A 57,671-nucleotide genomic window follows, 5' to 3' on the forward strand; every position below is an offset into this window, starting at 1 on the left:
GAAAAGTAGAAGAAGGTAAAAATAAAATGAGTGTACTAAATGCTGTAAGAAACAAAATTATACACATCATTTTTGCTTTGATTAAAAATCAAACTTTTTATCAAAACCGCTTGAATTTGTCATAGAAATCGAATTGACGGTTTTAAAATTGTAATAGCTCCCATCACTACATTCTAAAATGTACATGTATCCTGTCATCGGTTATCCTTTATTTTAATACATAACAAGGATAGTGTTTACTAGTTTCATTTTTCGGAACTGGGATTATACTCACCCTTCAACCCTTCGACCCTTCGAGAGCCTCAGGGTCCTCTGGGTTCGGAAGATCAATAAAATCCAAAATGTCATTAGGGGGGCTGAGGCTCTCGAAGCCCCAAGTACGTAATCTCGAAGCCCGAGTATACAATCAACCCAAAAACTAAATCCTATTCCAAAACAAGATTTTTCATACGAATTCGTTATTTTTAAAGCCAAACTCCTTTTCTAACCCTAAAAACATCTACTTTGAAGAATAAAAAATTCTGGAAACGAATTTTATTACTACTAATCTTAGTACCAATTGTATTAGTAGGAGGTCTAATGCTATACATTCAGAGCTACCAATCTGAAATTATTAAAGAGGAAATCGCAACGCTAAACCAAGAACACAAAGGCCTTATTCGTGTTGGTAAAAGTGACCTATCTCTTTTTGGCAACTTTCCGTACATTTCTATAAAAGTTGATGATGTGCAAATTTTTGAAACCAAAGAAGACAATGCACCCATCATCATGGATGTAAAAGACATATACATAGGCTTTAACCTATGGGATATTGTAAGTGGAAATTATGATATTCAGTCTTTATTAGTAGAAGAAGGTGTTTTTAATATTGTGATTCATGAAAATAATACTACAAATATTCAAAACTCTTTAGCAAGCACAGCTGAAACGGAAACTCCAACTACCAATATTCATTTAAAGAGGGTTAAATTAAAAAATCTAGATATCCACACCTTAGATGAAGCCACGAATACCGATGTCGAAAAATTTATATACACCGGTAAAGGTGGTTTTACCCTAAAGGATAGTATCATCGCTGGGCATATAGACACAGAACTTGAATTGAATGTAATCAAAGATGGTGATACCACCTTTATCCGAAAAAAACATTTTGAAATTCATACCGATTTAGAATTTAATGAATATACAGGCATTCTCGATATATCGCCCTCGGGTATTGTTATGGAAAATGGTGATTTTGAGTTAGAAGGGGCTATAGATACAAAGAATGATGTCGACCTTGACTTTTATATCAAAGGGACCAAACCAAATTTTGATATGCTTATTGCATTTGCACCTACAGATGTAATACCTGTGCTGGAGAAATATAAAAACGCCGGTGAAATCTATTTTAATGCTCGTATCCATGGACCAGCAAACAAAGGAAACAGACCATTTATCAGTGCCAAATTTGGAGCGGGAAAAGCTTTTTTAGAAAATACCGAAAGAAAGAAAAAGATAGATAATATGGGCTTCAAAGGTCATTTTACGAATGGAGCTAATAGAGATGCCAGTACCATGGAGTTTTCGCTAACTGATATGACAGCCTCTTTGGAAAAAGGAGAATTTGAAGGTTCTATTTTTGTAAAGAATTTTGAATCCCCAGAGGTAGAAATGAAAGTAAACTCGAATTTCAATCTCGATTTTATTGCAGAATTTTTTGAACTAGAGCAAGTACAAGATGCCTCTGGAGAAGTTTCATTAAAAATGAATTTTCACGATATTATTGATATTGATGAGCCCGAAAAAGCATTACAAAAACTCAATCAAGCCTACTTTGCAGAGTTGATTGTAAAAGATTTGAGTTTGGTTGCCAAAAAACTTCCTGCTCCCCTACACGATTTGAATGTACATGTAGTCATGAATGGCAAAGAAGCGACACTGAACCAGTTTGAGTTGTTATTGGGAAATTCGGATCTATCCATAAGTGGTTTTCTTTCAGACTTGCCTGCCATTGTACATCATACAAACATCCCCGTAGAGGCCCATTTGGATATTGCCTCTAATACCTTAGATATTGCCCAATTAACCCGTTTTTCAAAACAGGATACTACCCAAACCGGTGTTGATGAACAAATAAAAAACCTAAAGTTGGGACTTTCTTTTAAAACTTCTGCCAAAGATTTTACAGAATCTAAATACTTACCCAAAGGTGAATTTTTTATCGATAGTTTATATGCAGACCTGAAGCATTATCCGCATAAACTACATGATTTTCATGCCGATGTATTAATCGATGATAAAGATTTGCAACTAGTAGATTTTACGGGGTATATAGATGATAGTGATTTTCATTTTGATGGACTCATACATGATTATGCCTTTTGGATGCAACCCGAACTAAACGGAGATGTAGATTTAGATATCAATCTTACTTCTAAGAAGTTAAGGCTAGAAGATGTCTTTTCGTATAAAGGAGAAAATTATGTTCCAGAAGAGTATCGGCATGAAGAATTTGATGATTTAGCATTGCATTTTGCTGCTGGGATGCATTATAAAGATTCGGCTTTGCATTCTATCGACCTGGCTTTAGATAAGTTAGACACAAAAATGAAATTGCATCCGCTTCGTTTTCATGATTTTAGAGGAAACATACATTACGAAGACGAACACATCATGATCAAAGGCTTTCATGGCGAAATAGGAACCACCAATTTCAATTTCGATTTAAACTATTATCTGGGTAAAGATCAACAAATAAAGAAAAGAGATAATTATCTCTCAGTAAAGGCTAATTATATCGACTTTGATGCCCTTTTCAATTTCGATTTAAGTCCGACAAAATCAACAGAAACGGTTGCTTCAAAAACTGAAGATGTAAAAGAACATGCAGAGGCCTTCAATCTATATGAGTTACCCTTTACAGATATGCAATTTAAGGCAGATATCGCTCACTTCATTTACCATAGAATAGATCTTCAAAATATCAAAGCAGATTTAAGAACAACACCCGACCATTATATTTATATAGATACGTTACATATGGATGCGGCAGGAGGAAATATTCAATTAAATGGATATTTTAATGGTAGTGATCCAAAGCATATCTATATGCAACCGGATTTGGTTATGAATAATGTGGATTTGGATAAATTGCTGTTCAAATTCGAAAATTTTGGGCAAGACCATCTGGTTTCAGAAAATTTACAAGGGAAACTCACCTCTAGAATTAAAGGGAAGATTAGAGTATACCCTGATATGGTACCAGATCTGGATCAATCTACTATAGAAATGGACGTAAAAGTGTTGAATGGTAGGTTAAAGAATTACGACCCCATGCTGGCGCTTGCAGATTATATGGGAGAAAAAAACCTGCAAAACATTAGGTTTGACACTTTGCAAAATAGCCTGAATATTAAGAAAGGGAAGATTAATATTCCTACTATGACCATCGAATCTACCTTGGGTCATATAGAATTGTCGGGTACGCATGATAACAATCAAAATATCGATTATTATTTACGTATTCCGTGGAAAACGGTACGAAAAGCTGCCTGGCAAAAATTATTTAGAAGCAAGAAGGATGCTGCTGTTACTGAGGAGCAAGAAGATGAGATTGTAGAAGTAGATCCTAACGAAAAAATAAAATATCTTAATCTAAAGATCAAAGGAAGTATAGATGATTATAAGGTTTCGTTGGGTAAGAAAAAAGAAAAATAACCGCTGAGCCTGGAGGTATACTCACCCTTCGACCCTTCGAGAGCCTCAGGTTCCTCAGGGTTCGGAAGATCTATAAAATTTAAAGTGTTGATGAGGGCTGAGCGAAGCCGAAGCCCTCATATGCTTGTTTCAAGAACTTCTTAATAAAAGCGTCAGTTCGAGTGCTTCGACGCAAGGAGAAGTGTATCGAGAACCAGAACCGATTTTTTGGTTTTTAAAACCTACGTCATCCTTAGCTATATCGAAGTCCGTTTTATTTCTAGTAATCTAAGGATTCGAGGGTCTCACCCTTCAAATGATTGAATTATAGATTGAAGGCTGAACCCCCTAAGCACTCTTATCATTTTTTGAAGTAAGATCTGGGTTTTGAGTGAGCTCTTTTGCCCAGGCAATAGCATCTTCGAGATTATCAAAGCTCTTAAAACTGTTTCGCATAAAGAGTTTTTCTATCATAGAGGTTATTAAACCTTTACGAGTATAGCTTACAATTCCATATCCCCGTAACTTATAATCGCTTTTAAAAAACTTGATCCAATCACTGGGTTTTACCGAGTATGAGTGTACACGGTTGGATATAAGTACCAGGCTTTCGCCCTTTTGATCGTATAATTCGCTTAATTCTGCAACAATGGGTTCGGCATGATCATCCCAGGTGTATACAATGCCCTCATCAATTTCGGCCACCATAAAGGTGTCAAACAAATAATAGGTAGCATACGGATACCGCATTACTTGTATTGCATCATTATAAAAAGGTGAATCTTCTAAATATCCCATAACATACTCACATAAACCCTCCGAATCATCTTCCCCTTGAAGTACTTCTTTTATTCGGAATATATACAATAGTATGAAGATACTAATTAATATGCAATCTATACCAAAGAAATGGTGCTATCTTTATGATTATGAAAGAGAAAATATGCTATTTTAGTGAAGCTATCAATGCAGGATCATAATGTATAGCAAAATATGGACAAATATAACATTAAAGGTACTCACGAACTCACCGAGCATTTCTTTAGAAATGAGTACGGAAAAATAGTATCTGTAGTCACCCGTTATATCGGCACAGACAATGTGCAAACGGCCGAAGATATTGTACAAGAAACGCTATTAAAAGCCGTAGATCATTGGCAGCAAAATGGGATTCCTGAAAATCCGAAAGCCTGGCTATATACTGCAGCCAAAAACCATACTCTCAATATTTTAAAGCGTAAAAAACATATATTACAATATCAAGACCAACATAAACATAACATATCACAAGATCAACCTCAAGATTTTCATATTTCTGAGGATATGATTAATGACGAACAGTTAAAAATGATGTTTGTATGCTGCCATCCTTCTATTTCCGAAAATTCTCAGATCACCCTTATGCTAAAAATCTTATGCGGATTTAGTATTAGCGAAATTGCCAATGCTTTTTTTACAACTTCAGAAACTATTAATAAGCGATTGGTAAGAGGGCGCAAACAATTAAGAGACGCCAAAATCTCTTTTGAGATTCCTAAAAACAACATTGAAAGTTTAGACATCGTTTTAAAAACCATATACCTACTTTTTAATGAAGGATATAGCCCATCGCAACAAAATAAGGTGGTACGATACGATCTTTGCCTCGAAGCCATACGTCTTGCAGAACTATTATATACAAATCAGCATATTGTTCATAAATCTAATACGGCTTCGTTATTGGCCCTAATGTATTTAAACGTGGCTCGTTTTGAAGCTCGTAATGATTCTGGTAATTTAATCGAAATGCATAAACAGGATCGAATGCTATGGAATACAAAATTGATAAATAGAGGGATTCATTACCTCAATCAAACCACCAAAGACAATACTACTTCTGTATACCAGATATTGGCCACGATATCTGCTCACCATTGTATTGCTCCAAGTTTTGAAGATACAAACTGGATAGAGATATTGGCTTTATATGATAGTTTATTACAGCTTCAGGATACGCCATTGGTGCGGTTAAACCGAGCTATTCCTTTAGCAAAAGTTAACGGAAATGAAGCGGCTATTAAAACACTGACACAATTAAAACAAAACTCTGATATCGCGAGTCATTATCTTTTTCATGCCACGCTAGCTGAGTTTTATAAACAAGAAAATAACACTGATAAAGCCATTGCATCCTTAAAACAATCGCGTTTACTATGTTCTAACCCAAGGGATATCGAATTAATTGAAAAAAAATTAAAAAACATTGTCCCTATTTGAAAGATTTGATTGTTGTAGGGGTATAAATCATAAACTATAGAAATAATGAAAGAATTCATGTTATTTATTAGAAGTGAAGAAGAACCAAAGGCTGATCTTTCTCCTGAACAACTACAACAACATATCGAAAAGGTTGGTGGATATATTAAAGGATTAATGGAAGAAGGAAAAATGAAATCTGCACAGCCCTTGGAGATGGAAGGTAAAATCCTATCGTATAAAAATGGGAAAATTGTTGATGGACCGTATAATGAAACTAAAGAAATTATCTCAGGCTATTATCACCTATTAGCAAAAGATCTGGACGAGGCCATAGAAATTGCGAAACGTGATCCCAGGTTTGAAGAAGGTATCTGGCGTGTCGAGGTACGACCAGTTAAAGTGGTTGAAGGGATTAATTAAAATCATCCCGTATACCTAGAAAATACAATATCCTCATTATCTAGTAGGACAATGGGGATTTATTATTTAATATAATTTCAAATAGTACAGCATCATTTATCGATACTTTTCATTAATAATATCGGTTACTGTTTCTTTAAGCACCCTGATATACGTATGTAATAATTCGCCTTGATTAGTTGATGAAATCCACGGATTCATAAACGTTGAAATAATAAAATGTAAAGGCACGTCTTGCATTTCAGATAATCCAGCTCTATGATACAGGTGTGTCATAAACTTTTTACAATAATTATTGGGATCAAACTCTGAAGCCGTTACAATTAATGGCGTTTTTTCGATATCGTCCTGCCAAGGGTGAAAACTTAATCGATTATAAAGCTCATTATTAAGATCACTCATTTTTTTAGGATCTGTATTTAAGGTACCATCAGCATTTTTGAAATTAAACATATAGGTAACAATGGTTTGATCCTGCCCCATGTTTCTTAATAGGCTCATGGCAGGTTCGTCTGCAATAATTTCTTGATTAGGTACATCAATAATGCGGCTTTTCAAAAACAACAGCTCATCGATTACTTCACGTTGGCTTTTTCCTTGCTTTGCAGCTGGGGTTTGGATTAGTGGAATACATACAAAAGGATTATCCTCTAGATCCAGGCAAGCAAGTTGGGCATAGAATTTTTTGGCAATAAACGTACAATCACTTAATATTTTACCATACCCATCCTGATTGGTTGGGATTACACGATGTGATAAATATACAGATGCAGCGGCAGCTCCTGGTTTAGAACCTTCTACTCCATACACTCCTACTGTTGGATCTAATCCTCCATGAAAAACTACAGGAGCTTTAAAAGATACCAGGTTACGCATGGCAGAGTTACGATAGCACAACCCGCCTGCAGGATACGGTACATATCCAGCTTTATGAGGATCAATTGTAATAGAATCTGTATGGGCTAGTGCTTTGTATTGTCGCGCTACATAATCACTTATTGGCAATTTAGAAAAATCCTGAGAACCATCGGTACTGCGAATCATAGATGGAAAATACCCTCCCCATGCCGCATCAGCATGAATGGTAAATTCTAATCCTTTTTTACGGTATTTGTCTCTAAGTTGTAATAATTTTTCGAGATCATCAACTGCACCTTCCTGTGTAGTACCAATAATCGCCACAGCAGTAATCAATGGGATTTTGTTTTCTGCACAATCGGCCAGGATCTCCTCTAGCCTCTCTATATCCATTCGGGTGGTTTTACCATTAGGTACAATTCTTAGGTTCTGCTCTCCTATTCCTAATAATGCGGCAGCTTTAGGCCAAGAATAATGTTGTGTATTTGGCGTTATTGCCACCGGGGCCTGTGATATTCCCGTAAGGTACTTCTGATAAAAATTAAAAAACCCTAAGGTTTGTACAGAATATTTAGCAGTAGTTTTTTCAAGATTTTCTATGGTAACTTCGGGATAATGATTGGCAATTATAGTTGGTATAGCCAATACTTCATCGATGGGCATATTAAGAGCTTCCCAGGCATCAAGATCGATAATACGCTTGTTCTGTCCTGCCAGATTTTTTATTTCTAAAGTTGCCAGAGCTGCCAGACTCTCTTCATTTTTGATAGCGTTTTGTAAAGCAACAATATAGAATTTAAGGTTACGCGCCATCCAAAGCCCTTCTATGTTAGCCACTGTACCATCGCAAGTGATATGCCCCCAGCCTACGATCCCCTCTTCTACAGGTAATACCTGATCATTTGGTGCTTGTATCGGAGTGGTTTTGTATCCTAACATCTCGCACAGATCATTACCAGCCTGCATTTCTAATAGAGTGGTTACCGGAGACGTTTCTGCAGCGACATTATTTTGATTATATAGCAAAGCCGAAAAATATCCTAAAATACTTGGGATATTAACATCCCAAAGCATATGTCCTACGCTTCGCATACTAAAGAAAGGTGCCGACTTTTGAAGTTCTTGCAATAACTTATGGTATTCTTTTTCTAAAGTAGCAAGACTATCCTGGTATTCTGGCGAGTCTTTTACTTCTTGGGTAATGAAATTAGGATCTTCTGGAAAATAAGATTTTCTAACATCGGTATTGGCTTCTATAGCCTCTAGAATCATTCTAGAAAACCAATCTGCATTCTCTCCTTTAGAGCCTAAAAACCAGGCACCGGTCTTATTGATATCATCTTTTTGGATAGGTTTAGGCTGTGCTACACTGCCATTGAGTAACGTTTCTGTTATCATTGTTATGTTTTAAGATTTGGGGGAAATAAGAACATAGAGAGGCATTCTGTAGGTTATTGCTTCTCGGTTCTTAACTATATTTTATGCAATATTTAGTATTGGGTAACTTCTAGTGGGTTTCTAGCTCTTTGCTATGAATAAACCATAGATGTTTTTCTAGGTCAATTTTATGAAGACCTTTTTTGCCACTAATCACTACATCATAAGAAGGTTCTGTAAGAGGAGCTTTGTCTATATAATTTGTTTCAGACATGGCCATACCCGGAAAGGTGATTACCATTCCTTTTTGTAGCTCTTCTGGAGTAATCCCTGCAGGAACTTCTTTTAGTTTAACAATATGCTGAAAACTTGGTCCCTTAAGTACATAATGTGAAATAAAGGCTTCGTCCCCTTTTCCGAAAAGATAATAGGTTAAATTAGGAGGATACATTGCGTGATCATCAAGTGTGTAATGATGAAATACGATTAAGTTTTCTAATACCGCTTTTTTACTTTGAGTAACTGCCTTTTCTTTTTCCATAAACTGACCATCATTGATCAAATGCTCTACACCATCTACCCAGGGGAAATTGTTATAGAAAATATCATAGCGCAATTCTTTCTTATCATCTTGGTTATACTCTCCTTTTTCATTCAAGAACATATCTGCCAATACCATGCTTTCGGCATCAACTTTTGACCACTGTGATAGATTTGCCAAAAAGTATGGAGCCTCATTATTCTTTTCATAAAACGAAACAAGACGCTTTTGTACATCTTCTCCAAGATCAAATTCGGCAATGATTTGATACTGGTGGTTCGGGTTAGAAAACATTGGAATATGACAGTAGTATACAGACTCTTTTCCTACCACAACATAACCACCATGTGCATCTGGTACTTCTTGCTTTTTATCATGAACTACTTTAACATGGTTAGAAATAAATACAGGATTGGGTTTTTTATGGGTATCTGCATGAGAATCATCATGGGTTTCATGCTCGTGTGTTTCTTCTTTTGGAGTACCATAATCACTTTTCGATTCTGTAGATGTGTTTTGAGAACAACTAATAAGGAATACTGAAATGAATAAAAATGTTAGATAATTTTGCATAATAGGTTATTTTTAAGGGGTTAAAATGAACTTTTGGCACAAATCATTAACTACTCCTGAAATTTGGCACGAATGTGATTATTCTTAATCTCATATTCAAACAAAGTAGATGTAATTAATAGATTTTCAATGATTTAGATTTAAATTTCTTTAATTTGGGTGCAAAGATATTTGAAAATCTATATAAGAGGTTGTCAAAAACTTATGATTTTGTCATTTATACTAAAATTATGTCGTATAAAGTTTTGATTGAAAAGTACTTACTGGAATTTTGCCTTGTATAGCAGGATAACTTTATTAACTTTAACGTATTGAAAACCCTAAAAGAATTCTAATCAAAAACATATTTGTAGCTTATTTTCTAAATTCTATGCAAAACATCATACAAAAAGTATTGATCAGTATACTTTTTACACTTTTATATCAATACAGTACTGCACAACAAATGAAAGACTCTATAATTAACGATAATTCGTTTAAAATTAAAGAACTACCTCAAAACTCATATCAAGGAGTATTTAAGAATGGAAAACCTTATGAAGGATATTTTAAAAAAGGAGATCGTGAGTTTTATACAGTTGATTTCTACGAAAAAGGAATTCCGAAGTATCAATATTCTATGGATATATTAGAACAAATGAGTGCTACAGAGTTTGTTTTGAACATAAAATCTACATATAAAGAAGGAAAAATATATAATGGCTCCGAGCTTACATTAATTAAAGACGGAATTCTGTCTAAACAATTTAATAACGGCGAGCTTGAGCATTTTATGCTCGATGTTTTTGCTGTACATTATTATAATAGACTCACCTTCAAAAAACAAAAGGATACAATTTTAATCTCTAATCTACAGGAAAAAGACTACCATGTCGCATTATTTGTACAAAATGAAAGATGGATTGCACAACTGAGGCATCAAGACAATGTTCTGTTTCAACAAGAAAATGTATCGCATTCTGCAACACAATTTCCAAAAAATAGCCTGGTTCGTTTATATATTGAAGATACTATTGAACGCGGAATAGCGTATCAAATTAGTGACAATAAAAATGTTAGCACCACAGAAGCCAGGATAAATGAAGAGATCTTTAATACATTGGATTTTTCAAAATTAATAGATTATGATACTGCGTTTAATACCCTTGCAGAAACAATTATTGAAAATCAGGGGTTCGTTACAGAAAAAAACTATAAAAACCCTCCTACTATTATTGCATATTTTGAGACAGATGATAAGGGTGCAATTATAGATGGTATTCGATGTATACATAATAAAGAACGTAGTACATACCAAATTTATAAGGCAGGAAAAGTTACTAAAGAAGATAGTACAACAATAATTGCATTTCAAGAAATTTTTTCTAACTACATTAGAACTCAATAGGATCGTATAAAATAAATTCAAAAAGTAAAGGTTATCAGTATAAGGGGTTTCACTAATTAAAACATTAGCATATGAAAAAAGTACTGAAAGCTGTTAGTGTCCTAGTATTGGTTACACTTCTTTTTTGTTGTTCTGGAGATGATAACAATGCACCTATCAATAATCCCGATCCAGATCCTGTTCCTAATCCAACAGATGCTACTACCACACTGATTAATACACTAAGTGTACCATGGGAGCTACTTTGGGGGCCTGATAATTTTCTTTGGGTAACCGAGCGTAATGGAAGAATTAGTAGAATCAACCCCGATACTGGCGAGCAACAAGTAGTGATCACACTAAATAATGTTGCACAACAACAAGAAAGCGGATTACTTGGTATGGCACTTCACCCCGATTTTATAAATACTCCACGGGTATATGTGGTTTATACCTATTTGAGCGGAAATAACTTACTGGAACGATTGGTACAGTTTACATATAGTAATAATACATTATCGAACGAGACTACACTTATCGATCAAATCCCGGCCAATAGAATTCATAATGGCAGTAGGCTTCTGATAACGCCCGAGGGTCATTTATATATGTCTACTGGTGATGCCGGAAACACTAGTTTATCCCAGAATTCGAACTCTCTGGCGGGAAAAATACTCAGAATCAATCTTGATGGTAGTATACCAACAGACAACCCTATAGCCGGAAGCACTGTCTACAGTTTAGGGCACAGAAATCCACAGGGGTTAGCGATACAGCCAGGAGGTCGTATCTATAGTTCAGAACATGGACCAGATACAGATGATGAAATTAATATTATATCCGTTGGTGCAAACTATGGTTGGCAAGAAGTGCGAGGGTTGATCGACACTCCCGCCGAAGAATCATTTGCAGCCACAACACCAGTAACCGAATCCATTATGAACTGGACACCAACTATTGCGCCTTCAGATCTTGTATACTATACCAGTGATCGTATTCCACAATGGACAAATAAACTTGTAATGACCGTTTTAAAGGATAGGAAAATTGTTGCACTTACATTAAGTAACGACGGAACGATGGTTACGCAAGAAGAGTCCTTTTTTGAAGATGCTTTTGGACGTATTAGGGATATAGCCGTTTCGCCAACAGGGCGTGTTTTTATCGCTACTAATGGCGATTCTTATGGTGATACCAGTAATACGCATCGCATTATCGAAATTAATCGATTGAATTAGTATCAAATAAGTACATTTTTTCTTTATTGGTATAATCTTTAGCTACTATAATAAGTAGTATTCTCCAAAAAAGTATATATTTAAGCTGACTAACTTATGGAGACTATTACAATTAAAACCTTTGAAGAGCTTTTAGAGGCTCTTGAGCGTCAAAAAACGGGGCAAAACTTTGTATATCGTGGAGTATCTAATACTCGTTACGAGCTTATTACTTCATTAGGCCGTTGCGAATCAACTACAGGAAAACCAATCAATCGTTTAGAGTCCAGACTCACAAAATTGTTTAAGGAATCTTCTATTCCTTATCTAGAACATAAACCCAATAATGAATTAGAATGGCTGGCCATAGCGCAACATTATGGATTACCAACTCGATTACTCGATTGGACCTATAATCCATTAATAGCAATCTATTTTGCCATAGAATCTACTCCTGTTAACGATGGAGCAGTATATAAGCTTTCGGGCTGTTCTACAATACAAAAACCGGATGAGACAGATCCATATACTCTGGATAAAGTATATAAATACCGTCCACCGTATATTTCTGCAAGAATCCAGAATCAGGCAGGTTTATTTACAGTACACCATCAGCCCGAGGAAGCATTTGTCCATGATAAACTCATGAAAGTTGTAATTCCGAAGAAAATTAAAGCTTCGATCAAGAAAACACTTTTTAAATACGGAGTTAATCAACGATTAATGTACCCTGGTTTAGAAGGAGTTGCTAAGGATTTACGTTGGTTAGAAACCAAAATGTATTAGTCCATTACTCTGGTTCACTACCACCTTTAAGGAGCTCATTTGCAAATGATAAGGTTTTTCTGTACTTTAGGACCAACCCAAATGTAAAAATGATAGCTTATGCACAAAATTACCCTTGAGCAAGAGTTCAACGCTCGACAATTAACACATAAATATAAAGATATCTGGGATCGAGGAATTCACCTCTTTACTATAAATGATCAAAATCGTGATTTCTATTATAGTATTTTCTATGTAGATATGTTATTTGCTGAAGTGATTTATAATAAACTCACTGGTGATATTATTACTATCAAGAGTTTTAGCGATAAGGCAAAGATCATGTATTATCTAAGAGAAGATTTTTCATAGCAGAATCGTATACATACATATACTTTAAAACCTTATTTTCTTCTATACCAAATATTTAGAATTAGACCTGTGATTACTAACAGAGTACCCACAAGGCTTAATAATGGATAAACATCAGAGAACCAGAAAACACCAGCGATCATAGTGAAGATCACTTCTACGTATTTTAAAGAGACAATCTTATTTGTAGCTTGAGATTGAAAGGCTTTGGTCATAAATAATTGTCCAAAATACCCAAACACCCCAAGACTAAGTAACAAAACCCACTCTACTCCTTTAGGTGTTGTCCACTCAAATACAGAAAGTACACCACCTATAATCAAAGAAATCCACATAAAATAATTTACAATCACAACAGGATGATCTCCTTGCCCTATTTTATTGATAAGTACATATACAATACCACTAAAAAAGGCTGAGCCAAGGATTAGAAGAAAACCAATAGAGCTAATATTTGGATCAAAACCTTTAATCATTAACACTCCAATAAATGCCATTAAGAAAAATAACCATTGTACTGGTTTTACCTGCTCTCTTAAGAAAAACACCGCTAGAATTGTTGCAAAAATTGGAGAAAGATATCGTAATGAAACTGCAGAACCAATGGGTAAATAATGTACCGACATAAAAAACAGCCCCATTGAGGTTACACCCGCCAAACCTCTATACACTAAGAGTTTCTTTTGATTTCCCAGCATTGGAATTTTGTGCCACAAAAGATAACTCATCGTAAAAAATAAGGAACCAAATGCTCTAAACAAAACTAACTGCCCACTGCCGAAATGAGCAAGATACTTAACAAATAAATTCATCGCAGTAAAGCAAACTGCGCTCAGGAGCATGTAGTATATGGCTTTTTTCATGAAGTTAGCAAAGATACATTTTAAAAGTTGAAGCTCGCCTACTTCGTTTTGATTTCATGAAATACCAATTTCTAGTCTCTTTGGCATAATAATAGCTTCATTGTAAAATATTTATTACTTTAGTTTTCTTAATCCCCAATAACAACTATGAAAAAGCTGTTTCCCCTACTACTGCTTTTTTTAGCACAAATTACCTATTCACAGCAATACACTGTGCTGGATTCTGTACAAAAAAAGCCTATTTCGTATGCTACTATTTCTTTTGGCAACGGTAACGGTACTTTTGCAGATGCAGATGGTAATTTTCAATTTTCCAAGAAGTGGTATGCCGATATTGACACCTTGTACATATCTGCTATGGGGCATAAAGAGCTTGCCATATCCACAAAATCTCTACCAAAAAAGATTCTCTTGGTTGAAGATGTAGCCATGCTGAAAGAAGTATATATTACAGCAGAGAAAAAAAGGAAATACAAAACCAAAAAATTGGCTTCTCAGGTTCATAACGATTACTTTAGATCCTGGCTTCCTACGGTAGAGTCCGAAATCGCTGTTTTTTTTCCTAAGAATACTGAAAAATCGACCAAGATCGCATCGGTGTATTTACCCGTAAAAGTAGAATCTTCTAATAGAAATGCTACTAAAAATCAATCTTTTTCTACAGTATTTAAGATGCAGTTTTATAGTAATGAGAAGGGCTATCCGGGCCAAAGATTGTACTATGAAGATATTATTTTTGAGGTAACAGATAAAGATAAACCTAATTTTGAACTGATCGTTTCAGATTATAAAGTCTTTATTCCAGAAGATGGAGTTTTTATTTCTATTCAGGTGTTAGGGTACGCCGATAAAGATGGTAAGCTACAACAAACTAAAAAGTATAGCGAGATCGAAACCCGTAAAGGCATTGTAAAGGTTCCTACTACATTTAGACCATTATTGCCATTTACCGATAAAATTAATGGGTATAAAACCTTTACCCGAAGGATATTTTTTAAAAACAGGACCTGGCAACGTTTTGATAGAGAGTATAGCGATAACAATAACCTGATCAAAAGTAACAATACCAATTACGGCATGGGGTTAAAACTACATTTGTATGAAGATGAGTAAGGTTCAGATATATTAGCTACTACATATTCTTAGTATTCTAATCCAAAAATGACCTTCTGTTTTTATTAAATTGTACAGCGGCTGTATGTACCTCTTGATGTTCTGTTCGGTTTTCTGCATATCCCACGGCATCATCAATCGTAAGATAATAATGGTCTACCCCTAGCCTATCTGTAAAACCAGATCGTTTTAAAAAATCTCTAACAGGGCCTATGGTACCAACCATTAGTAGTTGAATTTCTAAATCGTCTAAATATTGAAATATATCTTCTAAAACATGCAGCCCCGTACTATCAATATCATGCATATTTGTATTATCTAAAATTAAAAACTTTGGCAAAGGGTCTCGGGCCGAAATATATTCCTGGATCGTATCTTTAAAATAACTAGAATTACCAAAGTATAATTGATTATCAAAACGAATAATAAGATAATCAGGGGATTGCATAGCATCAGGAAATCTATTTATATTTCTATAATACGTGGTTCCTGGAATATTTACAAGTTCAGCAATATGAGGTCTTGAACTATAATACTGAAGGAAAATAAAAGATAAAATCACTCCAATAAATATCCCTTTCTCTACCCCAAAAGCCAGTGTACCTACAAAAGTGATAATCATTACAATAAAATCTCTCCTACGCAGCTTGAAAAGGTACTTAGCTTCGCTAAAATTAATAAGACCAAATACAGAAACCAAGATGATAGCGGCTAAAGTTGCATTGGGTATATAATAGAAGAATGAGGTTAAAAACAATAAAGATAAAATTACCATAATGGCTGCAATAATAGAAGACATCGTAGTTTTACCTCCAGCTTCATCATTAATTGCCGATCTACTATAGCTTCCTGATGAAGGTACAGCTTGAAAAAAAGCTCCAATTACTTTGGCAATGCCTAAAGCAAATAACTCTTGATTAGGCCGGATAATATGATCTCGATTCTTCATTTCTAAAGATTTAGCAATGCCTATACTCCCAACATATCCTATAAAAGTAACGGTTAATACCGAGGGTATAAGTGCCATCATAGTATCATAGCTCATTTCAGGCACCATAAAAACGGGCAATCCTTTGGGTACATCCTTAATAATGGCCACTCCCATTGTATTCAGATCAAATGCATAGGCGGCAATTGTAGTAATTACAAGTACTGTAAGGGCTCCCGGAAAAGAACGTTTCCACTTTTTCAAAATCAAAATAACCGCAATAGAGAACATACAAATTCCAAAAGCAAGCCAGTTTATCTCTAACAAATGACGTATTGCATACCAAATCGTTTGATGTGTATGGGCAAATCTTGGAATATCTAAACCTAAGCCTTCTTTTAACTGAGAAACAATTATAATGATGGCTGCAGCTGATATAAATCCAGAGATAACAGGTTGAGAAATCAAATTAACCAAAAACCCCATCCGAAGCACACTCATGATGATTTGCAAAACACCAATTAAAACCCCAGAAAACAAAACAAGTTCTACGAATTTATCTGTAAATGGATCTGCAAGTTGACTTACACCACTCATGACCAAAATAGCAGTAACCGCAACGGGACCAATACTTAATTGCCTCGAAGTTCCAAAAAAAGCGTAGAGAAGTAACGGAACCAAACATGCGTATAGTCCATAAATTGGAGGAACCCCCATAAGCAAGGCATACGCAATCGCTTGCGGAATCAAGACTACCCCAACGGTTATACCCGCAATTATATCAGACTTCAAAATAGAAGTATTATACTCTTTATTTGTGAAGACTTGAAGAAACGGGAATATTTTATGTATTGCTTTAACGGTCTTTTTATTTTGGTTGATTACGTAAATCTACAACAGTTGTCAAATTATGCCAAATGAATTTCGATTAGATCAGTTTATTTTAATGATTTACCTATTTTTGAGCAAAAAGGATATCACATTAATACTATTTAAATCGTAATGAACGAAACATTACTTCTTTTTCTATTGGCGGCTATAGGATTTATAGCGGGAGTTATTAATACTATGGCTGGCGGCGGTTCATTACTAACACTACCCATGTTAATTTTTATGGGACTCCCACCTGCCGTTGCAAATGGCACAAATCGAATCGGTATTTTTATTCAAAGTATCACATCTGTGGCTGGTTTTAAAAGTAAGGGTATTAAACCAAATTCGTTTGGAGTTTTTCTGGGTGTATCAGCTCTGGTTGGATCAATAATTGGCGCTCAAATAGCTGTAGACATTAAAGGCGAAACCTTTAATAAAATTTTAGCCATAGTAATGGTAGTTGTGGTATTTTTTATGGTATTTAAACCAAAAGTAAAAATTGAAGACCTGGTAGAGAGAACAAAAGGGAAATATTTATGGTTATCTATACTTGCATTTTTCTTTATTGGTTTCTATGGTGGTTTTATACAAGCAGGAGTCGGTATTTTTATTCTTCTTGCATTAACCTCTATAAACTATATGGGACTAGTTAAAGCTAATGCAGTAAAAGTGTTAGTGGTTTTTATTTATACTATTGGAGCACTAGCTATTTTCATGTATAACAAGCAAATAGATTACTTATATGGACTTATTCTTGCTTTAGGTAATGCTTCTGGCGGGTGGATAGCAAGCAGATGGTCTGTAAAAAAGGGAGATGGTATTGTAAAGATATTTCTAATTGTTATGGTGATTGCCATGGCCATTAAATTATGGTTGGACAATTAGGTATTCGGTTAAGATCATGAGTGCCAGATTATCGCTTATTGCCTGATTATTCTTATCTTTTACACGTAGTAGTAAACATAAAATCATCTCATATGAAACTTTCCCCCTTAAATATTATCCTAATTTGTTTTCTCTTAATAAGTTGTAAATCACAAAAAAAAGAAGATACTGAGAATACTAATGAAATTGAAGTAGTACCCGCAAAAGAGCCTCAAAAACCAGCAAGTGATATTATTATAGATCCTATTGGCCACGGGACTGCCATAGTACAATGGAAAGAAAAAACCATTTATATTGACCCAACAGGGGGCACTAAAGCTTTTAAAGGTAAAAAACTACCTGATCTTGTTTTGATTACCGATATTCATGGAGACCATATGAATATTGACACCCTTGATAGCTTAAATCTTTCTAAAGCAGAAGTTGTGGTGCCACCAGCAGTTGCCGAAAAACTTCCTGCAAGTTATACCGAAAAATTAGTGATTATTAATAATGGCGAAACCAAAGAAATACAAGGAATATCTATAGAAGCAATCCCCATGTATAATCTTAGAGAAGAAGCTTTAAAATTTCACGAAAAAGGAAGAGGTAATGGTTATGTAATTACTTTAGGAAAAGAACGCATATACTTTTCTGGCGATACAGAAGATATACCAGAGATGAGGGCATTAAAATATATAGATAAAGCCTTTATATGCATGAATTTACCGTACACCATGACTGTAGAAAGTGCCGCTGATGCAGTATTAGAGTTTAAACCCGTACAAGTATATCCATATCACTACCGAGGCACCGAAGGATTAAGTGATGTACAAAAGTTTAAAGAAATTGTATCAAAAGAAAACCCAAATATCGAGGTAGTACAATTAGATTGGTACCCTAATTAAAATAATATTATTTCTTAATTATATATTTGCCCTTTTTAAATGGAAATTGATACTGAAAATGACTCACAAACACTTTGCTATATATAAACCTTACGGATATCTGAGTCAGTTTGTAAACAATGGGCAAAAACAAAATTCCAAGAAACTTCTTGGTGAATTATATGATTTTCCGTTAGGAACAATGGCTATTGGTAGGTTAGACGAAAAATCTGAGGGGTTATTATTGTTAACCACAGATGGTAAGACAAGTAATCATATATGTAGTGGTGGTATTGAAAAAGAATATTATGCCCAGGTTGATGGTAATATTACTATCGATGCAATTAACCAGCTTAGTCAGGGTATTGAGATCGGTTTTGATGGTAGGAAATATAAGACAGCACCATGTAAAGCTGCGATATTAAAAAATATACCAGATTTTCCAGAGCGATCAAGAAAAATAAGAGATGATAGACATGGCCCCACAAGCTGGGTATCCATTACTCTCAAAGAAGGCAAATTTAGACAAATTCGCAAAATGACTTCTGCCGTCGGTTATCCTACCCTAAGATTAATTCGGGTTAGAATTGGTGATATTTATCTTAATAATATGCAAGTGGGTGAAGTAAAAGAATTGATAGATATTTGAAATTATTATAATTCAAAAACAAGTAATACTTCGTCTCTTAATTTATGGAGTTGAGAACGTAATATTCTTTTATCAACTGTAATCGATAATGTTATTTTAGAAAATTCTTTAGTGAAGAAAGAAAAACTTAAAAAAGCTTTTGGCTTGTTGGTATTTACAAACCAATTTTTTGCCCGCTGTTCGGCTAATTGATCGATTTTATGCTCATTAGTATCTTCAATAATTACACCTTCAATATAATCTGCATTTGTATCGTATGGAACTATAGGGAGGTTATGCTCTTGTATCAGTGCCGCAATACTGGTATCTAATTTGGGAAGCACCATTTTCAGTTTATTTTCGAAAGGCTTATTCGCTTCTTTAAAGTAATTTGAAATATAATGTGAATCGCTTTCTGGATCTGGTGGCATAGCGAGACTTACCGTCATCCCAGAAGAATAATAAATTTGTAAATAAGTTGAATTCCCTATTGCACCGGCTTCTCCACTCATAACCCACTATTCATTTAATAATCGCTGGAATTCTTCTAAATACACTCCTACGTGGTAACCATCGGCCAAACCATGATGTACGTTGACTGCAATGGGTAGATTGAGTTTATTTTCTACTTTAGTATATTTTCCAAAAGAAATCTTTGGAACACTATCTACAAATTGAAAATGTCGGGCATGTGTAAGACCGGTAAAATTATACCATGGTATGGACGAATAATGAATTGTATCTATTCGTTTAGCGTTATCTGTATAACGCAGACCTGAGCTTTTTTTGACTGCTTCTATCTCCTTTTTTGATTCTGAAACAAACGTTTCAAAATCTTCTTGAAACTCCATAAATGAAAAACCGAACGTATGATCATCTCTTCCTATTGTTGGCGATGCGTGGATCTTATCATACACGTATATCTCATTATCTTCTATGCGATACTTAAAGGCTTCAACTGTATTTGCGGCTAATAATGATTTATATAAATAAAAAAGAAAATATGGATATCCTAAATCCTTTATCTTTTGATATCCTTTCGTAAAATCTACAGTGGTTGTTACCCCAAAAAATGGTTCATCAAAGCTCCCAAAAAACTCAAAATGTTCTCTTCTATTCCAAGAATCTAAGTCTAATTTGGTTCTCATTACAATACCTCTAGTAGTTCGCTTGCTTTTGTAAAGCTTCTAAAATTTGGATGTGTTATCTCTCCGTTTACAACTTCGTGTGCCCAAGTAGTATGAAAAGGAATATGAAATGCATATGCTCCAATATTTAAAACCGGTATAACATCTGATTTTAAGGAATTACCCACCATTAAAAATTCTTCTTTCGCAATATCCAAATGTTTTACAAGCTTACTATACTGTTTTTCCGTCTTATCAGATACGATCTCAATATGATGAAAGTATTTTTCTAAACCAGAATTGATCAATTTACGTTCTTGATCCAGTAAATCTCCTTTGGTAGCCATTACCAAACGATAACGTTTTGACAATTCTTTCAAAGTATCATCAATACCATCAATCAATTCTATAGGTTCTTGAAGCATTTGCTTACCCTTTGCAATTAGTTTTTGTACAAGATCAATATTCATATTACCATTTGAAATCTTGATCGCTGCTTCTATTAAAGAAAGTGTAAAAGGTTTAATACCATACCCATAAATTGGTAAGTTTTGCATTTCTACATCAAAAAGAAGCTTATTTGCCTCCTCTTTGGGCATATAATCATCTAAAAGGTCGCAAAACTCCTCTTCAGCCTTTCTAAATATTGTTTCATTGACCCAAAGGGTATCATCTGCATCAAATGCTATTACTTTAATTTTACTTAATGGCATTTTTTATAGTTTTTGATAAAATAGACATATGAGATTTAGAGTAATCGCAACTGAAAATTAAAAAACAGGTTAAATATCACACTAAGCGAAACACACTAACACCTTATACTATCGCACTAATTTCTTATACTTAATACGTTTTGGCATTAAATCACCTCCTAAACGTTTCTTCTTATTCTCTTCATAGTCAGAGAAACTTCCTTCAAAGAAATATACCTGAGAATCTCCTTCGAATGCTAAAATATGTGTACATATACGATCTAAAAACCAACGATCGTGAGAGATCACCACTGCACATCCTGCAAAGTTCTCAAGACCTTCTTCCAGAGCCCGTAACGTATTGACATCTAAATCATTAGTTGGCTCATCTAAAAGTAATACATTACCTTCCTCTTTTAAGGTCATTGCAAGATGTAATCTGTTTCTTTCACCACCTGAAAGTGTAGATACTTTTTTGTTTTGCTCGCTACCACTAAAATTAAATCGACTTAAATATGCTCTGGAATTTACTTGTCGGCCACCCATCATAATAAGCTCTTGCTCATCACTAAAGTTTTGCCAAATTGTCTTTTCTGGATCAATATTGCTATGACTTTGATCTACATAGGCAATTTTTGAGGTGTCACCAACCGTAAAACTTCCTTTATCGGCTTGCTCCTCACCCATGATCATTTTAAAAATTGTAGTCTTACCAGCACCATTTGGACCGATTATTCCAACTATACCTGCTTGAGGAAGATTAAAATTTAAGTCTTCATATAACAATTTATCCCCATATGCTTTACTTACTCCATTAGCTTCAATAACATTGGTTCCTAATCTAGGACCATTAGGGATATAAATCTCCAGCTTTTCGTCTACTTGTTTTTGATCTTGATTTAATAGTTTATCATAATTCTTTAAACGCGCTTTTTGTTTAGTTTGTCTTCCTTTGGCTCCTTGGCGCACCCATTCTAACTCTCGTTCTAAAGTTTTTTGACGTTTAGAGGCCGATTTGCTTTCTTGTGCTAATCGCTTAGATTTTTGGTCTAACCAAGAAGAATAATTTCCTTTCCAAGGGATCCCTTCTCCTCTATCCAATTCTAATATCCAACCCGCTACATTATCTAAGAAATAACGGTCGTGTGTAACAGCGATCACTGTTCCCTTATATTGTTGTAAATGATGTTCTAACCAATGCACTGACTCTGCATCAAGGTGGTTGGTAGGTTCATCTAATAGTAAAACATCGGGTTCTTGTAATAAAAGACGACATAGCGCCACTCTTCTTTTTTCACCACCAGACAAAACTCCTATCTTTTTATCAGAATCCGGAGTTCGTAAAGCATCCATTGCTATTTCAAGTTTGGTATCTAGTTCCCAAGCATTGCTGGCATCAATCTGATCTTGCAAGTTTGCTTGTTTATCCATAAGTTCCTGCATTTTATCAGGATTTTCATAGACTTCAGGTAAACCAAACATATCATTGATCTTATTATACTCGTCCAAAACAGCTACAGTTTCTGCTACACCTTCTTTAACAACCTCTAATACAGTTTTTTCAGGATCCAACTTTGGTTCTTGTTCTAAAAAACCAACACTATATCCAGAAGCAAAAACAACATCACCTTGATAGTTTTTATCTACTCCAGCGATAATCTTAAGCAATGTAGATTTACCCGAACCATTGAGTCCGAGAATTCCTATTTTGGCTCCATAAAAAAAGCTTAAATAAATATTTTTGAGTACCGGCGTATTAGCACTTTTGTAAGTTTTACTAACACCCGACATAGAAAAGATAACCTTTTTATCGTCTGACATAAGCCCCTAAATTATTTTTATTTGTTATACAAGAGTTAGACTCTTCCTTTTAAAGCATTAAATACCCATGCGTTAGCTAGAAATCCTAATCCAACAGCCGCAAATCCCCAACCTGAAACATCTCTATATCTAAATGCTCCTAAAGCTATTAACCCTAAACCAGCCAGGATCATTATAAATGTAGCCCAAGCCAACACAGTATTTTTATTCATTCCCATAAATTATTATTTAGTACGGTTAATTATGTTCAAAAAAACACATTTAGATACAAATATCGGCATTTTATCGTCAAAAAAACGGATTTTAAGGCGTTCTTAAAAAACTAAAATACTTTATCCATTGTTTTACAGTAATTTAAAAAAAATCTAAACCAACATTTTATATAAATTGTTTATGAACCTTATAAAGATTAAGAACTAACTTCAAAACAAAAAGTATTGTTTATTACATCATCAAATTATCCATAAACTACCCGATTTTTGTATTTTCGTGCAAACAATACACACAAATACACAAATGGATATAAACTTCAATAAAAACGAAGATCATAATAAACTTCTGGTCTCTGAACTAAAGCAGAAGCTAACCAAAGTAAAATTAGGAGGAGGAGAAAAACGAATTGAAAAGCTCCATAATAAGGGCAAAATGACGGCAAGAGAAAGAATAGACTACCTTCTTGACAAGGATTCTAAATCGATAGAAATTGCCGCATTTGCAGGAGAAGATATGTATCAAGAACATGGTGGTTGTCCTAGCGGTGGTGTCGTTGTAAAAATTGGTTATGTAAGTGATAAGCAATGTATTATTGTTGCTAATGATGCTACCGTAAAGGCTGGTGCATGGTTTCCTATTACGGGAAAGAAAAACCTAAGAGCTCAGGAACTATCCATAGAAAATAAATTACCAATCATCTATCTTGTAGATAGTGCCGGTGTATACTTACCTATGCAGGATGAAATTTTTCCTGACAAAGAACACTTCGGAAGAATTTTTCGTAACAACGCTGTTATGAGTAGTATGGGGATCACTCAAATATCTGCCGTAATGGGTAGTTGTGTTGCTGGGGGTGCTTACTTACCAATTATGAGTGACGAGGCTCTAATTGTTGATAAGACAGGAAGTATTTTTCTGGCCGGAAGCTATTTAGTAAAAGCGGCTATTGGTGAAACTATTGATAATGAAACTCTTGGTGGAGCAACAACTCATTGTGAAATATCTGGAGTAACCGATTACAAAGCTAAAGATGACAAAGATGCGCTTGATACCATCAAGAACATCATGTCAAAAATTGGTGATTTTGATAAAGCTGGATTTAATCGTAGCAAACCTGTTAAGCCAAAAGAAAATCCTGAAGAAATATACGGTATACTACCAAAAGCCAGGAATGAACAATACGATATGATGGAGATCATTAAACGATTGGTTGATGGTTCTGATTTTGAAGAATACAAAGCTGGTTATGGTCAAAGTATTATTACAGGATATGCACGCATTGATGGATGGGCAGTTGGAATTGTAGCCAATCAACGTAAAATAGTAAAAACTAAAAAAGGTGAAATGCAGTTTGGCGGAGTAATCTATTCGGATTCTGCTGATAAAGCAACCCGATTTATAGCTAATTGCAATCAAAAGAAAATACCACTTGTTTTTTTACAAGATGTAACTGGATTTATGGTGGGTAGCAAAAGTGAACATGGGGGTATTATAAAAGATGGTGCAAAAATGGTTAATGCCGTTAGTAATAGTGTTGTTCCAAAATTTACAATTGTTATTGGCAATTCATACGGTGCAGGTAATTATGCGATGTGTGGTAAAGCCTATGATCCAAGGTTGATTTATGCCTGGCCAAGTGCCGAATTAGCGGTTATGGGTGGTGCACAAGCAGCAAAAGTATTACTACAGATAGAAACGGCTTCTCTTAAGAATAAAGGAGAAACATTATCTGAAGAGGACGAGAAAGCCTTATACGATAGGATCAAAGCAAGGTATGACAAACAAATATCGCCATATTATGCCGCGGCTCGTATTTGGACAGATGGTATTATAGATCCTCTCGAAACCAGAAATGTAATCTCGATGGGTATAGAAGCCGCAAACCACTCTCCTATCGAAAAGAAATTTAATCTAGGTGTGATACAGGCATAAAACGGATTAAATGAGAATATTCTATATCATTTTTGCAGGTATGTTTATTGGCAATTCCTGTGGGGCATTTGCACAATCTGACACTATAAAACCTAAAGAAGTAGAACAATATTTATTGCTTTCGAAAGAGTTTTTGCATAAAAACATAGATAGCTCGCTTTTTTATATTAATAGAGCTTTACTCCTTTCTAAATCGATTTCTAATGATACTTTATTAGCAAAATCACATTTACAGAAAAGCAGTATTCTTATTTTTAAGAAAAAATTTTCTGAAGCCGATTCATTGCTTCAGAACAATTTAAAAAATGTACTTCCAAAGCATATTGAAGGACAAACCTGGCAAAATTTAGCGACAATACAGTATTATAAACAAGATTTCGAAAATGCTTTAAACTTATACCTTAAAGCTGTAGAAATTCTTGAAAATGCTGGCAATCCAAGGTTATTAGTAAATGCATATACTAATATTGGATCTATTAATGCCAGTTTAAAGTATTATGACAAAGCGGTTACCTACCTTGAAAAGGCACTTCCATTAAGTGATTTTAACGAATCCATACGGATGCAGATTTTAGTAAACTTAAGTTCTATATATTATGAACAAAAACTATTTAAAAAGTATCTAGAAACCGCAAGCCAGGCCGAAGAATTAGCCAAAAAATACAATTCAAAACGTGTGCTTTCGGTTATCTACGGTAATTTTTCCAATTATTATTCTGAAGAAGGAGCAGAATATGATAAGGCCATTATATATGGTAAAAAAGCTATAGAACTTAAAAAAGAACTTAATAGTTTATATACTATAGGACTAACATATAACAACCTAGGACATTCTTATCTCAAAAAAGAAGAATATCGTAAAGCTATCACCTATCTTGATAGTGCCCTTCCTGGGGCCAAAGGACTATTAAAGTCTTATATTTATAACAACCTTAAAGATTCATATACGGGTTTAAATGATTATAAAAAAGCCATGTATTATGCAGATCTTAAGGATAGACTTAAAGATTCTATTACCAACGCTCAACAAAAAGAAAAAGTAGCAGAACTGACCGAAAAATTTGAATCAGAAAAAAAACAGCAGCAAATTGACATCTTGGACACCCAAAATGAGTTACAAGCGTTGACGATTTCTCAACAAAAATATTTGCTGATTGTCTTGGTTGCCTTTGGATTACTGTTCTTGATTCTAGGGTATTTTGGTTTCAAAAGCTATAAAACTAAACAGCAATTAGATACCATTTTGTTGCAGCAAAAACTTAGAAAAACACAACTTAACCCCCATTTTTTGTTCAATGCATTGCAAAGCATTCAAAATTTTATTTATCAAAATGATAAAGAAAAATCTGGTTCTTATTTGGCAAGTTATTCAAAATTAATACGTCTGATTCTCGAAAAATCTAACGAAAATTTTATTAGCGTAGCAGACGATAAACTTGCTTTAGAATCTTACCTTAATTTGCAGCAACTTACGCACAATAATTCTTTTTCTTTCAATATTAATGTTGAAGATAACGTAGATGAAGATTTTGATCAACTCCCCTCTTTAATTACACAACCCTTTGTTGAAAATGCTATTCTTCATGGGTTAAAAGATATTGTAGATGGCAAGGTTTCTATATCGTATCTTAAGAAAGATGCCGATTTACATGTTATTATTAAAGATAATGGAAAAGGATTTGAGACCAAAAAAGAGAACTCAAAAAGGCTACATAAATCAATGAGCATGGGGATTATCAAAGAACAAATAAAAAATCTCAATAAAACTTTAAAAGGCTTCACAGGTAATATTTCGGTTGATTCTTCATCTTCTGGAACAAAAGTTACGTTACGATTTAGAATAGCTTAAAAAATGTATATTATCTTTACGTTATGAGTGCAATTACCTGTTTTATTGTAGAAGATGACCCACAAGCTCTTGACTATGCGTCATCACTTATAAGGAAATATGGTAATATAAATATTCTGGGGACTTCAGATACCATAAAAGAAGCTGCAGTGTCTGTCAAAAAACTTCAACCAGATTTTTTGATTCTTGATGTATTTCTTACTGATGGTAATGCATTTGAATTTTTGGCATTATTTGACACTATTGATTTCAAAATAATATTTACTACTTCGTATGCAAAATATGCTATCGATGCTTTTAAGTTTTCGGCTTTAGATTATCTTTTAAAGCCATATGACGAACAAGAAATGATTACTGCGCTTCAAAAAGTTGATCAGGATATTCACAAGGAGAATTACAAACTTCAGTTAAAAACATTGCTCCAAAACTTTTCTAATCAGACTGCATCAAAAAAAATAGTCCTTAAAAATGCAGATGCCATTCATATCATAAAAACCGAGGATATTTTATTTGCCCAATCCGATAATAACTATACTACATTCTTCCTAACATCAGGGAAGGAAATATTAGTTTCAAAATCCTTAAAATCGTTCGAAGAAAAATTATCTGAACACAACTTTTTTCGTGTACATCAAAGCTTTTTGATCAATCTAACCTACATCTCATCATTTGATAAACGTAATGATCAAATTATTCTTGATCAATCACATCCTATTCCGGTAGCTCAGAGTAGAAAACAAAAGCTGATTACGTATATAGAGAATTTATAATTCGTGAATTCTAATCTATACGGGTTACTTTCTGGAAATACACCTTCAAATTCTCATTCTACAAAATTCAAACGATCAATTGACTTACTTTAGTTCATAGAACTAATTTTCACACAAATTAAAATGAAAAAAACAATTATAGCTATGCTATCACTCGCTTTATGTATGTCTTGCGGAAGTGATAAACAAAAAGAAAAAGAACCTGGGTTATTTGATATTATTGACGGGGTTTCTGATCTAAATAAACTGGCAAAAGAAGTCGAAGAAATTGAAGAAGAAGGAGAAAAACTTTTAAAGGCGACTCCTATATCCAATGAAGAATTAAAGGCTATATTACCAGAAAGTCTAGTAGGTTTTACTAGAAAGAAGTTTTCTGTTGGCAATCAATTTATGGCAGATGTAGCCATGGCAGAGGCTGAATATGAAAATGAAGATGGAGACATGATTTCTCTATCTATCATTGATGGCGCTGGCGAAACCGGAAGTGCTATGATTTCCTTAAGCCGTTTGGGGTTTTCTAGAGATTTTGAAGAACAGACCGATACTGGATACAAAAAATCTATCACCCTAAATGGATACAAAGCTGTCGAAGAAAAAGAAAAAGATACATACAACGACAGTGAAGATTCTAAAATTGACTTGATGATTGCAAACCGGTTTATCGTTTCTTTAGAAGGGAATAATGTGCCTTTGCAAAAAATAAAAAAGTCAGTAAACGAATTGGATCTTAAGGCTCTTGAACAAAAAGCTGACTAAAACACAATACGTACATACTGTAGTATTCAAAATATGAAAACAAAAAAAGTAAGTTTAAAAACAATATTGGTAACTGCGTTACTATCAATTATGCCAATGATTGGTATTGCTCAAGAATGTAAGGCAGTGCTTTTCATGAAACAAGGGGCTATTTTAGATTATACTGATTATTCTAAAAATGGGAAAAAGAAAGGTAGCACCAGACATGAAACTATTAACATATCGGGTACCAGTAATACTATTGACGCCATTATCGAAGCCACAGTACTCGATAAAAAAAATAAAGAGAGTTTTAGCACGCAATACAAAGCAAATTGCAATAACGGACTATTCAGTGTAGATATGCTTCGGTTTTTTAGCTTGGACAAACTATCAGAACAGCATCAAGAAAATTTTAGTCTTGAAATAGATGGAGATGTATTGGAGTTCCCGACAAACAGTAAAGTTGGTGATGTATTAGATGATGGACACATAAACATTAAAGTCAACAATCAAGGATTTACATTAATCACCATGACTTTTGATATTTTTAATAGAAAAATTGTTGCAGAAGAAACCATTACCACTCCTGCAGGCGCATTTAATTGTCAAAAAGTAACATTAGATTTTAAAAGCAAATTTGGAATCATTAAAATTAATGGTAGCGGTAAAGAATGGTATCATGACAATGCGGTAGTAATACGATCAGAATCTTATAATAAAAAAAGGAAAGCTACTAGGGTATCATGAGCTAACAGGAATTAGATAAAAAATAATCAATATTTAAAATTAATATCGAAAGACGTATGAATTGTGATGGCAATCGTATTACGAATCTAAGATTTTCTAACCCGTGTATTTCAATAATAAAAAATTCAGAAGGATTTAGTTAAATTCTATAAAAGAGATTATTCTTATTATTTTAAATGAATAAACCTCAATTATCAAACTTTATTTTTTGATATATTGGGGTTTTATTATTTATCAATACATACTCAGGAAGAAACCTAATTTGAAAATCTCTAATGACACACCAACATTACATACTTATATTTTCTTTTTTTTTATGTTTTCATTTATATTCCTTCCAACAAAGTGAACGGGACAAAAACTTCATCGTAAATAATAAGGATACTGATTCTATTGAAAATTTCTTGATAAAAACGCTAAATACGAATACGATATTAGCAGAAAGCTACTACAAGCTCTATTTGGATAGAGGCATAGAAAAAGAGAATTATTCAATACAATTCTTCGCTAATTATTATTTAGGCAATATAGCATATCGCAATAAAAGATTTGATAAAGCCATTCATTATGGAAATAACGCAATAACATCTGCAGAAAATATTAGAAATGGGAATTATATGCTAAGTGGACTATATCTCGTTGCCGCTGCATATCAGGAAAAGAGAGATCGTAAAAACTCGTTACATCGATATTTGCGTGCTCAAAAAATTATCGAACAATATAGTCTTGAAAATTATCAAATTTATAATTTGGTCAGTATTGGGCAAATTAGGATTAGACTTGATCAAACTCAAAAAGCGTTGGCATCTTTTCAAAAAGCACTAAAATTGCTTGAAAAATCCTCCAAAAATTCAGACGCCAATTACAATACCAAGTATTTATCAATTATTCAAGGCTTAGGGGTTTGTTACTATAAGTTAGGTAACTATGATGAAGCACTCAAATACAATTATCAAGGTTTACAATATGCCGAAGAATTAAATCGAATAGAATATATCATTGATTTTAATCTTAATATAGGCGAAACATACATCGGTAAAAAAAAATATTCTAAAGCACTTTCTTACCTGAACATTGCCAAAGCAGACATTATAAAACTTAATAAGAATAATGATCCAGATCTATTTACCGCAAACCTTCATATCGCAACTTGTTTATATAATCAAACTGAATACGCCAAGGCTAGAGATTTATTAGAGCAAAATTTTCAGCATATAAAAACGAATCCAGAAGTAGAAAAAATACAAGAAGCATATGCCTTAGCTATTCAATGTGGTGAAAAATTACAAGACACTAATTTGCAATTTAAGTATACCAAAGTCTATAATAAAATTGTTGATTCTCTCTATCAGAATGATATAAATGCTCAAGAAAAATTATATGATCGGGATTTAGAAAGTCTTGAAGAAAAAAATAAAAGTTTACTATCCAAAAACCTTCTCTACGCTATTGGATTTTTATTGACTTTAGTTTTTGCGGCAATTATTTCATTCTATACTATCAAAACTAAAAGAAAGAATAAAAGTTTATTTGAAGAGTTGCAAAAAGGGAGAATACATGAAAATGCATCAAAAACGATAAATGTTCAAAAAAACGAATTTATTACAGACAAAAAAGCAAAGAGTCTGTTAGAGCGATTATCAAATTTAGAAAAAACAGCCTTTTATTTGAGTTCAGATTGCAGCTTGTATAGTACAGCAAAAGATATCGAAACAAATACTTCCTATTTGTCGAAAATCATTAATGAATATAAACAGCAATCATTTAATGATTATATCAACGAATTAAGAATTAAATATTGTATTGAAAGGTTAAGCTCAAATCACACATTTAGATCATATACGATCAAAGCCATTGCCGGAGAATTGGGATATAAGAGTGTGAATACTTTTGCTTCAGCATTTAAAAAACAAACAGGTTTAAGCCATTCTTATTTTATCAAAAAAGTAGTATCCGATACTCATGAGTCTAACAAAATTAACACATAATTACTTGTAAAAATAGAGATAAGACTGTCAATTTTATAAAATTGAACTTCCATAATTCATAATTTTCGATTTAAGATAAAGCAATGAGTATTTTTACTGAATAACCAATAAGCACAAAGTTTTATGTTTGGAAAAATAAAGTTCTTAATCATAATTTTCTGTATCACTTTTATAAATCATTCTATCGCTCATGGAACTGAAAGTGATTTCGAAAAAATAATTGATGTTACTATTAATACTCATACAGGGCGTATAGAAATTGATGAGTCACAGGTTCAAGACCTTCACGTTTTTATTTGGGGAAAAATACAATTTAATGTATACGGCTTATATCAAAATACTTACCCTAGACAGAGTGTTACTGAAAAGAGATTTAATATATCATCTACTATTATCAATACAACGTTAACCCCAATACTTATTCCTCCTACCAGACCAGATCCTGACGATCGTACTATAAATAATGATAGAATATTACTAGGAACTATGGTGTTAGATCTATTAAGTTATGATGTTACTCCTGGATTAAAGACCGTTACTTTATCCCTATCAGAAGTAGATACTACTATAGTAGATCAAAGAGATGTATCTTTTAATGTGTATAATCCCGAACAACTTGGAGATTTAGAAATAACCCACGCAGAGACTGTAATCCCAAATATCGACAGAATCCAACGTAAAGTGCAAATTAAAGCGCATATACGAAATACAGGGAGAGATGATATCAATGAAAAATCAAAGGTCAAGTTTTATATTAAGATTGAAGATAAATTAAAGCTTCTTAAAACAAAAACTGTTGGACCTATTAGTGAAAATAATAGTAAAAGTTGTATAATTTTTATTGATTATGAAACCTACTCCAAAATCATAGGTAAAACATTGTATATCATAGTTGATGAAGATAATCATGTTAGAGAGCGTAGCGATTTTAATAATTATCTGAATTATACAGTTCCAGAAATTCAAGTACATCCTAATACGATCAAAACCTATCCAAATCCTTTTAAAGACGAAGTAAATTTTACTTTCTTTCTAGGTCAAGATGCTGCACCTCTTGTGGTACTTAAGCTTTATAATAGGTTTGGAATGAATATAGCCACGCAAGGTTATGTTTTATCTCCTAACAATACGTATCAAACCATAACGTACTTCAATGATAATTTATCAACAGGAATGTATATTTATACGCTTACTGTTGGCGATATGGTATATCAAGGAACAATAGTAAAATAATAGAGAAGTACTGTTTTTTTTAATTTAAAAACCGTTTCAAATTATGATTGAAACGGTTTTGTACATCTTTGAAATTGGAATTAACATACCTTCCTATTTCATCAGATTTATAAATCTGACTTTTCTTCTTTTTTATAATCAATGAATTGCATATAGTTTTACCATAGAATTCTGGTCGACAAGAATCACAAATCATTTTAAAACTATAATCAAAACATGAAAAAACGTATAGAAATATTGGTATTGACCGTTTTCTTATTGGTAATAACAAGTTGTCAAACCGAAGAGGAGGATGCTTTTCAAGATGAACTTTTGATCGAAAACAATGAGGATATAAAAATACTAGAGGACATTGATGGGTTTGACTTCAGAAAATCATCGGCATTCTTGCATTGTTCGCGATATCCCATACCACCAGGGTACAAAATCCTTTATTATACAAATAGCCCAACTTGCGAACCAAATTATTCAACGTTATATCTAGGGCTTTATAATTCAGCTATTATTGTACCAATCGGACAACCTACTATAAGTAGTGCGGGTGCAGGCTGTGATGATAATTATTGTATCTGGATTGTAGGAAACGATTTTGAACCCAATGCTTATGTAGATATTAGAACTAAAACCGGAACTTCAATTATCGGTACATATAGAGGTTCAAATCGCGTGCAATATGTTAACTCACAGGGACAAGATGTTATCACTTTACGCTTAAATTCGGCCTTAGAACGTAACGAGTTTAACGGTAGAGGTCTACGTATATGGGTTGTTAATCCTGACGCCAGAAAATGGGGTGATGGTAGAACAGTTAGAAGACCTTATACTCCAGGTGATACCGATCCAATTGACCCAGATGATTGCAATCCCGTATGCCCTTAGATACTTTATAACGAAGTTTTATAAAAGATACAATGTCTTGTAATATATGAGATTGTAATTGCTTAACAGTATAAAACTGTAGAAATCATAATAAAAGGCGGAAACCGAAAAGCCTTTGATAGAGTAGGTAACACAAAATAAAGGAATTATGTTAAATAGCATTTTAAGTTTAGAGGGGGTGCATCAATTAAAAAAGAGTGAACAACAAACCATAAAAGCTGGCACATATTATGGTGATTCTTGTCTATCGCTATGCGGAGGAAGATGCTCTTTTGGAAATTGCTATCACCATATTGATTAATTATAAATCCCCCAAGGTTTCTACCTTGGGGGATTTTAAATTTTTGAAAAAAACACTATACTATCTCTTCGGAATCGTAATTAACTCTGTTTGTCTTTCATTTACATATCTAAAACCATCCTCTCCCCAAAAGCCTGCTTCTTCAAGCATAATACGAACATCTTTTTTCCATTCAGGGATAGTTACCGTAGTATTTAGTTCGATTGCATATACGGTATTTTCGTATAGAGGATAATCACCTGTTCCCGGTACTCCTCCTTGCGAATCCCACATTCCAATAGTCGGTCCCGAAGAATGTCCATATAATCCTAAAGGGTGCGTATATATAGCCGGTTTTAAGCCTTCACCCCTACCTTGTTTTAAGGATTGTAGCAAGATTTCATTTCCAGATTTACCAGTTTCAAAATTCGAGGTAAAAATATCTTGTACCCGGTTACCATCAGCAAAAGCTTTTGTCAAGTATTCTGGAGGCATTGTTTCTTCATTTTTAAGAATATAGGCATGTTGCTGGCAATCGGTATTTAATCGCAAGTATGTTATCCCAAAATCACAATGAATTAAATCCCCTGGTCTAATCACTTTATCTTTTGGCCGGTCTGAAAACGAAACAATATGACTTTGCAATGCTTCGCCTGATCTCTGTATATCTACTGTAGGATGAAACCATGTTTTAAGTCCCATATCAGTAACTTTTTGTCTTAACCACCAAACCACATCATCTGTTGTTGTAGTTCCGGGTTTGATCACAGATGTACTAAAAGCTTCTTCAATAATAGCATGCGTTACGTCGACAAGTTCTTTATAAATCTCCATTTCCTGTTGTGTACGAGTTTCTATCCAGGCAATGGCCAGTTTTTCAGCAGAGGTAATTTTTGGTTTGAACTCCTGAGGTAACACCTCCATAAATTCATCATAATCCGTTTTTACAATACCATCAACAATACCAAAATTTTTAGAATAATTGAGTCCTATTTTTTCTGGATTTTTAGTTGAAATAATATCCACTAATGCTTTCCATTGATTAGGTTGTTTTTCTTTATCCCATGCAGAATCTATTTGCTTACCAATATTATATCTCGCTACCGCAAGCTTCTCTATTGTATTTTTTGTTTTATCTCTATAAAAAACAATTATTGTTCTTCTTCTTGCATTCAACCATGTTGAAGGTAGCATTGTTTTTAGCACTGGGTCTTCATTATATTCCCTAGAGATCAAAACCCACATATCAAATCCAGTACGATCCATTAATTGTGGCAAAAGATTATTAAAACGATCTTCTAATACCATATCAATAATATCTGCCCTCTCCCTTTGCGGTAGGATTTGTGAATGGCTAAAATGGATGCAAAGTAGCAGTGCAATAATCAAAGAGCTTATTTTCATAAAAAGAAGTTTACTGTATTGTAAAAGAAGTTACGATTCTATTTTTGGAAATTCTATCCAGGTTAACTAAGTGAGTTTCTACATTTTCGCTTAGAGTACCAAACTTAGTAAACACTTTTATTTTTAATACTTTAGGGTATTTTGTATCCATCTTATATCCATCTGGTAAAACAACATCCAAATACCATCGCCCCGGTTCGATATCAGAAAGTATATATTCGTCTGATGTAAATCCTTCTTTAATTTCTTTGCGCATACGATTTCTATTATCCTCTAGATTATGAGGAACCGAAAAATATTGCTTTTTAGAATTTACAAATCTAAAATTAAATTCCGTTTCTGGATGTGACCATTCTACTACAACTCTTACGGGATATGTCGGACAAATAAAATATTTTTGATCTATATTGTTAGTTTTCCAACTTTGGTTTCGCTTTTTCAGTAATCCTCTAAAATCATTAGTAATCTGGTTGTTTAAACCATCAAAGGTTTGAATTTCCTTTATTTTATTATTAGTGATTTTTTTAAACATTTCTATAGACTCCTTATATTTTTTCTCGGCAGAATATGTATTGGCTAAATCTAAATAGGCCTGAGATAATGCAGGAGAAATATTAATGATTCTTTTATAAACAAGTTCTGCCTGATCATACAAATTATGTTTTTCTAAATGAAAAGCTAATATTTTAAGAACCGAGATATCCTTGGAATATAATTCTGCTAGATTAGAAAGAACCCTCACTCCTTTATCTTTTTTGTTTTTACTAAAAAAATAGTCAGAACACTCCAGAAAGAAGCTCACATTATCTTCATTAGATGATAACAAATCAAGATATTTGGAATATCCTTGTTCTACATCAGGGCTTTTCTTGAGCATTGAAACAAAATTAGAATCACTCTCTTGAGACACCTGTAACGAAGAGGTATAGGGTTTGTATTCTATTTCAACAGTTTTATCTGGATTATTTTCTTCAGCGGATGTAAAATTAGCAACCGCATTTTTTGTAGTAATAAGAATAACACCATTTCTACCTTGGGCACCAAATCTGTTTGTAGCTGCATACCCCTTTAAAACGGTAACATCAGCGATATCATTTGGATTAATAAAATCATAATTCGCTTGAGCATCAATTCTACTTCTGGGTACTGGTATTCCATTTACCACAAAAAGAGCAAAATTATTACCTAGAATCGAATTCATACCTCTTATTATAGTTAAGCTGGCATTATCTACGTTTCCTGTTGATACCCCAGAAAACTTACCCGCTATAGCTCTACCTAATGTATTCCTATCATCACCAATATCTTCTGAATCAATACTTTGAACAGCATATCCCAAGGCTTTTTTATTTACTAGTTGATTGCCATTATTAATTAACTCCTCTTCCTCTCCTTTTCTTGTTTTGATTATTGCAGGACCTAATTCATTTATAAGTTCAGTTAATTGTACATTGATAATCTCTTTATCTCCAACTTCAACAACAGCACTTTTCATGTCTAACGAGCTAAATACAAGAACATCTCCCGGTTCTGCTGCAATCTTATAATTACCATTTTCGTCGGTAATAGTCCCTCTATTTTTATCATTCACAGTGATATTGACATTTGATAGCCCATCAGTTTTACCTACAACGATTCCACTAACATAGTTTTTGCTAGCATCCAGGTTCTTTTCTGTAACAAACTCCATCTTAGGCATGATAACTTCACCAGTAATGGCTTTTATGGAAGAAGGAATATCAAATTCTAGCAGATTAACAAAATACCCACGGTTATAAAATGCAGTATTATGAAGAAATTTTTTATCAATATCGGCCTTACTACTTATTGTAATAATTCTTGGACTATAGAGACTTGCTTCGAAATTCCCAAAGTTTCCTTTACCATCAGTAAAAAAAAGTAACATCTCTTCACTAATTTCTGTATTAACTAAACTGAAATCTGAAGCTCCATCATAAACCACATCCTTAAGTTTTTCTTTCAACTTTGTCCAATTGGATGATTTAACATCAAAGGTTTCTTCAGCAATTACTGCAGTATTGAAAATAGCAAGTTTAACTTGAAGATTGGCATGAGTCTTAAAATATGCATCTAAGAACTCAAACTCTTTCTCTATTTTCTTATCTTTTTGCGAAAGTGAAGCATCCCAGTAAATAGCAACACTTTTAATATCCTTAATAGGTAAGTCTTTTGCAAAAGTGAAAGTAAAACAAAAAAATGCTAATAAAATGACTGTATGTTTTCCCATAATAATAATGACTGTATGTTTCCAATTATGTTAAATGTACAAAAAATGAAAAAAAGACTTCTACTTTCTGCTATGAAATAAAAGAAGAAGAACAATCATTTACTTCCTAAAGTAATCACATATATTCTTTCTTAATAATGTCTAAAGTCATAGAACGCTGGATCTTTCCGTTATTGGTTTCAATAAATTGAGGAATGAAGAATATTTTTTTCGGAATTTCAAATTTATTCAATATGTTGAGATTATGTATTGCCTCTTTAAGAGATAAATAAGCGACTTTATCAAAATCACTTTCTATTATTAACACCAACTTATCTCCAAACGTATTATCAGGTAAACTACTTATAAAAAACCGATGATCTATCAGTAACTGTAATTTTGTTTCTATTTCTTCTGGATATAACTTTACTCCTCCACTATTAATTACATTGTCATAACGGCCTTTCCATAAAAACTTTTTATATGTTTTAAGTTCTACAACATCATTGGTGATAATGGTTTCATTATTTAGTTGAGGAGCTTTTATTATTAGACAATTTCTTTCATCAGTACTTAATGTGATATTGGGTAACGCCCGAAAAAATCCAATGTCTTTTTTATCCTTTTTCTTTGGGTTTATTCTTCTAGCAGCAATATGTGAGACGGTTTCTGTCATACCATATGTCTCAAACACTTTGGTTTTTAAACCTTGAACCAGCTCTTTAAGATGTTCTGAAACCGTCCCCCCTCCAACGATTAACTTTTTAATAAGATGTAACCTATTCAAAGAATTGTCTAATTGTAAGGGAACCATAGCACAAAAGTCATATTGCTCGTACACAGTATCCAGAGGGTTTGTTTTTGGAGGGATTAAATCAATTTTCCAACCTAGAACCATGGCTCTAACAAGCATCATTTTACCAGCAATATAGCATGCCGGCAAACATAATAATGCTGTTGTATCTTCTTTGGCTTTAAAAAATTTCCCGGTCGCTTTAGCACTATTGACCATGTGCTGCTTAAATACTTTTATTTTTTTTGGTTTTCCTGTAGATCCAGAAGTTTGTACAATGATATAATCCTTTTCATTTAACCAATCCATTAAAAAATTACCAACTTCTTGTTCATAAACCTCGCCTTCTTTAATAAAATTATAAGCAATCCTCTTTAAATCTTCTCTATCGAGAGAATGTTTATTTATGGTAAAATTGTCATGTATTTCAGAAGTGTAAAATGTACTCATAGTTTGCATGTTCAAATTTCAATGTTCTGACATATCCATAGGTTACGTATGTGTAAAGAGTACATTATTCTTTTGTTATCTGTACCTTTAGTCTAAGAAGCCGGTATATGGCCAAAAAGCTTATCTTTCCATCCGGTCCATTTGTATTTTTTTGAAAGAATAAAAAGGAACAACGGAAAAATAATCAATATCGGTATAAATATTTCGTAGCTACCCGTACCAGGATCAGAAACATCAATAAATATAGAATCTGTTTGAAGAGCTGTCCAATCTGCGGTTACCAAAAGTACGGTCACTAAATTATTTGCAGCATGAAAGCCTAAAGAGAGTTCTAAACCTTCATCCATTAATGTCATTACTCCTAAAAACAACCCTGTTCCGATATAATATATCATAAGTATAGGTCCTATTTTTTCTACTTCAGGATTTGAAGCATGCATTACTCCAAAAAGTACAGAGGTCAAAATTAAAGGGAACCATTTATTCTTCACTGCTAATCCTAATCCTTGCATTAAATACCCTCTAAACATGTATTCTTCAAAACTTGTCTGAATGGGTATCAAAACAATAGCTATAATCGCAAGAATTAAAAAAGGTACAGGTTTAAAATTAATTTGATAATCTCCTGGGCTTGTAAAATAAACAATCAGCGTAGAAATAATGATAAATGAAGCCATCAGGAAAAATGTAAAGAAAAACCGCCCCCAATCGATTTTATTTCTACTGGTTGTTAGTGATAAAATACTTTGTTTATGCACGTATTTCACCCAAAAAAACAACCCAGCCAATAAAAAGACAAAAATTATCATGCTCTCTGCAAAAAATTGATTTTTACCTTTGCTTCGGATTTGTTGTTCTATAATTGCAGTTACATCTGCATTCATAAGTAATAATACCAAGTAATTTAATCCCATTACTCCCATAAATAAAATTGGGATTGGCAAATATTTCCACATTCCTAATTTTCCTTGTCTTCCTTGTGCTATATACATATGTACTGCGGGGTATTTAATTTAAGTATTTTACTTTCCATGGTTTATTAGGTCTATACATTAAAGTTCCATTTTCAACTTCTAATGGTGATTCCAAGTTGTTTGTATACAAACTTCCGGTCCCTAAACCCTGAGGCATTTTATTTTGTAATGTATAAGTATACTGTGCAATTGCATTTAGCCCAATGTTACTCTCTAATGCGCTTGTGATCCACCATCCAATTTGTAAGGATTCAGCAATATCTATCCATTCTTTAGTGCCTTTAAAACCACCTATTAAACTTGGTTTTAGTATAATATATTGTGGTTGTATAGTTTGTAGTAATCTTTTCTTTTCTGTTACATCAAAAACACCAATTAATTCTTCATCTAACGCAATGGGCAGAGGTGTTTTTTGACATAATTCTGACATCTGTTCTAATTGGCCTTGTCTGATGGGTTGTTCTATACTATGCAATTCATATTCAGATAGTTTTTGCAACTTCGTCAAAGCCTCTACTGGCATAAACGCTCCATTAGCATCGACTCTAAGTTCAATTATTCCTGAAGAGAATTGAGATCTTATATAAGTCAACAAATCTAATTCGGCTTCAAAATCTATAGCGCCGATTTTCATTTTTATACAATCAAATCCTTGGCTTAACTTATCCGCGATTTGCTCCTTCATGAATGCCTTATCACCCATCCAAATCAATCCATTAATAGGAATATTGGCTATACCTTCTGTAAATTGTGACGGAAATAACAGAAAAGGCGAATCACTTTCTAAAGATTTAAATGCCATCTCTACACCAAACTGTATACTAGGAAACTCTATTAGCGCATCCCAAAGTTGTTCTTCTCCTAAGGTTATATTATTACATGTCCATTTCAGTTTCTCTTCGTAGTCAGGTCGATCATCGATACTTAATGTTCTTAAAATCCCACACTCTCCTATTCCTTTTTTATTTCCTGAAGAGATCACTATAAACCAAGTTTCTTTAGTTTTTATTACTCCTCGAGAGGTACCACTTGGTCTTTTAAATTCTAGGATATGTTTAAAGTATGTTGCTTTCATTTATAATTCTATGCTCTCTCCAATACCTAAGAGCATTAGATCTTTATTTTTTTCAAAGAATTTGCGTTTGGCCTCATTATGATCTATTTCGATATATCCAAAAGTATCATAATGCACCCCAAGTACTTTATCACATTCAACAAAATCACTTGCAAGGATAGCATCTTCAATTCCCATTGTAAAATTGTCACCAATTGGCAAAATTGCTAAATCAAGTTTTACCTGAAGTGGAATCAATTTCATATCCATTGTAAGTGCCGTATCACCAGCAATATATATTGTTTTGTGCTCTCCCTCTATAACAAATCCTCCAGGTTGACCCCCATAAGTACCATCTGCAAAACTACTGGTGTGTATCGCATTTACATATTTTACTTTTCCGAAGTCAAACTCCCAATGACCTCCATGATTCATAGGATGAACTTCGATTCCCTTATTTTGATAATACATTGCAATCTCATAATTAGAAACTATTGTTGCGTTATTAGCTTTGGCAATAGCCTCTGCATCTAAAACATGATCTTGATGTGCATGCGTAAGCAAAATATAATCCGTTTCAATAGTATCTACTGTTATTTTATCTTTTGAAAGCGGGTTTCCTGAGATAAAAGGGTCTATTAAAACCTTTACCTCCTTTATTTGGAGTAACAAGGAATTATGCCCGTAAAAAGTTATTTTCATGTGTGAAATACTTTAATTTGATCAGAAAATTATAAAATCTGACTCAGACTAAACAAAATAGAAAGCAAAAATGTTGTTAAAGCGACCTTTTTAAGTTCTGGATCTAATAATTCTGTATTATCAGTTTTTACAACTTTTTTGATATGTATAATTAATGGAATAAAAGCTATTCCAAATAATAAGTCTTTTGGGTTTCGATATTCTAACAACATAAAGAATATCATAGACAACATTGCCATGACAATTAAAAAAATGTGATACTTTCTGGCGTTAATGATTCCCATTTTAACAACTAAAGTATTCTTATTTGATTTTTTGTCACTGTAATAATCTCGCATATTATTAAGATTAAGTACAGCGGCACTTAGTAATCCGATTGTGATTGCTGGTAAGAAAATGGGGGGATATATAAATTTAGTATACAGAAAAAAACACCCCACTACACTTACTATTCCAAAAAACACAAAAACAAAAATATCTCCCATACCTCTATACCCATAAGCCGATTTACCTACAGTATACTTTATAGCCGCCGCTATAGCCGCAAGGCCTAATGCTGAAAAGATAATTGTATAATAAAAATATTCTTCACCAAAGGAAGTATATATTAATATCATTGCCAATGCAAAAGAAATCAATGCTGTAATCACAATACCTATTAGCATTTCCTTTTTAGAAATGGCTCCACTTTGTAATGCTCTTTCTGGACCTACTCTATCCTCATTATCGGTTCCTTTTACACCATCTCCATAATCATTAGCAAAATTTGATAATATCTGAAGTCCTAAGGTAGTGGCAATGGCCAACCAAAATATTTTCGTCTTAAAAAAATATGGAGACCCGAAGCTAGCAATAGACAAATCTCCTGAAGTGATGAGTTCTTCAATATTTAGTCTATTACCAATAGACGAGCCAACTATTATTCCTGAAACTGATAATGGTAATGTACGCAAACGTGCAGCAGATATCCATGCACTAAGTTTATTCATGTTGCCCTATTTTAAATCCAAAGGAACAGCATTTTGATCTAAAAAAAAATAAAAAACGCTTCTTTCCTTTTGATCATCTTTTTAAAAGTAAGGTACTACCTACATTTTTATGAATTTCGCAATTAATCAATCTTAATTTTTTAGGAGACTTTTTATAGATTAGCATTTTAAACCACTAAAAATTATGAAGAGATTTACAACACCACTTATTTTTTTGCTTTTAGCTATAGCCATTTCATGTAAAAGCGAGCCAAAAAAAGAAGAAACTAAACAACCCCAAACCGATCAAGAGAACACTACTAAATCTAAAACCTCAGAAGGTCTTCCATTTATATGGGAAGGAGCCAATGTATATTTTCTTTTGACGGATCGATTTTATAACGGAGACACGACTAATGATGAACTATTAAATCGAACCAAAGAAACCGGAAAATTAAGAGGATTTGAGGGAGGAGATTTTAGAGGAATTATCAAAAAAATTGAAGAGGGTTACTTTAAAGATCTTGGTATTAATGCACTATGGTTTAATCCTGTGGTTGAACAAATTCATGAAAGTGTTGATGAAGGCACAGGAAACACATATGCATTTCATGGATACTGGGCCAAAGATTGGACTAAGATTGATCCAAATTATGGTACTTATAAGGAACTAAAGGAGTTAATTGATGTTGCGCATAAAAATGGTATTCGTATACTTATGGATGTCGTATTAAATCACACAGGACCAGTAACAGAAAAGGATCCAGTTTGGCCAGATTCTTGGGTACGTACATCTCCTCAATGTACCTATAAAGACTATGCCACTGCAGTTACTTGTACATTGGTAAAGAATCTTCCAGATATTAAGACCGAAAGTAATGAAGATGTAGAATTACCCCAGGTTTTGATCAATAAATGGAAATCCGAAGGTAGATTAGAAATTGAATTGGCAGAATTGGATGTCTTTTTTACAAAAACAGGATTAAAAAGATCTCCAAAAAATTACATTATCAAGTGGTTAACTGATTACGTTAGAGAACTAGGAATTGATGGATATAGAGTGGATACTGTAAAGCATGTAGAAGAAGGTGCCTGGAACGTACTTGCCGAGCAAGCCAAAATAGCATTTGCAGATTGGAAGTCGAAAAACCCAGATAAAATATTAGATGATAACGATTTTTATGTTTTAGGAGAGTTATATGGCTATGGTATCGATGGAAAAAGATATTATGATTTTGGAGATCGCAAAGTAGATTATTTTGCAAATGGGTTTGACAATATGATCAACTTTCAGTTTAAATATGATGCATCAAAAAATGATTACGAAGCATTATTTAGCAAGTACAGCAAAATATTACATACCAATTTGGTTGGCAAAAGTGTTATGAACTATATCAGTTCTCATGATGACGGAGATCCTTTTGATAAAGATCGTACTAAACAATATGAATCTGCTACTAAGCTTTTGTTAACCCCTGGTATATCACAAATATACTATGGAGATGAAACGGCAAGACCGCTTATAATTGAGGATACCCAGGGAGATGCAACTCTAAGATCTAATATGAACTGGGATGTTGTTGAAAATGATACGATCAAAACTTCTCTATTGCATTGGCAAAAACTAGGTACGTTTAGAAAACATCACCCATCCGTTGGAGCGGGTAAACATCAGCAAATTTCTAAGTCTCCTTATGTATTTTCTAGAAGTTATAACAAAAATGGAATTTCGGATAAAGTCGTAATTGGCCTTGATTTACCACAGGGAGAAAAAACAATACAAATTAATTCTGTTTTCCCGGAAGGAGCGATTCTAGTTGATCATTATTCGGGTATCGAAACCAAAGTATCACAAAACACTGCAACCATTAACTCGAATCACCCAATAGCCTTATTAGAGTTAAAAAAGTAAAAAAATAAGTTTTACATTACCCCCATGAAGAACTTACCTCCTTAGGATTAAGGAGGTAAGTGTTGGGGAAAACAAAAAAAGTAAGGGAAAAATTGTAATTGGAATACTTTTCAAAGATAAAAAGGTTTGTAGTATATGTGGTTACGGTTTTACCTCAAACTTTAGCAGGATTAGTATCATTAATTCAAGTAATTACATTTAAATTATTGATTTACAGGTAATTAATTAAATCGATTCGTAATGTTAAATAATTGTAACTTAATATTTAATAAAATTATTCTGAAGAAATAATTGCAAATTGATATCGCATAATTCAAGAAAAATTTAAATTTGCAGTGATCAATATTTCATCATCCATTTAATAATACACTTTTGGAAAATAAAAAAGCAATCAAGTTAATTGAACAAATTCTAGAAGATCTAGATAAAACAGGCATTAATAAAAGCACTTTGATAGAAGATCTTAAGAAATTAAGAGAATATGCCTTAGAAGAACAAATTCCTTTGGTAGTAAAGGTACTAAGGTTTACCTATGAGCATATTGAAGAAAATGATTCTTTTCTTATTCCAATACCAGATGATGAACCTGTAGATGAAGATTCAGAGTTACCAGAGAATACTGATGCTAAAGAGCCTATTGAGAGTCTTAAATATATGATTTCGTTAATGAAGAGTCTTACCAATAAGACGAATATTTCAGATTTACGAGAGTATAGAGATGCTTTAAATACTTATTAATTTTTTAAGGAAGCTCTCCAAAAAATATCAGATATTACCAAAAAGCATTTATTCTATTGAGTAGATGTTTTTTTGTTTTAAAAACTATTTTCAAGTACCATATCAATGGTATTGCGATACTGATCATACTCAATAAGGTTATTATGAGAACCTTCTTCAATTGTAATCATTCTTTTATTTGAAATAGGAATACTTTTAAATAATCTTTCCCCTGATTTATAAGGTACTACCCTATCATCTGTTCCATGATAAATAGTGATATCGCAAGTTACCTTCTGAAGAAAAGTTGCAGAAGGTATTTTGTATCTCAACAATAGATTTGTCGGAAAATGTGGAAGCCAACTCTCTACAATATCTTTAATATTGTAATATGGTGTTTCTAATACTAAATTGCAGGGATGATTATTTGAAGCCACATTAGAAGCAATTCCTGTTCCTATTGATCGACCATAAATGGTAATCTGATCTTCTGGATACATGTTTTGGGTATACTCATAAAACAATTGAGCATCATTGTATAAATTTTTTTCAGTAATTCTTCCTTTGCTTTTTCCATAACCTCGATAATCCATAATAATAACATCGTATTCTTTTTTGGCAAAAAACAATACGATTTCTCCCCAACGCCTTAAACTCCCCCTGTTTCCATGAAAATATAGAATTACTCCCTTAGGATTTATGTTTGTAAAATGAATTGCATTGAGACAATCTCCTTGGTCTGTTTCTAAAAAAAACTCTTTAAAGGTATGATCAAAGGTAAACGTATAGTCATCCTCAAGCTCTTCTGGTTGAAAAAGAATGTTCTCCTGAAATAAATAGAGTATTAAGATAATGATGCTGTAAAATAGAACACCTAAAACTAATATCTTTTTTAGTTTATGCATTAACTTTTTTTGATGAATGCATAACTCCTATGCTTGTATCTGAAAGGTTTAAACGTTTTACTCTAGAATTAATAATTTCTCCGAGCATTTTGTGATAAGATTCAAAATTATTCAAATTTTTATGCCCTCCGCCAATGATAGTATATAAACGAGTAAGTTTAGGCCTGATTTTCGATAACTTTACACTGGATTTAAACGGAATTAGTTTATCATGGGTACCATGTATGATATGAATTGGGCAATTTACATATTTAAGCCATTTGTATGTTGGTATTGGATACCGCATAATTAAGGATACCGGCATGAAAGGAATAAATTTTGCAGCTACTTTACTTAAGCTATAATACGGTGCATCTAGAATTAACATTTTGGGATTATTGATGGATGCCAATTTTGCAGCAAAACCCGATCCCATTGATCTTCCATACAAGATGATATACTTTTCATCAACTTTATCCTTAATCCTATTGTAAACAAACTGAAGATCTCTTTTTATAGCCTTAAAAGAACGTCTACCTGTACTTTTACCAAACCCACGATAATCTAACATTAATACGTCATACCCATGTCTGGTAAAATCAACAGCAAACTTACCCCAACCTTTAATACTTTTAGAGTTTCCCTTAAGGTACAAAACCACCCCTTTTGGGTTTTTAACTTTAAAATGAAGTCCATTAATAATAGCGCCATCCCTTGTTTCCAGATTATATTCTTCAATAATCTGATTATTATAGTGGAATTGAAAATCTTTATCTAGTTTTTCAGGTTTGAAAATAAAATACTCTTGAAGATAGTATAGGGCAACACTAGCGATAATATAAAACGCAAGAACAATTAGTGCTATGTATCCCCAATTTGGCATGTTACAATTCCCTTTGTAAGTAACTAATTTACAAAAAATTAGAATTAATTGCATAAAAAAATCCTGCCTAAGCAGGATCACAATACTATATGTTTGTTAAATTTTATCGTCTTGCATCATAAATTCTAAATCGTAGTCCGACTCTAGCATAGACATCAAAAAACTTACTATCAACGTTTGTGAGGTTATCGACAAAATCATTCATTGCTCCCACTTCTACCATGATATCAAACATCTCGCCTAACATTTGAGAAAATCCAACACCATACACTCCACCAATGATTAATTTTTCATAAGCCTCGTCTTCTAATTCTACTCCTCCTACTTCAAAATTGGTATTTACTCTAAACGAAGGGCCTACATTAATAAATCCTCTAAATCTATCTTTTCCTTCTCCTGTTAAATATCTAAATTTTGGATTAAAACCTATTTGTAAAACTTCTACATCAGGATTATCTATAAACACGCCTTCTCCTAATGGAACACCAGGTATTATATTATCTAAAGAACTTTTCCTTTGCAAAACTTCTAAAGAAAAAACGATACTCGTTCTAGCTCTAACCCCCATAACATAACCATAACCTGCATTTACATAAAAACCAGTACCAGAACTACTTTCTACGTTGTCAAGGTTTAGTTTGGAGAATGTTGCACCACCAGTAACTTCCCATCGGTATTGTCCATATGAGGCAAAAGAGATTGTAATAAAAATAAGTATTAATAATTTTTTCATGACTTGTTTATTTATTGACTTGAGGTTGTTATGGTGACGAAAATACTAAATTTTAAATGATGTCAACAAAAAAACCTGTCTACAGACAGGTTTTTATACTAATTTATGGTTCAAAATTATTCTTTATGCATAAAGGATTGCTTTTCTAATAAAAACTCTTCGGTCTCTACAACATCCTCATCAGGAACACAACAATCTACCGGACACACTGCCGCACATTGTGGTTCTTCATGAAATCCTTTACACTCTGTACATTTATCTGGTACGATATAATATATTTCATCACTAACAGGTTCTTGAGCTTCTTCTGCATTTACAGCTTTACCTCCAGGCAGGACTACATCGCCTTCTAAATCTGTACCATCAGAATATCTCCAATCATCAGCACCTTCATAAATTGCAGTATTTGGACATTCTGGCTCACAAGCACCACAGTTTATACATTCATCTGTTATTATAATTGCCATAGCTCTTTTTTATTCTAAATTTGCAACACAAAAATAACTCCTAAACTAGTGATAAACAAATAAGAAATGCTATTAAATAATCGAATTAACGCTTTTTGTGAATTAGGTAAGTTCCTTGATCAATTCAAATCTACTGGTTATGAGAAAGTTAATACAGTTAAGCTAAATGATGATTTTTTTGACAAAATGATTCATAAAATTGAAACTGCAGAACATTACAATGGGTGGTTTACCAAAGAAAATGTTATGTATTCTCTTACTCAATGGGGTAAGGCATTAACAAAACGAAAACTTTCGACATGGATTTCTAAATATTCGTTATCTGATGAAGTGATGCCAAAAACTATTGGTGTTATTATGGCAGGAAATATTCCATTAGTTGGGTTTCATGACTTTCTTTCGGTACTAATTTCTGGACATAAAATATTGGTAAAACAATCTTCGAATGATAATCAATTACTTCCATTTTTGGCTTCATACTTAATAGCTATTGATTCTGAATTCGAAAAACACATATCATTTACAACAGAAAAATTTACCGATTTTGATGCTGTCATTGCCACAGGAAGTAATAATACGGCAAGGTATTTTGAGCACTATTTTGGCAAGGTACCTCATATTATCAGGAAGAACCGAAATTCTGTAGCTGTACTTACAGGCCATGAAACTCAAGAACAGCTGGTTAACTTAGGAGAAGATATCTTTAGATATTTTGGTTTAGGCTGTAGAAGTGTATCTAAATTAATGGTTCCTGTAGGATATGATTTTGATCTGTTTTTTAAATCTATGTATTCTTACCATGATATCATCACCAGCGCAAAATATGCGAACAACTATGATTACAATAAAGCAGTGTATTTAATGAGTAATTTTAAGTTGTTTGAAAATGGTTTTTTAATGCTCAAAGAAGATCAGAGCTATGCCTCGCCAATAGCAACATTGTTTTATGAGACATATACATCTCAAGAAGAATTATTAGAAAAACTCGAGGCGGATAATGAAAAAATTCAGTGTGTGGTGAGTAGAGGTATATCTGAGAGTCACGTTGATTTTGGACAAACACAATCGCCAGAACTTTCAGATTATGCTGATGGAGTTGATGTAATTGAATTTTTGACAAAAATTAACTAAATAATTTATCATTTTGATAATACATTTGTATCAGATTATTAGCACCTTTGTGGTGTTTTTTCTATTCAATATCTGAATACGATTGAGCATACAAATTTTACTATTTTAATAACAATAAAAGTTACCGATGAAAAAGCACAATTTTAGCGCTGGACCCTGTATTTTACCACAAGAAGTTTTTAAAGAAGCTTCACAAGCTATATTAGATTATAATGATTCTGGTTTATCCGTCATTGAAATCTCACATCGTAGTAAAGATTTTGTTGATATTATGGAAGAAGCTCGCAGTCTGGCACTAGAATTACTCGGGTTAGAAGGAAAAGGATATAAAGCCCTTTTCTTACAAGGAGGTGCCAGTACTCAATTTCTTATGACAGCATATAACCTGCTGCAAACCAAAGCTGGATATATTAACACAGGAAGCTGGAGTGATAAAGCTGTTAAAGAAGCAAAGTTATTTGGAGAAGTGTTAGAAATTGCCTCGTCAAAAGATGCAAATTATAACTACATCCCAAAAGGTTATGAAGTGCCTGGTGATTTAGATTATATACACTGTACAAGTAACAATACCATTTTCGGAACACAAATCAAAGATTTCCCGACTTCAAATATCCCATTGGTTTGTGATATGAGTAGTGATATCTTTTCAAGACAATTGGATTTTTCTAAATTTAGTTTAATCTATGCCGGAGCACAAAAAAATATGGGCCCTGCAGGTACTACTCTTGTTGTAGTAAAAGAAGATATTTTAGGAAAAATAAATAGACAAATTCCTTCTATGCTTGATTATCAAGTACATATTAGTAAAGGAAGTATGTTTAATACGCCTCCAGTTTTTGCTGTATATACATCAATGCTGACCTTAAGATGGCTTAAAAACCTGGGCGGTATTGCAGCTATGGAAGAGCTAAATGAGAAAAAAGCTAAACTGATCTATTCTGAGATTGATGTAAATCCTTTATTTAAAGGTTTTGCAGCAAAAGAAGATCGTTCAAATATGAATGCTACATTTACTTTAATTAACGAAAATCTTAAAGAAACCTTTGATACCATGTGTAAAGAAGGAGGAATTAATGGAGTAAATGGTCACCGAAGCGTAGGTGGATATAGAGCAAGCATGTACAATGCAATGACTATAGAAAGTGTTGCTGCCCTTGTAGATATAATGGGAGATTTAGAAAGAAAAGCATAAACAAAATTGTTAAGGTTAGTTACAACTTAACATGAATAACTTATAATTTAATAATGAAAGTATTAGCAAACGACGGAGTATCACAAAGCGGTATTGATGCTTTAGAGAAAGAAGGTTTTGAAGTATTAACAACAACAGTTGCTCAAGATCAATTAGTGAATTTTATTAATGATAATGAAATATCAGTTTTATTAGTTCGAAGCGCAACTAAAGTAAGAACTGATATTATCGACAACTGCCCATCGCTTAAAATCATTGGTCGTGGCGGTGTAGGTATGGATAATATCGATGTAGCATATGCAAGAGAAAAAGGTTTGAGTGTAATAAACACCCCTGCAGCATCATCTGGATCCGTTGCAGAATTGGTTTTTGCTCACCTTTATGGTAGTGTACGTTTTTTACATGATTCTAACCGTAATATGCCATTAGAAGGTGATAGTAAATTCAAGAATCTTAAGAAAGCCTATGGCGGTGGTACTGAGCTAAGAGGAAAAACATTAGGTGTTATTGGTATTGGTCGTATTGGACAAGCAACTGCCAAAATTGCAATTGGTGTTGGTATGAATGTGATTGCTTATGATCCATTTATTGAAGAAGTAGATATTCCGTTAGAGTTTTTTGATGGTCAATCGCTAAACTTTAAGATCAAGACTGTTTCTAAAGAAGAAGTATTAAAAAATGCAGATTTCTTTACTCTTCATGTTCCTGCACAAAAGGAATATGTTATCGGTAAACCAGAAATAGAACAAATGAAAGATGGTGCAGGATTAATTAATGCTGCACGAGGCGGTGTTATCGACGAAGTGGCATTAGTTGAAGCTTTAGAAGCAGGTAAATTAGGTTTTGCAGGACTAGATGTATTTGAAAACGAACCCAGCCCTGCTATTAAAGTATTAATGAATAACAAAATATCATTGACTCCGCATATTGGAGCAGCAACCGGCGAGGCTCAAGATCGTATTGGACAAGAACTTGCTGATCAAATTATTAGTATTTTAAAATAAAAGACTATTCACAAAATAAGTAATACCGCTCTATATCCAAGGGCGGTATTTTTTTGTTCAAAATTATCCAGGAATTGCATTTAATCTTTAAAAATTACATTTCATCTGTTTTTTCATGAAATAAAACTATGGTATATGGATTTCTTAAAAAGAAAAGATGTAAATTTAAGTTCCTTTAACTAAAAAAATAAAAATCATGTCTGGAATTTTAGATCTTTTAAATAGCCCAATGGGTAAACAAATTATTAGTGGTGTAAGCTCACAAACAGGGCAATCCGCTGACAAAACCGGAAGCCTTTTAAATATGGCCATGCCTGTATTAATGGGAGCTATGCAAAGAAATGCTGCTACTCCTGAAGGAGCTTCTGGGTTATTAAATGCATTGTCTAGTAAGCATTCAGGAGGAATTTTGGATAATTTAGGAGGTTTATTTGAAGGTGGTGTAGATCAAAGTGTTACCAATGATGGTGCCGGAATTCTAGGACATATTCTTGGAGGAAAACAACCTGCCGTAGAGAGTGCTTTGAGCCAAAAATCAGGAATAGATGCAGGTTCTGTTGCCGAAATATTAAAAGTAGCTGCCCCAATTCTTATGGGTGCTTTAGGTAAACAGGCTACACAAAATAATGTAAGTGATGCTAATGGACTGGCTAGCTTACTTGGTAATATGTCTGGAGCTCCGCAAGGATCAAAACAACAGTCATTAATAGAAACTTTTCTTGATGCCGATGGTGATGGTAGTGTTCTTGATGATGTAGCAGGTATGTTATTAAGCGGTAGCGGAAGCAAAAAAGGAGGCCTTGGCGGTTTGCTTGGAGGTCTTTTTGGAAAATAATTACAATCCTAAATAATGGTTAAAGCCGAAGAAGATTCTTCGGCTTTTTTGTATTTTACTTGTTGGGATGATAAAAAAAGTATTTTATATAGTAACCTTTGGAGTATTACTCTATAGTTGTGCAACAACAAAAGATAGAAATATTGCTCAGTATTTTAATCATGATAAAAATGATACGATACGAATAGCTAATGATAGCCTTGAGTATGAAATACTTATTATAGAACCCGGATTTAATGCATGGCTAGTAACACAAAGACCTAGAGGCTACTATTCTGAAACCTTTTTGGAAATCAGGAATAGACAATATGTAGTTGAGTATAATCAAAGAGTCTCTCAACCCATACGTTTCGATCCAAACCTATATATTCAATACATCAATTACGAGCCTCATATTCATTATGGGTACGAGGTAAATTATCTATTGTATAATTATTTTTTGTTTTTTGAACAACGGTATAGGCAACGTTTTCTTGTAAGTCGTGGGAGAAGGTTTTGATTTGAATAGTTTTTAATTGTATTTTTGCGCCATGCAAAAATTCAAAGATCGCTGGGAAATAAAATCTAGCTGGCAATTAATCTTTCCGATACTCGGATTACTAAGTGTACTGTTTTCTTCTTATTTGATAAGCAAAAAAATCATGACATTTATTGAAATTAGTCAAACAGATGTTGCATATATTGGTATGCTTTCTGCACTAATCGGTTTTTTCTCAGTTCTTTTGGTGTCAATAACCTTGAAGCTTTTCAATATTCTTGAACCTAAGTGGCAAGTCACCTATCGCTGGGAGCTTATTGCTATATTTATAGTATTTGCAATTACCGGATCAACAGCGGCTAGAATTTCTGATCCTATGATTTCTTTTTTAGGAATTCATAGTGAAACTACAAGCGGCTGGATATACTGGCCCACGCGTATATTATTTGTATTTCCAATATACCAAATACTGCTCCTTATCGTAGGGTGGTTATTTGGTCAATTCAAATTTTTCTGGAATTTTGAAAAGAAAATGTTAAGTAGAATGGGGTTTTCACGTCTTTTTATGGATTAAGATACATCTGCATCTATAATATCTTTTACCGTTTCTTTTTTGAACACATAAGTATATAACCACATTATAGTAAAAGTGGGTATAATATCAAAACCTGGTAATGCTTCTTCGACCAATGTAAAAACACCAGCAGCTTTACCAACATTACCCTTATACATCTTTGTCATTAGCCAACCGGCAAGAGGAGCCCATATAACATCTCCAAATTCGCCAACTCCGGGTATAATATACGTTACCATACCTAGGCCGTCAAAAAGTAAGCTTAATCCAAGTTTTTTATATTTATCATTTACCATATTAAATTATTTGGGGTTTGTATCGAATAAAGCAAATAGTGTTCCAAAATAAGTTACCCCAAATCTGCCGTAATCAATCTTAAAAACTCCGTTCTGGTTTCAATTTTTTCAAATTGTCCTCTAAAACCTGAAGTCGTTGTTACCGAATTTTGTTTTTGTACACCACGCATCATCATACACATATGTGAAGCTTCAATAACTACCGCTACTCCTTTTGGTTTCAAAGTATCATTTATACATTCTAAGATATCATGAGTAAGGCGCTCCTGAACCTGCAATCGTCGTGCAAAAATGTCTACCACTCTGGGTAATTTACTTAATCCAACTATATGACCATTAGGAATATAAGCGATATGGGCTTTACCAAAGAATGGCAACATATGATGCTCGCATAAAGAATACAATTCAATATCCTTAACTATTACCATATCATCATATTCTTCTTTAAACATGGCACTTTTTAGTACCTGTTCTGGATCTTGATGATACCCTTGCGTCAAAAACAGCATAGCCTTAGCAGCGCGTTCAGGTGTTTTTTGTATTCCTTCTCTTTCTATATCCTCTCCTAGATCACCAAGTATAGATTCAAAATGCTCTCTAACATCATCAGTAACCTTTATATTATACTCTTCAAAGTTTTTATATGGCATATCACTTAATTCTGTAATTCTTCTTTTAATTTAGCCTTAAAGGTAGTATATAATTTATTAAGCTTTGGATTAATGACAAACTGGCAATATCCTTGACTACTATTCTGATTATAATAATTTTGGTGATAATCTTCAGCATTATAGAAAGGTCCCAATTCTGTAATTTCTGTAACAATGGGACTATCAAATATGTCCTGCTTTTCTAATTCTTCTATTAGAGCCTCTGCAACCGTTTTTTGTTCTTCATTCGCATAAAAAATTGCACTGCGATATTGTGTACCTCGATCAGCTCCTTGTTGATTTAATGTGGTTGGATCATGGGTAGCAAAAAAAATCTCCAGTAACTCTTTAAAACTAATCAAACCAGGATTGTATTTGATTTTAATTGCTTCAGCATGACCTGTTCTTCCGGTTGTAATCTCCCTGTAGGCTGGATTTTTTATAGTACCCCCGGTATATCCCGAAATTACTTGACTAACGCCTTCTAGACGTTGAAAAACAGCCTCTGTACACCAAAAACAACCTCCGGCGAGTATAGCCTCTTCTATAATATCTTCTTTCATTACAATTTTTTAACCGTATTTATAGAACTAAAATACGTATATAGTAAAATCTCAATACTTTTTTAACGTTTCATTAGCACCTATAGTTCGATATATAAACTTAGACCAATATCTTGGGGATTCTTTGGATATTGACTATTTTCACTGCTTATAAACTTGAAAAATACATGATCAAAGCAAAAAACATCCATAAATATTATGGTGATTTACACGTTCTTAAGGGTGTAGATTTGCATATTAAAAAAGGGGAAATTGTTTCTATTGTAGGAGCATCGGGAGCCGGAAAAACCACATTGTTACAAATTTTAGGCACACTAGATCGAGCCAATACAATTAATGAAAGTCTTTTAACAATAAACGAGGCCAGCATTGATAAGCTTTCGCAAAAGCAGCTTTCAAAATTTAGAAATGAACAACTTGGATTTATTTTTCAGTTTCATCAATTATTACCAGAGTTTACCGCTTTAGAAAATGTATGTATTCCGGCTTTTATAAAGAAAACACCAAAAGCTAAAGCCGAAAAAAGAGCCAAAGAATTGTTAGATTTCTTAGGGCTTTCGCACCGATATGACCATAAACCAAATGAATTATCAGGAGGAGAACAACAGCGAGTGGCTGTTGCAAGAGCATTAATCAATAATCCAAAAGTGATTTTTGCCGATGAACCCTCTGGAAACCTTGATAGCGAGGCTGCAGAAAATCTGCATAAATTGTTTTTTAAACTTAGAGATGAGTTTGGACAAACTTTTGTGATTGTAACTCATAATCAAGAATTAGCTGACATGGCAGATCGAAAATTGGTAATGGTAGATGGTAAAATAATTGGATAAAACAAGTGAAAAAACTAGATATACTAGACCTCAAAGGCTTTCTTGACGAAAAAGCTTCTTTTTACGAACAACCAAAATTTATAGAAACAGATCCCATACAAATCCCCCATTTGTTTACACAAAAAGAAGATATTGAAATCTCAGGTTTTTTAACAGCTACAATTTCCTGGGGAAATCGTAAAAGTATTCTAACCAATGCGCATAAATTGATGGGACTTCTTGGAAATACTCCTTACGATTTTGTTATGCATCATACAAAAACAGACTTAGAACGGTTAGAAGGGTTTGTGCATCGTACGTTTAACAGTATTGATCTGTCATACTTCATTATAGCACTAAAAGAAATTTATACCAATCATGGTGATATGGAAAGTTTTTATGCGCAGTTTAGTACAGAAAATAATTTTCAAAATGCGATCCATCACTTTAAGAAAGAATTTTTTTCACTTCCTCATCTAACTAGAACAGAGAAGCATATAAGCGATCCGTATAAAAATTCTGCCGCCAAAAGAATTAACATGTTTTTGAGGTGGATGGTGAGGGATTCTAAAGCTGGTGTTGATCTTGGGATTTGGAAGAACCTCTCTCCTTCTCAACTGTCTTGTCCATTAGATGTTCATTCTGGTAATGTTGCACGCAAACTTGGATTACTTAAACGAAAACAAAATGATGGTAAAGCTTTATCAGAATTAGATGAAAAGCTAAGAAAACTAGATCCTATTGATCCTGTCAAATATGACTATGCTTTATTCGGATTAGGAGTTTTCGAAAAATTCTAAAATCAGATATAAACAAAGTATAGAATACTGACCAGAACCATCAAAGTTAAACTTAGAAGTATTTTTTTTACTACCCAAATCATAGAAAAGTCCCGTAATCGAATTAATGCAAAAATCAAACCAATCCCAATCCCAGTAATACCATAAAATATTGGTATAATAAAATATAAAACACCATCAATACTATGTGGATGATCACTACCAAAAAAAGTAACGATTACAAATGCTAAGAGTAGACCAGTCAAAGTATATAAAAACAGTCCAATAAGAATTGATTTAAGAACCCCAAAAAAATGTCGCTTATTATATTTCTCTAGCATTTATTTTCTTTTTAATTGAGGAGCCCATAATTTGGTATCGATTTCCACATAACAAATATTAAATTTTCTTTTTAACCATTCCAATATTTGTTCAGGGTGTCTATATCTTTTACGTTCATTTTTATAATCACCATGCATGAGTGTGTTTCCTTCCTTATCAATAATATATAGATAGAAATTTTCTTGCATAGCTTTAATTAGTACTTGATTATATTCTCCTTCTTCTAATATAATCTCTAAATCTTTAGTTTTTATAATAGGCATTATTTTTCTACTTCTAATTACTTTCCTAGATGAAGATAGGAATATTTATTATATCATGGAGATATTATAAATTCACCAAGAAAATTAAAGACACTTAGATTCATTCTAAAGAATAATAATTCCTTTACATTCGAAACATTAAGATGATATTTCTTTAATAAACATAAAACATCTTCATAAAGTTATTACGGCACCTCTCGGAGTAAATTTGTAAAAAACGAAAACTCACCAATCATGAAAAATCATTTTATAATTACTGCAGTTGCATCGGCTTTGCTGTTTACATCATGCGATCTTGACGATTATACAGGTCCCGTAAAACCTCCAACAGGAAAAATTGAATTGAAAAACCATTCTGTTTCCCCGGTGCTATTAGAAAAAACTCCTGAATTTTCTGATATAGAAATCTACAACTTACTGTCATCCGAAGATACTTATATTCCAGATTTTACATATGGATCTATGGCAGATGGTGCAGGGTTATTAAAAAATAACGATGGGACTTTTACACTAATTAATAATATTGAAGCAGATTATTCTGTTGCTAGAATTACGCTAGATGAAACTTTCAAGCCCATAAAAGGGGAACACATTCTAAATGCCGTAGCAACAGCAAACACAGCTCAATGCTCTGGCTCCCTTATAACTCCATCGGTACATGGTTTTGGTCCATTATATCTTTCTGGCGGAGAATGGGGAGGAAACTCTAAAGGTGTTTTTGCAACAGATCCCTATAGAGATGCAACCGAAGCTTCAG

57 protein-coding genes (1 of these 57 running past the window's edge) are annotated in these 57,671 nt (G+C 33.4%); 31 read left to right on the plus strand and 26 right to left on the minus strand.

The genetic code is table 11. The features are described from left to right. Positions 1 to 504 precede the first annotated feature (504 nt). Positions 505 to 3,699, plus strand: coding sequence for an AsmA family protein (locus JJQ60_RS18245; RefSeq protein WP_201923623.1), 3,195 nt, complete (start codon positions 505 to 507; stop codon positions 3,697 to 3,699). A gap of 327 nt (positions 3,700 to 4,026) precedes the next feature. Here JJQ60_RS18245 and JJQ60_RS18250 read toward each other — a convergent pair whose 3' ends face one another. Beyond that, the gene (locus JJQ60_RS18250) at positions 4,027 to 4,476 is read right to left on the minus strand and encodes a hypothetical protein (RefSeq protein WP_201923625.1); all 450 of its coding nucleotides are present in this window, start codon (positions 4,474 to 4,476) and stop codon (positions 4,027 to 4,029) included. Between the two features lie 195 nt (positions 4,477 to 4,671). Here JJQ60_RS18250 and JJQ60_RS18255 point away from each other — a divergent pair, with 195 nt between their 5' ends. Then, positions 4,672 to 5,934 (plus strand): RNA polymerase sigma factor, encoded by a 1,263-nt coding sequence (locus JJQ60_RS18255; RefSeq protein WP_201923627.1) that lies wholly within the window; start codon positions 4,672 to 4,674, stop codon positions 5,932 to 5,934. Between the two features lie 45 nt (positions 5,935 to 5,979). Continuing rightward, complete coding sequence (locus JJQ60_RS18260; protein ID WP_201923629.1) at positions 5,980 to 6,336, plus strand: YciI family protein; 357 nt, start codon at positions 5,980 to 5,982, stop codon at positions 6,334 to 6,336. A gap of 96 nt (positions 6,337 to 6,432) precedes the next feature. Here JJQ60_RS18260 and JJQ60_RS18265 read toward each other — a convergent pair whose 3' ends face one another. Next, positions 6,433 to 8,592 (minus strand): pyridoxal phosphate-dependent decarboxylase family protein, encoded by a 2,160-nt coding sequence (locus JJQ60_RS18265; protein WP_201923631.1) that lies wholly within the window; start codon positions 8,590 to 8,592, stop codon positions 6,433 to 6,435. Between the two features lie 109 nt (positions 8,593 to 8,701). Then, positions 8,702 to 9,685 (minus strand): hypothetical protein, encoded by a 984-nt coding sequence (locus JJQ60_RS18270; protein WP_201923633.1) that lies wholly within the window; start codon positions 9,683 to 9,685, stop codon positions 8,702 to 8,704. 370 nt (positions 9,686 to 10,055) lie between these two features. Here JJQ60_RS18270 and JJQ60_RS18275 point away from each other — a divergent pair, with 370 nt between their 5' ends. The 4 genes from JJQ60_RS18275 to JJQ60_RS18290 all read left to right on the plus strand — a co-directional run bounded on the left by JJQ60_RS18275 (position 10,056) and on the right by JJQ60_RS18290 (position 13,405). Beyond that, positions 10,056 to 11,072: a hypothetical protein gene (locus JJQ60_RS18275; RefSeq protein WP_201923635.1), complete on the plus strand. Its 1,017-nt coding sequence runs from the start codon at positions 10,056 to 10,058 to the stop codon at positions 11,070 to 11,072. Between the two features lie 71 nt (positions 11,073 to 11,143). Further along, entirely contained in the window at positions 11,144 to 12,289 is a 1,146-nt protein-coding gene (locus tag JJQ60_RS18280; protein WP_201923637.1) for a PQQ-dependent sugar dehydrogenase, read from the plus strand. 96 nt (positions 12,290 to 12,385) lie between these two features. Continuing rightward, positions 12,386 to 13,054, plus strand: a complete 669-nt coding sequence (locus JJQ60_RS18285; RefSeq protein WP_201923639.1) for an FRG domain-containing protein — start codon at positions 12,386 to 12,388, stop codon at positions 13,052 to 13,054. 99 nt (positions 13,055 to 13,153) lie between these two features. Further along, complete coding sequence (locus JJQ60_RS18290; RefSeq protein ID WP_201923641.1) at positions 13,154 to 13,405, plus strand: hypothetical protein; 252 nt, start codon at positions 13,154 to 13,156, stop codon at positions 13,403 to 13,405. A gap of 32 nt (positions 13,406 to 13,437) precedes the next feature. Here the strand turns inward: JJQ60_RS18290 and JJQ60_RS18295 are convergent, their stop codons facing one another. Further along, entirely contained in the window at positions 13,438 to 14,268 is an 831-nt protein-coding gene (locus tag JJQ60_RS18295; RefSeq protein ID WP_236669170.1) for a DMT family transporter, read from the minus strand. A gap of 147 nt (positions 14,269 to 14,415) precedes the next feature. Between JJQ60_RS18295 and JJQ60_RS18300 the strand changes: the two genes are divergently transcribed. Next, positions 14,416 to 15,381: a carboxypeptidase-like regulatory domain-containing protein gene (locus JJQ60_RS18300; protein ID WP_201923643.1), complete on the plus strand. Its 966-nt coding sequence runs from the start codon at positions 14,416 to 14,418 to the stop codon at positions 15,379 to 15,381. Between the two features lie 37 nt (positions 15,382 to 15,418). Here the strand turns inward: JJQ60_RS18300 and JJQ60_RS18305 are convergent, their stop codons facing one another. After that, on the minus strand, positions 15,419 to 17,161 hold the full coding sequence (locus JJQ60_RS18305; protein WP_394369551.1) for a SulP family inorganic anion transporter: 1,743 nt from the start codon (positions 17,159 to 17,161) through the stop codon (positions 15,419 to 15,421). A gap of 150 nt (positions 17,162 to 17,311) precedes the next feature. Here JJQ60_RS18305 and JJQ60_RS18310 point away from each other — a divergent pair, with 150 nt between their 5' ends. From JJQ60_RS18310 to JJQ60_RS18320, 3 genes are all read left to right on the plus strand, one after another. Continuing rightward, positions 17,312 to 18,067 (plus strand): sulfite exporter TauE/SafE family protein, encoded by a 756-nt coding sequence (locus tag JJQ60_RS18310; protein WP_201923648.1) that lies wholly within the window; start codon positions 17,312 to 17,314, stop codon positions 18,065 to 18,067. A 92-nt stretch (positions 18,068 to 18,159) separates the two neighbouring features. Next, entirely contained in the window at positions 18,160 to 18,954 is a 795-nt protein-coding gene (locus JJQ60_RS18315; protein ID WP_201923649.1) for an MBL fold metallo-hydrolase, read from the plus strand. A gap of 58 nt (positions 18,955 to 19,012) precedes the next feature. After that, entirely contained in the window at positions 19,013 to 19,582 is a 570-nt protein-coding gene (locus JJQ60_RS18320) for a pseudouridine synthase (protein WP_201923651.1), read from the plus strand. A gap of 5 nt (positions 19,583 to 19,587) precedes the next feature. Here the strand turns inward: JJQ60_RS18320 and JJQ60_RS18325 are convergent, their stop codons facing one another. The 5 genes from JJQ60_RS18325 to JJQ60_RS18345 all read right to left on the minus strand — a co-directional run bounded on the left by JJQ60_RS18325 (position 19,588) and on the right by JJQ60_RS18345 (position 23,419). Continuing rightward, entirely contained in the window at positions 19,588 to 20,073 is a 486-nt protein-coding gene (locus tag JJQ60_RS18325; protein ID WP_201923653.1) for a hypothetical protein, read from the minus strand. Positions 20,074 to 20,079: 6 nt separating this feature from the next. Further along, the gene (locus JJQ60_RS18330) at positions 20,080 to 20,709 is read right to left on the minus strand and encodes a chloramphenicol acetyltransferase (protein WP_201923655.1); all 630 of its coding nucleotides are present in this window, start codon (positions 20,707 to 20,709) and stop codon (positions 20,080 to 20,082) included. Continuing rightward, the gene (locus JJQ60_RS18335) at positions 20,709 to 21,401 is read right to left on the minus strand and encodes an HAD family hydrolase (RefSeq protein ID WP_201923656.1); all 693 of its coding nucleotides are present in this window, start codon (positions 21,399 to 21,401) and stop codon (positions 20,709 to 20,711) included. Before JJQ60_RS18335 ends, JJQ60_RS18330 begins: the two co-directional genes overlap by 1 nt. A 108-nt stretch (positions 21,402 to 21,509) precedes the next feature. After that, positions 21,510 to 23,201 carry an energy-dependent translational throttle protein EttA gene (gene ettA / locus JJQ60_RS18340; RefSeq protein WP_201923658.1) on the minus strand — a complete coding sequence of 564 codons (1,692 nt, stop codon included), beginning with the start codon at positions 23,199 to 23,201 and terminating at the stop codon, positions 21,510 to 21,512. 35 nt (positions 23,202 to 23,236) lie between these two features. Further along, positions 23,237 to 23,419 (minus strand): CAL67264 family membrane protein, encoded by a 183-nt coding sequence (locus JJQ60_RS18345; RefSeq protein WP_201923660.1) that lies wholly within the window; start codon positions 23,417 to 23,419, stop codon positions 23,237 to 23,239. A 298-nt stretch (positions 23,420 to 23,717) separates the two neighbouring features. Between JJQ60_RS18345 and JJQ60_RS18350 the strand changes: the two genes are divergently transcribed. The 9 genes from JJQ60_RS18350 (at position 23,718) to JJQ60_RS18390 (ending at position 33,851) form a co-directional block, all read left to right on the plus strand. After that, on the plus strand, positions 23,718 to 25,346 hold the full coding sequence (locus JJQ60_RS18350) for an acyl-CoA carboxylase subunit beta (RefSeq protein ID WP_201923662.1): 1,629 nt from the start codon (positions 23,718 to 23,720) through the stop codon (positions 25,344 to 25,346). 10 nt (positions 25,347 to 25,356) lie between these two features. Next, positions 25,357 to 27,195 carry a tetratricopeptide repeat-containing sensor histidine kinase gene (locus tag JJQ60_RS18355; protein WP_201923664.1) on the plus strand — a complete coding sequence of 613 codons (1,839 nt, stop codon included), beginning with the start codon at positions 25,357 to 25,359 and terminating at the stop codon, positions 27,193 to 27,195. A 23-nt stretch (positions 27,196 to 27,218) separates the two neighbouring features. Then, entirely contained in the window at positions 27,219 to 27,965 is a 747-nt protein-coding gene (locus JJQ60_RS18360; protein ID WP_201923666.1) for a LytR/AlgR family response regulator transcription factor, read from the plus strand. Between the two features lie 123 nt (positions 27,966 to 28,088). Beyond that, positions 28,089 to 28,721 carry a hypothetical protein gene (locus JJQ60_RS18365; protein WP_201923669.1) on the plus strand — a complete coding sequence of 211 codons (633 nt, stop codon included), beginning with the start codon at positions 28,089 to 28,091 and terminating at the stop codon, positions 28,719 to 28,721. A gap of 33 nt (positions 28,722 to 28,754) precedes the next feature. Continuing rightward, positions 28,755 to 29,450, plus strand: coding sequence for a TapB family protein (locus tag JJQ60_RS18370; RefSeq protein WP_201923671.1), 696 nt, complete (start codon positions 28,755 to 28,757; stop codon positions 29,448 to 29,450). 404 nt (positions 29,451 to 29,854) lie between these two features. Continuing rightward, entirely contained in the window at positions 29,855 to 31,438 is a 1,584-nt protein-coding gene (locus tag JJQ60_RS18375; protein ID WP_201923673.1) for an AraC family transcriptional regulator, read from the plus strand. A 123-nt stretch (positions 31,439 to 31,561) separates the two neighbouring features. After that, complete coding sequence (locus JJQ60_RS18380) at positions 31,562 to 32,671, plus strand: CARDB domain-containing protein (RefSeq protein WP_201923674.1); 1,110 nt, start codon at positions 31,562 to 31,564, stop codon at positions 32,669 to 32,671. Positions 32,672 to 32,887: 216 nt separating this feature from the next. Then, a complete protein-coding gene (locus JJQ60_RS18385; protein WP_201923677.1) occupies positions 32,888 to 33,550 on the plus strand; it encodes a hypothetical protein in 663 nt (220 codons plus the stop codon). A gap of 148 nt (positions 33,551 to 33,698) precedes the next feature. Continuing rightward, entirely contained in the window at positions 33,699 to 33,851 is a 153-nt protein-coding gene (locus JJQ60_RS18390; protein WP_201923679.1) for a hypothetical protein, read from the plus strand. A 60-nt stretch (positions 33,852 to 33,911) separates the two neighbouring features. On the opposite strand, the gene JJQ60_RS18395 is transcribed toward JJQ60_RS18390, so the two are convergent. The 7 genes from JJQ60_RS18395 to menA all read right to left on the minus strand — a co-directional run bounded on the left by JJQ60_RS18395 (position 33,912) and on the right by menA (position 42,423). Next, positions 33,912 to 35,234 (minus strand): M24 family metallopeptidase, encoded by a 1,323-nt coding sequence (locus JJQ60_RS18395; protein ID WP_201923681.1) that lies wholly within the window; start codon positions 35,232 to 35,234, stop codon positions 33,912 to 33,914. A 10-nt stretch (positions 35,235 to 35,244) separates the two neighbouring features. Then, a complete protein-coding gene (locus JJQ60_RS18400; protein ID WP_201923683.1) occupies positions 35,245 to 37,482 on the minus strand; it encodes a TonB-dependent receptor plug domain-containing protein in 2,238 nt (745 codons plus the stop codon). A gap of 115 nt (positions 37,483 to 37,597) precedes the next feature. Continuing rightward, positions 37,598 to 38,704, minus strand: a complete 1,107-nt coding sequence (locus tag JJQ60_RS18405; protein WP_201923685.1) for an AMP-binding protein — start codon at positions 38,702 to 38,704, stop codon at positions 37,598 to 37,600. Between the two features lie 92 nt (positions 38,705 to 38,796). Further along, entirely contained in the window at positions 38,797 to 39,696 is a 900-nt protein-coding gene (locus JJQ60_RS18410; protein WP_201923687.1) for a CPBP family intramembrane glutamic endopeptidase, read from the minus strand. A 16-nt stretch (positions 39,697 to 39,712) separates the two neighbouring features. Then, positions 39,713 to 40,753: an o-succinylbenzoate synthase gene (locus JJQ60_RS18415; protein ID WP_201923689.1), complete on the minus strand. Its 1,041-nt coding sequence runs from the start codon at positions 40,751 to 40,753 to the stop codon at positions 39,713 to 39,715. After that, positions 40,754 to 41,434 (minus strand): metal-dependent hydrolase, encoded by a 681-nt coding sequence (locus JJQ60_RS18420; RefSeq protein ID WP_201923691.1) that lies wholly within the window; start codon positions 41,432 to 41,434, stop codon positions 40,754 to 40,756. It lies immediately after the preceding gene. Between the two features lie 29 nt (positions 41,435 to 41,463). After that, a complete protein-coding gene (gene menA / locus JJQ60_RS18425) occupies positions 41,464 to 42,423 on the minus strand; it encodes a 1,4-dihydroxy-2-naphthoate octaprenyltransferase (protein ID WP_201923694.1) in 960 nt (319 codons plus the stop codon). A gap of 184 nt (positions 42,424 to 42,607) precedes the next feature. Between menA and JJQ60_RS18430 the strand changes: the two genes are divergently transcribed. Both JJQ60_RS18430 and JJQ60_RS18435 read left to right on the plus strand, forming a co-directional pair. Beyond that, positions 42,608 to 44,314: an alpha-amylase family glycosyl hydrolase gene (locus tag JJQ60_RS18430; protein ID WP_201923696.1), complete on the plus strand. Its 1,707-nt coding sequence runs from the start codon at positions 42,608 to 42,610 to the stop codon at positions 44,312 to 44,314. Positions 44,315 to 44,686: 372 nt separating this feature from the next. Further along, entirely contained in the window at positions 44,687 to 45,052 is a 366-nt protein-coding gene (locus JJQ60_RS18435) for a hypothetical protein (RefSeq protein WP_201923698.1), read from the plus strand. 77 nt (positions 45,053 to 45,129) lie between these two features. Here JJQ60_RS18435 and JJQ60_RS18440 read toward each other — a convergent pair whose 3' ends face one another. The 4 genes from JJQ60_RS18440 to JJQ60_RS18455 form a co-directional block, all read right to left on the minus strand. Next, positions 45,130 to 45,936 (minus strand): alpha/beta hydrolase, encoded by an 807-nt coding sequence (locus tag JJQ60_RS18440; RefSeq protein WP_201923700.1) that lies wholly within the window; start codon positions 45,934 to 45,936, stop codon positions 45,130 to 45,132. Further along, positions 45,929 to 46,798: an alpha/beta hydrolase gene (locus JJQ60_RS18445; protein WP_201923702.1), complete on the minus strand. Its 870-nt coding sequence runs from the start codon at positions 46,796 to 46,798 to the stop codon at positions 45,929 to 45,931. The genes JJQ60_RS18440 and JJQ60_RS18445 overlap by 8 nt, the downstream gene beginning before the upstream one ends. A gap of 103 nt (positions 46,799 to 46,901) precedes the next feature. Beyond that, the gene (locus JJQ60_RS18450; RefSeq protein WP_201923704.1) at positions 46,902 to 47,531 is read right to left on the minus strand and encodes a porin family protein; all 630 of its coding nucleotides are present in this window, start codon (positions 47,529 to 47,531) and stop codon (positions 46,902 to 46,904) included. A gap of 116 nt (positions 47,532 to 47,647) precedes the next feature. Further along, positions 47,648 to 47,998 carry a 4Fe-4S dicluster domain-containing protein gene (locus JJQ60_RS18455; protein ID WP_201923706.1) on the minus strand — a complete coding sequence of 117 codons (351 nt, stop codon included), beginning with the start codon at positions 47,996 to 47,998 and terminating at the stop codon, positions 47,648 to 47,650. Positions 47,999 to 48,064: 66 nt separating this feature from the next. Between JJQ60_RS18455 and JJQ60_RS18460 the strand changes: the two genes are divergently transcribed. From JJQ60_RS18460 to JJQ60_RS18485, 6 genes are all read left to right on the plus strand, one after another. Beyond that, positions 48,065 to 49,129 (plus strand): acyl-CoA reductase, encoded by a 1,065-nt coding sequence (locus JJQ60_RS18460; RefSeq protein ID WP_201923708.1) that lies wholly within the window; start codon positions 48,065 to 48,067, stop codon positions 49,127 to 49,129. A 127-nt stretch (positions 49,130 to 49,256) separates the two neighbouring features. After that, entirely contained in the window at positions 49,257 to 50,321 is a 1,065-nt protein-coding gene (gene serC / locus JJQ60_RS18465) for a 3-phosphoserine/phosphohydroxythreonine transaminase (protein WP_201923710.1), read from the plus strand. A gap of 53 nt (positions 50,322 to 50,374) precedes the next feature. Beyond that, complete coding sequence (locus JJQ60_RS18470) at positions 50,375 to 51,325, plus strand: D-2-hydroxyacid dehydrogenase (protein ID WP_201923712.1); 951 nt, start codon at positions 50,375 to 50,377, stop codon at positions 51,323 to 51,325. 196 nt (positions 51,326 to 51,521) lie between these two features. Continuing rightward, a complete protein-coding gene (locus tag JJQ60_RS18475) occupies positions 51,522 to 52,160 on the plus strand; it encodes a DUF937 domain-containing protein (protein WP_201923714.1) in 639 nt (212 codons plus the stop codon). Positions 52,161 to 52,227: 67 nt separating this feature from the next. Next, complete coding sequence (locus tag JJQ60_RS18480) at positions 52,228 to 52,659, plus strand: DUF6146 family protein (protein WP_236669171.1); 432 nt, start codon at positions 52,228 to 52,230, stop codon at positions 52,657 to 52,659. A 31-nt stretch (positions 52,660 to 52,690) separates the two neighbouring features. Next, positions 52,691 to 53,212: a DUF6787 family protein gene (locus tag JJQ60_RS18485; RefSeq protein WP_201923716.1), complete on the plus strand. Its 522-nt coding sequence runs from the start codon at positions 52,691 to 52,693 to the stop codon at positions 53,210 to 53,212. On the opposite strand, the gene JJQ60_RS18490 is transcribed toward JJQ60_RS18485, so the two are convergent. The 3 genes from JJQ60_RS18490 to msrA are packed head-to-tail and all read right to left on the minus strand — an operon-like array spanning position 53,209 to position 54,721. After that, positions 53,209 to 53,508 (minus strand): hypothetical protein, encoded by a 300-nt coding sequence (locus tag JJQ60_RS18490; protein ID WP_201923719.1) that lies wholly within the window; start codon positions 53,506 to 53,508, stop codon positions 53,209 to 53,211. The genes JJQ60_RS18485 and JJQ60_RS18490 overlap by 4 nt on opposite strands. A 53-nt stretch (positions 53,509 to 53,561) precedes the next feature. After that, positions 53,562 to 54,158, minus strand: a complete 597-nt coding sequence (gene folE / locus JJQ60_RS18495; RefSeq protein ID WP_201923721.1) for a GTP cyclohydrolase I FolE — start codon at positions 54,156 to 54,158, stop codon at positions 53,562 to 53,564. 5 nt (positions 54,159 to 54,163) lie between these two features. After that, positions 54,164 to 54,721: a peptide-methionine (S)-S-oxide reductase MsrA gene (gene msrA / locus JJQ60_RS18500; protein WP_201923723.1), complete on the minus strand. Its 558-nt coding sequence runs from the start codon at positions 54,719 to 54,721 to the stop codon at positions 54,164 to 54,166. 167 nt (positions 54,722 to 54,888) lie between these two features. Between msrA and JJQ60_RS18505 the strand changes: the two genes are divergently transcribed. Together JJQ60_RS18505 and JJQ60_RS18510 are read left to right on the plus strand one after the other, a co-directional pair. After that, positions 54,889 to 55,551, plus strand: coding sequence for an ABC transporter ATP-binding protein (locus tag JJQ60_RS18505; RefSeq protein ID WP_201923725.1), 663 nt, complete (start codon positions 54,889 to 54,891; stop codon positions 55,549 to 55,551). A 5-nt stretch (positions 55,552 to 55,556) separates the two neighbouring features. Beyond that, positions 55,557 to 56,330 carry a TIGR02757 family protein gene (locus JJQ60_RS18510; RefSeq protein WP_201923727.1) on the plus strand — a complete coding sequence of 258 codons (774 nt, stop codon included), beginning with the start codon at positions 55,557 to 55,559 and terminating at the stop codon, positions 56,328 to 56,330. A 2-nt stretch (positions 56,331 to 56,332) separates the two neighbouring features. Here the strand turns inward: JJQ60_RS18510 and JJQ60_RS18515 are convergent, their stop codons facing one another. Both JJQ60_RS18515 and JJQ60_RS18520 read right to left on the minus strand, forming a co-directional pair. After that, entirely contained in the window at positions 56,333 to 56,650 is a 318-nt protein-coding gene (locus JJQ60_RS18515; protein WP_201923730.1) for a hypothetical protein, read from the minus strand. Next, the gene (locus tag JJQ60_RS18520) at positions 56,651 to 56,914 is read right to left on the minus strand and encodes a hypothetical protein (RefSeq protein WP_201923733.1); all 264 of its coding nucleotides are present in this window, start codon (positions 56,912 to 56,914) and stop codon (positions 56,651 to 56,653) included. Between the two features lie 234 nt (positions 56,915 to 57,148). On the opposite strand from JJQ60_RS18520, the gene JJQ60_RS18525 reads away from it, so the two are divergent. Continuing rightward, on the plus strand, positions 57,149 to 57,671 hold the 5' end (the start) of the coding sequence (locus JJQ60_RS18525; protein ID WP_201923735.1) for a PhoX family protein. The gene runs 941 nt beyond the window's last position; the window shows 523 of its 1,464 coding nt (coding positions 1-523); its start codon is at positions 57,149 to 57,151; its stop codon lies beyond the right edge, outside the window.

Source organism: Aquimarina mytili (assembly GCF_016735115.1).
In the GTDB taxonomy this organism is placed as follows: domain Bacteria; phylum Bacteroidota; class Bacteroidia; order Flavobacteriales; family Flavobacteriaceae; genus Aquimarina; species Aquimarina mytili.

Excerpts from the sequence above, each read along its gene's own strand:
- JJQ60_RS18480 (WP_236669171.1), top strand. The coding sequence starts at position 52,228 with ATGATAAAAAAAGTATTTTATATAGTAACCTTTGGAGTATTACTCTAT.
- JJQ60_RS18420 (WP_201923691.1), bottom strand. The coding sequence starts at position 41,434 with ATGAAAATAACTTTTTACGGGCATAATTCCTTGTTACTCCAAATAAAG.
- JJQ60_RS18320 (WP_201923651.1), top strand. The coding sequence starts at position 19,013 with ATGACTCACAAACACTTTGCTATATATAAACCTTACGGATATCTGAGT.
- JJQ60_RS18400 (WP_201923683.1), bottom strand. The coding sequence starts at position 37,482 with ATGGGAAAACATACAGTCATTTTATTAGCATTTTTTTGTTTTACTTTC.
- JJQ60_RS18310 (WP_201923648.1), top strand. The coding sequence starts at position 17,312 with ATGAACGAAACATTACTTCTTTTTCTATTGGCGGCTATAGGATTTATA.
- folE (WP_201923721.1), bottom strand. The coding sequence starts at position 54,158 with ATGCCATATAAAAACTTTGAAGAGTATAATATAAAGGTTACTGATGAT.
- JJQ60_RS18255 (WP_201923627.1), top strand. The coding sequence starts at position 4,672 with ATGGACAAATATAACATTAAAGGTACTCACGAACTCACCGAGCATTTC.
- JJQ60_RS18285 (WP_201923639.1), top strand. The coding sequence starts at position 12,386 with ATGGAGACTATTACAATTAAAACCTTTGAAGAGCTTTTAGAGGCTCTT.
- JJQ60_RS18275 (WP_201923635.1), top strand. The coding sequence starts at position 10,056 with ATGCAAAACATCATACAAAAAGTATTGATCAGTATACTTTTTACACTT.
- ettA (WP_201923658.1), bottom strand. The coding sequence starts at position 23,201 with ATGTCAGACGATAAAAAGGTTATCTTTTCTATGTCGGGTGTTAGTAAA.
- JJQ60_RS18270 (WP_201923633.1), bottom strand. The coding sequence starts at position 9,685 with ATGCAAAATTATCTAACATTTTTATTCATTTCAGTATTCCTTATTAGT.
- JJQ60_RS18410 (WP_201923687.1), bottom strand. The coding sequence starts at position 39,696 with ATGTATATAGCACAAGGAAGACAAGGAAAATTAGGAATGTGGAAATAT.
- msrA (WP_201923723.1), bottom strand. The coding sequence starts at position 54,721 with ATGAAAGAAGATATTATAGAAGAGGCTATACTCGCCGGAGGTTGTTTT.
- JJQ60_RS18470 (WP_201923712.1), top strand. The coding sequence starts at position 50,375 with ATGAAAGTATTAGCAAACGACGGAGTATCACAAAGCGGTATTGATGCT.
- JJQ60_RS18445 (WP_201923702.1), bottom strand. The coding sequence starts at position 46,798 with ATGCCAAATTGGGGATACATAGCACTAATTGTTCTTGCGTTTTATATT.
- JJQ60_RS18390 (WP_201923679.1), top strand. The coding sequence starts at position 33,699 with ATGTTAAATAGCATTTTAAGTTTAGAGGGGGTGCATCAATTAAAAAAG.
- JJQ60_RS18250 (WP_201923625.1), bottom strand. The coding sequence starts at position 4,476 with ATGGGATATTTAGAAGATTCACCTTTTTATAATGATGCAATACAAGTA.
- JJQ60_RS18300 (WP_201923643.1), top strand. The coding sequence starts at position 14,416 with ATGAAAAAGCTGTTTCCCCTACTACTGCTTTTTTTAGCACAAATTACC.
- JJQ60_RS18350 (WP_201923662.1), top strand. The coding sequence starts at position 23,718 with ATGGATATAAACTTCAATAAAAACGAAGATCATAATAAACTTCTGGTC.
- JJQ60_RS18345 (WP_201923660.1), bottom strand. The coding sequence starts at position 23,419 with ATGGGAATGAATAAAAATACTGTGTTGGCTTGGGCTACATTTATAATG.
- JJQ60_RS18295 (WP_236669170.1), bottom strand. The coding sequence starts at position 14,268 with ATGAAAAAAGCCATATACTACATGCTCCTGAGCGCAGTTTGCTTTACT.
- JJQ60_RS18430 (WP_201923696.1), top strand. The coding sequence starts at position 42,608 with ATGAAGAGATTTACAACACCACTTATTTTTTTGCTTTTAGCTATAGCC.
- JJQ60_RS18360 (WP_201923666.1), top strand. The coding sequence starts at position 27,219 with ATGAGTGCAATTACCTGTTTTATTGTAGAAGATGACCCACAAGCTCTT.
- JJQ60_RS18325 (WP_201923653.1), bottom strand. The coding sequence starts at position 20,073 with ATGAGTGGAGAAGCCGGTGCAATAGGGAATTCAACTTATTTACAAATT.
- menA (WP_201923694.1), bottom strand. The coding sequence starts at position 42,423 with ATGAATAAACTTAGTGCATGGATATCTGCTGCACGTTTGCGTACATTA.
- JJQ60_RS18485 (WP_201923716.1), top strand. The coding sequence starts at position 52,691 with ATGCAAAAATTCAAAGATCGCTGGGAAATAAAATCTAGCTGGCAATTA.
- JJQ60_RS18265 (WP_201923631.1), bottom strand. The coding sequence starts at position 8,592 with ATGATAACAGAAACGTTACTCAATGGCAGTGTAGCACAGCCTAAACCT.
- JJQ60_RS18335 (WP_201923656.1), bottom strand. The coding sequence starts at position 21,401 with ATGCCATTAAGTAAAATTAAAGTAATAGCATTTGATGCAGATGATACC.
- JJQ60_RS18395 (WP_201923681.1), bottom strand. The coding sequence starts at position 35,234 with ATGAAAATAAGCTCTTTGATTATTGCACTGCTACTTTGCATCCATTTT.
- JJQ60_RS18505 (WP_201923725.1), top strand. The coding sequence starts at position 54,889 with ATGATCAAAGCAAAAAACATCCATAAATATTATGGTGATTTACACGTT.
- JJQ60_RS18280 (WP_201923637.1), top strand. The coding sequence starts at position 11,144 with ATGAAAAAAGTACTGAAAGCTGTTAGTGTCCTAGTATTGGTTACACTT.
- JJQ60_RS18330 (WP_201923655.1), bottom strand. The coding sequence starts at position 20,709 with ATGAGAACCAAATTAGACTTAGATTCTTGGAATAGAAGAGAACATTTT.
- JJQ60_RS18365 (WP_201923669.1), top strand. The coding sequence starts at position 28,089 with ATGAAAAAAACAATTATAGCTATGCTATCACTCGCTTTATGTATGTCT.
- JJQ60_RS18460 (WP_201923708.1), top strand. The coding sequence starts at position 48,065 with ATGCTATTAAATAATCGAATTAACGCTTTTTGTGAATTAGGTAAGTTC.
- JJQ60_RS18380 (WP_201923674.1), top strand. The coding sequence starts at position 31,562 with ATGTTTGGAAAAATAAAGTTCTTAATCATAATTTTCTGTATCACTTTT.
- JJQ60_RS18370 (WP_201923671.1), top strand. The coding sequence starts at position 28,755 with ATGAAAACAAAAAAAGTAAGTTTAAAAACAATATTGGTAACTGCGTTA.
- JJQ60_RS18405 (WP_201923685.1), bottom strand. The coding sequence starts at position 38,704 with ATGAGTACATTTTACACTTCTGAAATACATGACAATTTTACCATAAAT.
- JJQ60_RS18520 (WP_201923733.1), bottom strand. The coding sequence starts at position 56,914 with ATGCCTATTATAAAAACTAAAGATTTAGAGATTATATTAGAAGAAGGA.
- JJQ60_RS18475 (WP_201923714.1), top strand. The coding sequence starts at position 51,522 with ATGTCTGGAATTTTAGATCTTTTAAATAGCCCAATGGGTAAACAAATT.
- JJQ60_RS18355 (WP_201923664.1), top strand. The coding sequence starts at position 25,357 with ATGAGAATATTCTATATCATTTTTGCAGGTATGTTTATTGGCAATTCC.
- JJQ60_RS18455 (WP_201923706.1), bottom strand. The coding sequence starts at position 47,998 with ATGGCAATTATAATAACAGATGAATGTATAAACTGTGGTGCTTGTGAG.
- JJQ60_RS18515 (WP_201923730.1), bottom strand. The coding sequence starts at position 56,650 with ATGCTAGAGAAATATAATAAGCGACATTTTTTTGGGGTTCTTAAATCA.
- JJQ60_RS18315 (WP_201923649.1), top strand. The coding sequence starts at position 18,160 with ATGAAACTTTCCCCCTTAAATATTATCCTAATTTGTTTTCTCTTAATA.
- JJQ60_RS18385 (WP_201923677.1), top strand. The coding sequence starts at position 32,888 with ATGAAAAAACGTATAGAAATATTGGTATTGACCGTTTTCTTATTGGTA.
- JJQ60_RS18440 (WP_201923700.1), bottom strand. The coding sequence starts at position 45,936 with ATGCATAAACTAAAAAAGATATTAGTTTTAGGTGTTCTATTTTACAGC.
- JJQ60_RS18290 (WP_201923641.1), top strand. The coding sequence starts at position 13,154 with ATGCACAAAATTACCCTTGAGCAAGAGTTCAACGCTCGACAATTAACA.
- JJQ60_RS18415 (WP_201923689.1), bottom strand. The coding sequence starts at position 40,753 with ATGAAAGCAACATACTTTAAACATATCCTAGAATTTAAAAGACCAAGT.
- serC (WP_201923710.1), top strand. The coding sequence starts at position 49,257 with ATGAAAAAGCACAATTTTAGCGCTGGACCCTGTATTTTACCACAAGAA.
- JJQ60_RS18450 (WP_201923704.1), bottom strand. The coding sequence starts at position 47,531 with ATGAAAAAATTATTAATACTTATTTTTATTACAATCTCTTTTGCCTCA.
- JJQ60_RS18260 (WP_201923629.1), top strand. The coding sequence starts at position 5,980 with ATGAAAGAATTCATGTTATTTATTAGAAGTGAAGAAGAACCAAAGGCT.
- JJQ60_RS18490 (WP_201923719.1), bottom strand. The coding sequence starts at position 53,508 with ATGGTAAATGATAAATATAAAAAACTTGGATTAAGCTTACTTTTTGAC.